The 57,671-nt window shown below is 69.9% G+C and carries 47 protein-coding genes, 1 tRNA gene, 1 other RNA gene and 2 pseudogenes (2 of these 51 cut by a window edge); 35 read left to right on the top strand and 16 right to left on the bottom strand.

Annotation, left to right across the window (positions count from 1 at the left end):
- Positions 1-3,038, bottom strand: the 5' portion of a protein-coding gene (locus tag D8M39_RS03730) for an FtsK/SpoIIIE domain-containing protein (protein WP_161971376.1). 1,111 nt of this gene lie to the left of the window's left edge; the window shows 3,038 of its 4,149 coding nt (coding positions 1-3,038); it begins with the start codon at positions 3,036-3,038; its stop codon lies off the left edge, out of view.
- A 580-nt stretch (positions 3,039-3,618) separates the two neighbouring features.
- On the opposite strand from D8M39_RS03730, the gene D8M39_RS03735 reads away from it, so the two are divergent.
- From D8M39_RS03735 to D8M39_RS03755, 5 genes are all read left to right on the top strand, one after another.
- Positions 3,619-4,800, top strand: a complete 1,182-nt coding sequence (locus tag D8M39_RS03735) for a glycosyltransferase family 4 protein (protein ID WP_055082157.1) — start codon at positions 3,619-3,621, stop codon at positions 4,798-4,800.
- A gap of 292 nt (positions 4,801-5,092) precedes the next feature.
- Positions 5,093-6,280, top strand: a complete 1,188-nt coding sequence (gene glf, locus D8M39_RS03740) for a UDP-galactopyranose mutase (protein WP_126874447.1) — start codon at positions 5,093-5,095, stop codon at positions 6,278-6,280.
- Positions 6,277-8,298, top strand: a complete 2,022-nt coding sequence (locus tag D8M39_RS03745; RefSeq protein ID WP_083482272.1) for a glycosyltransferase — start codon at positions 6,277-6,279, stop codon at positions 8,296-8,298. The genes glf and D8M39_RS03745 overlap by 4 nt, the downstream gene beginning before the upstream one ends.
- A 95-nt stretch (positions 8,299-8,393) precedes the next feature.
- Entirely contained in the window at positions 8,394-9,266 is an 873-nt protein-coding gene (locus tag D8M39_RS03750) for an ABC transporter permease (RefSeq protein WP_055082150.1), read from the top strand.
- A gap of 3 nt (positions 9,267-9,269) precedes the next feature.
- Positions 9,270-10,196, top strand: coding sequence for an ABC transporter ATP-binding protein (locus tag D8M39_RS03755; RefSeq protein WP_055082148.1), 927 nt, complete (start codon positions 9,270-9,272; stop codon positions 10,194-10,196).
- An 80-nt stretch (positions 10,197-10,276) separates the two neighbouring features.
- Here D8M39_RS03755 and D8M39_RS03760 read toward each other — a convergent pair whose 3' ends face one another.
- Positions 10,277-12,313: a DUF6541 family protein gene (locus D8M39_RS03760; protein ID WP_238693942.1), complete on the bottom strand. Its 2,037-nt coding sequence runs from the start codon at positions 12,311-12,313 to the stop codon at positions 10,277-10,279.
- Positions 12,314-12,470: 157 nt separating this feature from the next.
- On the opposite strand from D8M39_RS03760, the gene D8M39_RS03765 reads away from it, so the two are divergent.
- The 10 genes and pseudogenes from D8M39_RS03765 to D8M39_RS12920 all read left to right on the top strand — a co-directional run bounded on the left by D8M39_RS03765 (position 12,471) and on the right by D8M39_RS12920 (position 19,385).
- Complete coding sequence (locus tag D8M39_RS03765) at positions 12,471-13,115, top strand: glycosyltransferase family 2 protein (protein WP_238693943.1); 645 nt, start codon at positions 12,471-12,473, stop codon at positions 13,113-13,115.
- Positions 13,116-13,127: 12 nt separating this feature from the next.
- On the top strand, positions 13,128-13,643 hold the full coding sequence (locus tag D8M39_RS03770; RefSeq protein ID WP_126874449.1) for a DUF2304 domain-containing protein: 516 nt from the start codon (positions 13,128-13,130) through the stop codon (positions 13,641-13,643).
- Positions 13,644-13,949: 306 nt separating this feature from the next.
- A pseudogene (locus D8M39_RS03775) lies at positions 13,950-15,176 on the top strand (CpaF family protein); the annotation flags it as partial.
- A 251-nt stretch (positions 15,177-15,427) separates the two neighbouring features.
- Positions 15,428-16,285, top strand: a complete 858-nt coding sequence (locus tag D8M39_RS03780) for a type II secretion system F family protein (protein ID WP_094394271.1) — start codon at positions 15,428-15,430, stop codon at positions 16,283-16,285.
- Positions 16,282-17,226 (top strand): type II secretion system F family protein, encoded by a 945-nt coding sequence (locus D8M39_RS03785; protein ID WP_126874450.1) that lies wholly within the window; start codon positions 16,282-16,284, stop codon positions 17,224-17,226. The genes D8M39_RS03780 and D8M39_RS03785 overlap by 4 nt, the downstream gene beginning before the upstream one ends.
- A gap of 38 nt (positions 17,227-17,264) precedes the next feature.
- Positions 17,265-17,489: a hypothetical protein gene (locus tag D8M39_RS03790; protein WP_126874451.1), complete on the top strand. Its 225-nt coding sequence runs from the start codon at positions 17,265-17,267 to the stop codon at positions 17,487-17,489.
- 43 nt (positions 17,490-17,532) lie between these two features.
- Complete coding sequence (locus tag D8M39_RS03795) at positions 17,533-17,901, top strand: TadE family protein (RefSeq protein ID WP_256385972.1); 369 nt, start codon at positions 17,533-17,535, stop codon at positions 17,899-17,901.
- Positions 17,879-18,337, top strand: a complete 459-nt coding sequence (locus D8M39_RS03800; protein ID WP_238693945.1) for a hypothetical protein — start codon at positions 17,879-17,881, stop codon at positions 18,335-18,337. The genes D8M39_RS03795 and D8M39_RS03800 overlap by 23 nt, the downstream gene beginning before the upstream one ends.
- Before the next feature lie 5 nt (positions 18,338-18,342).
- Complete coding sequence (locus tag D8M39_RS03805; protein ID WP_083482507.1) at positions 18,343-18,849, top strand: pilus assembly protein TadG-related protein; 507 nt, start codon at positions 18,343-18,345, stop codon at positions 18,847-18,849.
- 71 nt (positions 18,850-18,920) lie between these two features.
- Entirely contained in the window at positions 18,921-19,385 is a 465-nt protein-coding gene (locus D8M39_RS12920) for a DoxX family protein (protein ID WP_238693946.1), read from the top strand.
- Positions 19,386-19,403: 18 nt separating this feature from the next.
- On the opposite strand, the gene D8M39_RS03815 is transcribed toward D8M39_RS12920, so the two are convergent.
- Positions 19,404-20,576, bottom strand: a complete 1,173-nt coding sequence (locus D8M39_RS03815) for a glucose-1-phosphate adenylyltransferase family protein (RefSeq protein ID WP_126874452.1) — start codon at positions 20,574-20,576, stop codon at positions 19,404-19,406.
- 85 nt (positions 20,577-20,661) lie between these two features.
- Between D8M39_RS03815 and prfB the strand changes: the two genes are divergently transcribed.
- Both prfB and smpB read left to right on the top strand, forming a co-directional pair.
- Positions 20,662-21,780: a peptide chain release factor 2 gene (gene prfB / locus D8M39_RS03820; protein ID WP_055085474.1), complete on the top strand. Its 1,119-nt coding sequence runs from the start codon at positions 20,662-20,664 to the stop codon at positions 21,778-21,780.
- Positions 21,781-21,875: 95 nt separating this feature from the next.
- Entirely contained in the window at positions 21,876-22,364 is a 489-nt protein-coding gene (gene smpB, locus D8M39_RS03825) for an SsrA-binding protein SmpB (RefSeq protein WP_055085472.1), read from the top strand.
- 10 nt (positions 22,365-22,374) lie between these two features.
- Here smpB and D8M39_RS03830 read toward each other — a convergent pair whose 3' ends face one another.
- Positions 22,375-24,111, bottom strand: a complete 1,737-nt coding sequence (locus D8M39_RS03830; protein ID WP_126874453.1) for an ABC-F family ATP-binding cassette domain-containing protein — start codon at positions 24,109-24,111, stop codon at positions 22,375-22,377.
- 251 nt (positions 24,112-24,362) lie between these two features.
- Between D8M39_RS03830 and ssrA the strand changes: the two genes are divergently transcribed.
- Positions 24,363-24,730: a transfer-messenger RNA gene (gene ssrA / locus D8M39_RS03835) on the top strand.
- A gap of 160 nt (positions 24,731-24,890) precedes the next feature.
- A complete protein-coding gene (locus D8M39_RS03840) occupies positions 24,891-25,685 on the top strand; it encodes a DUF4190 domain-containing protein (RefSeq protein ID WP_126874454.1) in 795 nt (264 codons plus the stop codon).
- Between the two features lie 252 nt (positions 25,686-25,937).
- Here D8M39_RS03840 and hisN read toward each other — a convergent pair whose 3' ends face one another.
- Genes hisN through D8M39_RS03860 form a run of 4 tightly spaced genes read right to left on the bottom strand, consistent with a single transcriptional unit; the run spans position 25,938 to position 29,749 of the window.
- Positions 25,938-26,738, bottom strand: coding sequence for a histidinol-phosphatase (gene hisN, locus D8M39_RS03845; RefSeq protein ID WP_055085466.1), 801 nt, complete (start codon positions 26,736-26,738; stop codon positions 25,938-25,940).
- Between the two features lie 4 nt (positions 26,739-26,742).
- Positions 26,743-27,858 carry a ribosome small subunit-dependent GTPase A gene (gene rsgA, locus D8M39_RS03850; protein ID WP_055085464.1) on the bottom strand — a complete coding sequence of 372 codons (1,116 nt, stop codon included), beginning with the start codon at positions 27,856-27,858 and terminating at the stop codon, positions 26,743-26,745.
- 3 nt (positions 27,859-27,861) lie between these two features.
- On the bottom strand, positions 27,862-29,199 hold the full coding sequence (gene aroA / locus D8M39_RS03855) for a 3-phosphoshikimate 1-carboxyvinyltransferase (protein WP_126874455.1): 1,338 nt from the start codon (positions 29,197-29,199) through the stop codon (positions 27,862-27,864).
- Between the two features lie 13 nt (positions 29,200-29,212).
- Positions 29,213-29,749 carry a hypothetical protein gene (locus tag D8M39_RS03860; RefSeq protein ID WP_055085460.1) on the bottom strand — a complete coding sequence of 179 codons (537 nt, stop codon included), beginning with the start codon at positions 29,747-29,749 and terminating at the stop codon, positions 29,213-29,215.
- A 210-nt stretch (positions 29,750-29,959) separates the two neighbouring features.
- On the opposite strand from D8M39_RS03860, the gene D8M39_RS03865 reads away from it, so the two are divergent.
- On the top strand, positions 29,960-30,637 hold the full coding sequence (locus D8M39_RS03865) for a sigma-70 family RNA polymerase sigma factor (RefSeq protein ID WP_055085458.1): 678 nt from the start codon (positions 29,960-29,962) through the stop codon (positions 30,635-30,637).
- A gap of 4 nt (positions 30,638-30,641) precedes the next feature.
- On the top strand, positions 30,642-30,908 hold the full coding sequence (gene rsrA / locus D8M39_RS03870) for a mycothiol system anti-sigma-R factor (protein ID WP_055085457.1): 267 nt from the start codon (positions 30,642-30,644) through the stop codon (positions 30,906-30,908).
- A gap of 81 nt (positions 30,909-30,989) precedes the next feature.
- On the opposite strand, the gene D8M39_RS13175 is transcribed toward rsrA, so the two are convergent.
- From D8M39_RS13175 to D8M39_RS03885, 3 genes are all read right to left on the bottom strand, one after another.
- The gene (locus D8M39_RS13175) at positions 30,990-31,064 is read right to left on the bottom strand and encodes a 50S ribosomal protein bL37 (protein ID WP_098054049.1); all 75 of its coding nucleotides are present in this window, start codon (positions 31,062-31,064) and stop codon (positions 30,990-30,992) included.
- 162 nt (positions 31,065-31,226) lie between these two features.
- Entirely contained in the window at positions 31,227-31,826 is a 600-nt protein-coding gene (locus tag D8M39_RS03880; protein WP_055085455.1) for a GDSL-type esterase/lipase family protein, read from the bottom strand.
- 168 nt (positions 31,827-31,994) lie between these two features.
- The gene (locus D8M39_RS03885; protein ID WP_055085453.1) at positions 31,995-35,936 is read right to left on the bottom strand and encodes a multifunctional oxoglutarate decarboxylase/oxoglutarate dehydrogenase thiamine pyrophosphate-binding subunit/dihydrolipoyllysine-residue succinyltransferase subunit; all 3,942 of its coding nucleotides are present in this window, start codon (positions 35,934-35,936) and stop codon (positions 31,995-31,997) included.
- 270 nt (positions 35,937-36,206) lie between these two features.
- Here D8M39_RS03885 and D8M39_RS03890 point away from each other — a divergent pair, with 270 nt between their 5' ends.
- The 4 genes from D8M39_RS03890 (at position 36,207) to D8M39_RS03905 (ending at position 40,645) form a co-directional block, all read left to right on the top strand.
- The gene (locus D8M39_RS03890) at positions 36,207-37,664 is read left to right on the top strand and encodes a GuaB1 family IMP dehydrogenase-related protein (RefSeq protein WP_094394267.1); all 1,458 of its coding nucleotides are present in this window, start codon (positions 36,207-36,209) and stop codon (positions 37,662-37,664) included.
- A 143-nt stretch (positions 37,665-37,807) separates the two neighbouring features.
- On the top strand, positions 37,808-38,788 hold the full coding sequence (locus D8M39_RS03895; protein WP_126874457.1) for a metal ABC transporter solute-binding protein, Zn/Mn family: 981 nt from the start codon (positions 37,808-37,810) through the stop codon (positions 38,786-38,788).
- A gap of 4 nt (positions 38,789-38,792) precedes the next feature.
- Entirely contained in the window at positions 38,793-39,677 is an 885-nt protein-coding gene (locus D8M39_RS03900) for a metal ABC transporter ATP-binding protein (RefSeq protein WP_083482506.1), read from the top strand.
- A gap of 11 nt (positions 39,678-39,688) precedes the next feature.
- The gene (locus D8M39_RS03905) at positions 39,689-40,645 is read left to right on the top strand and encodes a metal ABC transporter permease (RefSeq protein WP_055085490.1); all 957 of its coding nucleotides are present in this window, start codon (positions 39,689-39,691) and stop codon (positions 40,643-40,645) included.
- A 70-nt stretch (positions 40,646-40,715) separates the two neighbouring features.
- Here the strand turns inward: D8M39_RS03905 and D8M39_RS03910 are convergent, their stop codons facing one another.
- Both D8M39_RS03910 and D8M39_RS03915 read right to left on the bottom strand, forming a co-directional pair.
- Positions 40,716-41,687, bottom strand: coding sequence for a diacylglycerol kinase family protein (locus tag D8M39_RS03910; protein ID WP_055085447.1), 972 nt, complete (start codon positions 41,685-41,687; stop codon positions 40,716-40,718).
- Between the two features lie 164 nt (positions 41,688-41,851).
- Positions 41,852-42,271, bottom strand: a pseudogene (locus tag D8M39_RS03915) (Fur family transcriptional regulator); the annotation flags it as partial.
- Between the two features lie 201 nt (positions 42,272-42,472).
- Here D8M39_RS03915 and D8M39_RS03920 point away from each other — a divergent pair.
- Positions 42,473-43,135 carry an MBL fold metallo-hydrolase gene (locus D8M39_RS03920; RefSeq protein ID WP_055085443.1) on the top strand — a complete coding sequence of 221 codons (663 nt, stop codon included), beginning with the start codon at positions 42,473-42,475 and terminating at the stop codon, positions 43,133-43,135.
- A gap of 132 nt (positions 43,136-43,267) precedes the next feature.
- Positions 43,268-43,696, top strand: a complete 429-nt coding sequence (locus tag D8M39_RS03925) for an HIT family protein (RefSeq protein ID WP_055085441.1) — start codon at positions 43,268-43,270, stop codon at positions 43,694-43,696.
- Between the two features lie 21 nt (positions 43,697-43,717).
- On the opposite strand, the gene hrpA is transcribed toward D8M39_RS03925, so the two are convergent.
- Positions 43,718-47,911: an ATP-dependent RNA helicase HrpA gene (hrpA, locus tag D8M39_RS03930; protein ID WP_164497796.1), complete on the bottom strand. Its 4,194-nt coding sequence runs from the start codon at positions 47,909-47,911 to the stop codon at positions 43,718-43,720.
- A gap of 162 nt (positions 47,912-48,073) precedes the next feature.
- Between hrpA and D8M39_RS03935 the strand changes: the two genes are divergently transcribed.
- From D8M39_RS03935 to D8M39_RS12805, 5 genes are all read left to right on the top strand, one after another.
- The gene (locus D8M39_RS03935; protein ID WP_126874458.1) at positions 48,074-49,060 is read left to right on the top strand and encodes an ABC transporter substrate-binding protein; all 987 of its coding nucleotides are present in this window, start codon (positions 48,074-48,076) and stop codon (positions 49,058-49,060) included.
- Between the two features lie 5 nt (positions 49,061-49,065).
- On the top strand, positions 49,066-50,034 hold the full coding sequence (locus D8M39_RS03940; RefSeq protein WP_126874459.1) for an ABC transporter permease: 969 nt from the start codon (positions 49,066-49,068) through the stop codon (positions 50,032-50,034).
- Between the two features lie 4 nt (positions 50,035-50,038).
- Entirely contained in the window at positions 50,039-50,944 is a 906-nt protein-coding gene (locus D8M39_RS03945; protein ID WP_055085433.1) for an ABC transporter ATP-binding protein, read from the top strand.
- Between the two features lie 5 nt (positions 50,945-50,949).
- Positions 50,950-51,321 (top strand): hypothetical protein, encoded by a 372-nt coding sequence (locus tag D8M39_RS03950; RefSeq protein ID WP_238693947.1) that lies wholly within the window; start codon positions 50,950-50,952, stop codon positions 51,319-51,321.
- Positions 51,322-51,552: 231 nt separating this feature from the next.
- Positions 51,553-51,867: a transposase gene (locus D8M39_RS12805; RefSeq protein WP_198145216.1), complete on the top strand. Its 315-nt coding sequence runs from the start codon at positions 51,553-51,555 to the stop codon at positions 51,865-51,867.
- Between the two features lie 747 nt (positions 51,868-52,614).
- On the opposite strand, the gene D8M39_RS03960 is transcribed toward D8M39_RS12805, so the two are convergent.
- Together D8M39_RS03960 and D8M39_RS03965 are read right to left on the bottom strand one after the other, a co-directional pair.
- Complete coding sequence (locus D8M39_RS03960; RefSeq protein ID WP_126874461.1) at positions 52,615-53,247, bottom strand: DUF1345 domain-containing protein; 633 nt, start codon at positions 53,245-53,247, stop codon at positions 52,615-52,617.
- A gap of 599 nt (positions 53,248-53,846) precedes the next feature.
- A tRNA-Arg gene (locus D8M39_RS03965) sits at positions 53,847-53,919 on the bottom strand.
- A 204-nt stretch (positions 53,920-54,123) separates the two neighbouring features.
- Between D8M39_RS03965 and argS the strand changes: the two genes are divergently transcribed.
- The 3 genes in view from argS to D8M39_RS03980 are tightly spaced (at most 58 nt apart) and all read left to right on the top strand, a layout consistent with a single transcriptional unit that may run on beyond the window.
- A complete protein-coding gene (argS, locus tag D8M39_RS03970) occupies positions 54,124-55,794 on the top strand; it encodes an arginine--tRNA ligase (protein WP_055084964.1) in 1,671 nt (556 codons plus the stop codon).
- A gap of 3 nt (positions 55,795-55,797) precedes the next feature.
- Positions 55,798-57,273, top strand: a complete 1,476-nt coding sequence (gene lysA / locus D8M39_RS03975; RefSeq protein ID WP_094394255.1) for a diaminopimelate decarboxylase — start codon at positions 55,798-55,800, stop codon at positions 57,271-57,273.
- 58 nt (positions 57,274-57,331) lie between these two features.
- Positions 57,332-57,671, top strand: partial view of a homoserine dehydrogenase gene (locus tag D8M39_RS03980; protein ID WP_094394253.1) — the beginning only. It continues 974 nt past the right edge of the window; the window shows 340 of its 1,314 coding nt (coding positions 1-340); the start codon lies at positions 57,332-57,334; its stop codon lies beyond the right edge, outside the window.

A 57,671-nucleotide genomic window follows, 5' to 3' on the forward strand; every position in this document is an offset into this window, starting at 1 on the left:
AGCAGCGTCCGGTCACCGGCGACGAGGGCAGAGAGACCGCGCGCAGGGCCCGCAGCCACGAGCGCCAGCAGCTCGTCCTCAAGGTGCGACCACGCCCCCGAGCGGAGGATCTGGCTGCAGCGGTCCCAGTCGTCGACGGCCAGGACGGCCCGCGGACGTTCCCCCTCGGTTGCGGGACGCGTCCGGTCGAGAGCCTCTCGCAGGCGCTCAAGCAGATGGGCCAGGTCCGCGGGCCGGTCCGCCCGAGCCCACCCGCGCACCGCTCCGTGCCGGGGCACGCCCTCCGCGCTCACGAGACCGGGGACCTCCGTGCCGGTCGCCGTCACGAGGTAGACCACGGGTGCCTGGCGGGTTCCGCCGGTCGTGGCGGTGAGGGCGGTCCCCGCGAGATCCGCCGACGCCTCCGATGCGGCGGATGCGGCCGAGGGCATCGACGACACCGATGCCGACGACGCCGCTGCCGCACCCGTACCCGCGTCCGCGCAGCGCCGGGCGAGCACGGCGAACGGCTCACGCACCACGGACGGCCGGCCGATCAGCAGCAGCGGTCCGTCCGCCCACGGTTCCCACGTGGCCCGCCCGGTCCAGTGCTCGGCCGGGTTCTCTGCGGGCCCGAGGTCCACGCCCGTGCCGTCGTGCTCCACAGCTCGGGCGGTACGGGGCAGGGGCAGAGGTACCGCCAGCGACGCGGGGTCCGGTTCCATGGGCCCCGCCCACGCGGCGTCGACGTCGGCCACTGCGGAGTCGATGCCCTGTACCGTGTGGTCGGAACGGCCGCTGCCCCGATCCGCTGTCTTCGCGGAGAGGTGCGGAGCCGCGAAGTGCAGCGTCAGCGGTGCGGGTGCCGGTGGAGACATGCGGGTGGCCACGGCGCACTGCACAGCCACCGGGCCGCCGTCGCCGCGGTGCAGGAACCCGCGCCCAGGGATGGCGGGGATGCCCGCGGCGGCGGACGTCCCGAGCACGTCCATCGACTCCTGCTCCGTGCGCACCCGCAGGCACAGTGCCTGGGTGACGTTGGCGCGGACGTCCGCGGGCAGTGCCCCCTGCGGCCGCTGGGTGGCGAGCACCAGGTGGACGCCGAGGGAGCGGCCCACGGCGGCGATCACGGCCAGCTGCTCGGCGGCGTGCGGGAACGAGTCCGTGAGCATCTTGGCCTCGTCCACCACGACCACGAGCTCCCGGACCACCGGGTCCGGGCCAGCGTGCTCAAGCGCCTGGGCCATGTCCACGAATCCGCACCGGGCGAGGACCCGCTCGCGGCGCCGCAGCTCCGAGCGCAGGAAGGCCAGCGCACGTCGTACCTCGTCGGGGCCGAGATCGGTGAGCAGCGTGGTGGGGTGGGGCAGCGCCGTCAGGGGCGCGAGGGCCGCGCCTCCCTTGAAGTCAACCATTACGAACTCGAGACGACCGGGAGGGGCGGCCGCCGCGAGCCCCAGGATGAGCGTGCGCAGCACCTCCGATTTGCCGCACCCCGTGGTGCCGGCGATCAACAGGTGAGGGTTCTCGTCGTCGAGACCGATCCTCTCTGCGCCCGTGCCAGAGACCCCGATCGCGGTGCTCAGGCGCAGGGAGGTGGTGCCGGGCGCTCGCGGTTGGGCGCGGTTGTCGGGAACGTGCCCCGGTGCGTCGTCGCGCAGGAGCTCGTGCGTGCCCAGCAACCGGGGGAGAGAACGGTCCCCAGCAGTCCCGGCGCGCCCCACCGCACGCTTCCAGGTTCCCAGGGCCCGCGCCGCGGTCTCCCCGGTCACCGTGTCCGCCAGGAACTCCACGGTGAGGCGCTTCTCGGTCGCGCACAGGCCGGGGACGGCGGTGTCCACCGGGGTCGTGAGGCGGTACTGCGCACCGTGGGACGTGAAGAGAGTCGCCGTCGTATCCGGGCAGCCCCCTCGTGCCACGATCACCCGCACCGACTCCGGCTCCGGTGGCGATGCCACCGCGTCCTGCGGGGTCAGGACTTCGAGCGTCGTGAGGGCGGGTGGGCCGGGCTCCGGGGTCCGGGTGGAGGCGGGTTTCGGACCGGGCCGCACGACGTCGGGGTCGACCGGGGGGTGCCACGCGATTCCCGGGGAGAGAACGAGCTCGCGCAGGGCCTGCGGGCCGGTGAACAGCTGGAGCACCAGGGAGTCGAGGACACCGCGCAGCCGTTGCCCGTTCAGCTGGATGGTGAGCGAGGGGACGGCGGCGAGGTCCAGGAGCACGGGAGCGCGGCGGTGGCTCACACTCGCGAGCGGTGTGCCGCGTTCTCTCGTGAGCTGCGCCGCTCGCGGCCCGTGACCAAGCCGCACCCAGCGGGAGTGGCGTGCGGAAGGGGGTGCGGCGTGCCCGTTCGAGGGCTGAAGCGGGACGTGGAGTCCCTGGCGCGTGGCAGGGTCTCCTTGCAGCGCGTCGCACCGCTCCACGACCTCCGCGGACGACGGTGCGGCGTGGGCACTGCGGCGCAGGTCCCGGTCGAGCGCGGCGGCCACCCGGTGCCGGTGCTCCTGGCGGGCGCCCCGTTCCGAGGCCCATCCCGCGAGCGAGGTGGCCGCGCCGAGTGCGCTGAACAGGAGGAAGAACCACCAGCCGGTGGCCACGGCGATGCCGATGCCCGCCACGAGCGGCAGCAGGCCGGTCACCAGGGCGATCCGGCCAGCGTGCCGGCCCGGGTGCTCCAGCCGAAGAGGGCGCGACGGATCGGCCTCCTGCGCCGAGAAACCCGGCGGGGGCAGCGTCGGATCGGGCCAGCAGGTCTGCGCCACCACATCCCGGGGGAACATGCACCGGGCCCAGGACTCGTGCTCACCGTCGGACACGCGCACCCGGTCCCCGTGGGAGAGCACGGTCCCGCGGGGGAGAAGCCGCAGACCGGAGCCGTCCATGACGAGCGTTGTGCGGCGCGAGCCGTCCGTGGCACCGGTGTCGGTGAGTGGAACCGGGAGCAGCCGGGGAACGCCGTCGAGCAGCTCGAGCCGGAACCGGCCCCGCTGCAGCGGGAGCCTCAGCCCGACGGCGTCGCCCTCGACGACGACGAGGTGAGCGACGTTTTCGGACGCCACCGTGGAGGGCCCGTTGCGGCACGCCGTCCGCTCGGAGCCGGCGGGGGATTCTGGGGTGCCGGGATGGCCGGTCCCGGGATGCCCTTCACCTCGAGGGGGCGCAGCATGCGCCGAGTCCGCAGGATGCGGCCCGGAACCTGCCTCGCAGCACGGGGGATCCGCTCGTGCGCCCGTCAGCTTGCCCTCACCATCAGCGGGGCCCGCGGCCCGCAGGACGATCGTGGCGCCGTCGTCCAGGGGCGGGTGCCCCACCCGCGTCAGCTCCAGAGGGACCCCGTCCACGCTGGCTTCGTGACCTGGACCGAGGTGCCGGAGCAGTTCCCGGGCGAGCTCCTGCCCGCTCGTGTCGGCGGGCGCCGAGAGGGACACGGTGTGGAAATCCTGGGACCCGTGCCAGACCAGGCGGAGGGAGAGCTGCATGGGTCCACTGCAGTCGACCCGAGATCAACGGGGGTGGCGCCCCGACGTCCTTGGGGAGGCATAGGACCCACGAGGCTGCCCTGCGGATCGGGGGAGGGCGCTCGCCGTGCACCCACCACAGGGGCGCAACCCCGCGGTGAATCATGAGACAGTAATGCCCATGAGACCCCGCAAGGTTGTCATCGTCAGCCGCATCTTCCTCCCCGAACCGGCCGCTGCCTCCTTCCGCCTCGCCGCTCTCGCCAGGGGCTTCGCTGCCGAGGGCGCGGACGTCACGGTGCTGACCACCCGGCCGCCGCGCTCTATGGCTGCCGTGCGCGTGGACGAACCGTACGAGATCGTGCGCGTGCCCGTGCTGCGGGACAAGGAGGACTACGTCAGGGGCGTCGCCCAGTACCTGAGCTTCGACATTCAGGCCTTCACCCGTCTGCTGGTGATGGACGCGGACATCGTGGTGAGCGAGCCGCCGCCCACCACGGGCGTGGCCGTGTGGCTCGCGAGCGCGCTGCGTCGTCGGCCGTACATCTGGTACAACCCGGACGTCTGGACCTCCGCGACGCTGAACATGGACGTTCCCGGATTCGTCACGCAGGGGATGCGCGTGGCGGAGACGATCGCCGCCCGGCGCGCTGGCGGCGTCATCACCGTCTCCGAGTCCATGGGCGAGGAGCTCCACCGTGTGACCGGCGCCCGCTGGGACAGGATGTTCGTGGCGGAGAACGGGATCGACACGGACACCTTCACGGCGGACGGGCCCACCGAAGCTGTGCCCGGGCCCTATTTCGTCTACGCCGGCTCCATCTCGGAGTGGCAGGGCATGGACATCTTCATCGAGGCGCTGGCGCAGATCCTGCCCGAGCACCCGGACGTCACGCTCCAGGTGCTGGGTCGGGGCTCCGACCTCACGCGGGTGCAGGAGATCGCACAGCGGCTCGCCCCGCAGAACGTGGTCTTCCACGGCGTCCAGAGCCCGGCTCGCACCGCGGCCTTCACCCGCGGGGCGGTCGCCGCCCTCGCCTCGGTGATCCCGCACACCGGTTACGACTTTTCGAAGCCCACCAAGCTCTACGCGGCCGCCGCGTGCGGCACACCCTCCATCTACGCCGGGGTGGGGGTAGGGGCACGCCTGGTCGAGGAGAACGACCTGGGAACCCCCGTGGAGTTCACGCCCGACGCCGTGGCACAGGCCATGCGGCGAGCGCTCGGGGATGCTCGGTCCGGAGACAGAGCGGCGCAGCGCGAGCGCCGCAGCCGGTGGGCACGGGAGCACGCCTCCCTGGGGGCCTCTGGACGCGCCGCCGCCCGGTGGGTGCTCAGCGGTTTCCAGGAGTCGGGCCACTGAGCCGCGGGAGTCAGCCGGGCGGCATGTTGGGCGCCCGGTGCGCACCCGTCTGGACGACGACGTCGCGACGCGGGACGACGCCGCGGCCCGCGGCCGTGCCGACGCCGGGGCGATGTCCTGGCACTGGGCGGCATCGCCCCGGGAAGTCTCGGGCGGCCCCGCGACCTGGGGTGATGCCGGGCACTCGGCACGCCACGGCCAGCGGGTCACACAGGGCCCTCGTGGCCTGGTCCGGTATTTTTAGCGCAGACGATGTGCGTGCATGGAACGTGGAAGAGGGTAGGAGAGACAGATGAACACTGATCTTGTGGTGGTGGGCTCGGGGCTTTTCGGTCTCACCGTGGCCGAACGGGCCGCGCGCGAGCTGGGTCTGAAGGTCACGATGATCGACCGGCGGCCGCACCTGGGCGGCAACGCCTACAGCGAGAACGAGGAGCGCACGGGCATCGAGGTGCACCGCTACGGCGCCCACCTCTTCCACACCTCCAACGAGCGCGTGTGGGAGTACGTGAACCGCTTCACCCAGTTCACCAACTACGTGCACCGCGTCTACACCCGCCACCAGGGCGAGGTGTACCCCATGCCCATCAACCTGGGCACGATCAACCAGTTCTTCCGGGCCGCCTACTCTCCCGGTGAGGCACGCGAGCTGATCCGCGAGCAGGCGGGCGAGCTGGCGGGCACGGACCCTCAGAACCTCAACGACAAGGGCATCCAGCTGATCGGCCGCCCCCTGTACGAGGCGTTCATCAAGCACTACACGGGCAAGCAGTGGCAGACGGATCCCAAGGACCTGCCCGCCTCCATCATCTCCCGGCTTCCGGTGCGCTACACGTACGACAACCGCTACTTCAACGACACCCACGAGGGTCTTCCGGTGGACGGCTACACCGCGTGGCTCGAGCGCATGGCGGACCACCCGAACATCGACGTCCGGCTGGAGACCGATTTCTTCGACGACTCCCAGGAGTTCTCGAAGGACAACGTTGTGGGTCAGGTCCCGGTGGTCTACACCGGTCCCGTGGACCGCTACTTCGACTACGCCGAGGGCGGCCTCTCCTGGCGCACCATCGACCTGGAGGAGGAGGTGCTCGACATAGAGGACTTCCAGGGCACCTCGGTGATGAACTACCCGGACGAGGACGTCCCGTTCACCCGCATCCACGAGTTCCGCCACTTCCACCCGGAGCGGGACTACACGAGGGACGCCACGGTGATCATGCGCGAGTTCTCCCGTTTTGCTGAGAAGGGCGACGAGCCCTACTACCCCGTGAACACGTCCGAGGACCGTGAGAAGCTTCTCGCCTACCGGGACCTCGCCAACGGTGAGTCCTCCGTGCTGTTCGGCGGGCGCCTGGGCACGTACAAGTACCTGGACATGCACATGGCCATCGGCTCCGCGCTGTCCATGGTGGACAACAAGATCGCACCGCACTTCACGTCCGGTGCACCCCTGACCAGTGGAGGAGTGGACGCGTGAGCGCCGATAACGCCCAGAAGACAGAGCAGTCGGCCGACGGGAACCACGAGTACCTGGCGAAGATCAACACCCAGCCGAGCACGCAGACGGATCTGCGAGAGGTGGCCCGCGTGGTTTTCCCCGCCGACAAGGACCTCGACGCGCTGCCGCTGTACATCGACGGGCCCATCAACAGGGAGGGCCCGTCCTCCGCCGGCTCGGACACCGCCAACCAGCACCCGGACGACATCATCTCCCGGCGCTCGGTGCGCATCCGCGCGGGCCGCCGGGTGTCCTTCGGCTCCTACTTCAACGCGTTCCCAGCCTCGTACTGGCGCCGCTGGACCGTGGCGGACTCGGTGGTGCTGCGTGTGCGCACCACGGGTGCGGGCTCTCTGATCGTCTACCGCAGCAACGCCCGGGGTGTCTCCCAGCGCGTCGAGGACCGCCGCGTCAGCGGGGAGACCACCTGCGAGTTCGAGCTCACGCTCGCACCGTTCGGCGACGGCGGGTGGTACTGGTTCGACTTGATCTCCGACGAGGAGGGCATGGTCCTGGACGAGGCCTCGTGGCTGGTGCCCTCCCAGGGCCGTCCCGTGGGGCGGGTGACGCTCGGCGTGACCACGTTCAATCGGCCGGACTACTGCGTGAACACCATCAAGACCATCGCGAACGCGGACGGCCTGGACGAGGTCCTGGACGAGCTGATCATCGTGGACCAGGGCAACAAGCTGGTGCAGGACGAGCCGGACTTCGCGGAGGCGCAGAAGGCCATGGGCGGGAAGCTGCGCATGATCCGCCAGGGCAACATGGGCGGTTCCGGCGGCTTCGCCCGCAACATGTACGAGGTCGTGGAGGGGCGGCAGGGTCCGGACGGCGTCGAGAAGTCCGATTACGTGCTGATCCTGGACGACGACATCCTGCTGGAGTCCGAGGGCGTGCTGCGCGCGGCTGCTTTCGCGGACATGTGCCACACGCCGTCGATCGTGGGCGGGCACATGTTCGACATGTACAACAAGCCGCTGCTCAACGCGTACGCGGAGGTCGTGAACTCCTACCGCTTCCTGTGGGGTCCCATCGACGGCCTCGGCGCCGTGGACTTTGCCGAGCGTGGTCTGCGCTCCCGGCCCAGGCTGCACCGCCGCTGGGACGCCGACTACAACGGCTGGTGGATGTGCCTCATTCCGAGGGTGATTCTCGAGGAGATCGGGCTGTCGCTGCCGGTGTTCATCAAGTGGGACGACTCCGAGTACTCCCTGCGCGCCAAGGCCGCGGGCTACCCGACCATCTCCCTCCCGGGCGTTGCGGTGTGGCACGTGTCCTGGGCGGACAAGGACGACGCCGTGGACTGGCAGGCGTACTTCCACGAGCGCAACCGCCTCATCGCGGCACTGCTGCACTCGCCCTTCTCCAAGGGCGGGCGCATGCTGCGCGAGTCCATGACCACGGAGACAAAGCACGTGGTGTCCATGCAGTACTACCCGGCCAGGTCGGTGCTGCTGGCCATCCAGGACGTTCTGGACGGCCCGGACCGCCTGCACGAGATGCTGCCCAACCGCATGCCGCAGATCCGGGGCATGAAGGACAAGTACTCCGACGGTCGCGTGGTCAAGGACCTCTCCCAGCTGCCCCCGGTGCGGCGCGCCAAGCCGCCCAAGCGCATGGAGGCTCCCAAGTCGCCCACCAAGGCCCAGCTCATCCCGTGGGCGCTGCGCACCGTGCTCAAGCAGACGCTGCGCCCGGTGCGTGAGATGGCCAGGGAGTACCCGGAGGCCACCGTCGCCCACATGGACGGGCACTGGTCCTACCTGGCGACCCTCGACTCCGCGATCGTCTCCAACGCGGACGGCACGGGTGCCTCCTGGTATCGCCGGGACCCTGCGCAGGTGCGTGAGCTGATGGCGGAGAGCACCAAGCTGCACGCCGAGCTGCTGTCCCGGTGGGACGAGCTGAGCGAGCAGTACCGGGCTGCGCTGCCGGAGATCACCTCCCCTCAGGCCTGGGCCCGCACGTTCGCGGAGAATGGGCCCGCACAGTAGTTCCCTCCCGCCCGACGCCGCACGCCTGAGCAGGCGTGCGGCGTCGGCGTGTATTCCGGTCACGGCGCGTGAGGCGCGCCACGAAAGGACGGCAGATGCCAAACGAAGCCCCCGCCACTCAGCTGCGGCCACCCGGGCAGGACCGCGGCCTGAGGGACGTGTTCGCCAACCGGTTCCTGCTCAGGCTGATCGTGGACAAGGAGATCCAGATCCGGTACCGAGGCACGGTGCTCGGACTTCTGTGGTCCTACCTCAAACCGGGAGTGCAGTTCCTGGTGTTCTACATCGCCATGGGCGTGTTCCTGGACCTCAACAGGGGGATCGAGAACTTCGCCGTGTACCTGTTCTCCGGGATCGTGGTGATGAACCTCTTTGGGGAGGTCTTCGGCAACGCGTCCCGCTCGGTCGTGGCCAACGGCGGACTGCTGAAGAAGATCTACCTGCCGCGGCAGCTGTTCCCCGTCTCCAACCTGCTCGTGGCCTTCATCCACTTCGTGCCGCAGCTGGTCATCCTGCTGCTCGCGTGCTTCGTCACAGGGTGGCACCCGGGGATCAAGCAGCTGCTCGCGGTGTTCGTGGGAACCGCGATCATCGCGGTGTTCTCCCTGGCCCTGGGCATGCTGTTCACCACGTTCAACGTGTTCTTCCGGGATGCCGAGAACATCGTGGACCTCATCATCATGGTCTCCACGTGGGCCTCCCCGGTGCTCTACCTGTGGACCATGGTGCACGAGAAGCTGTGGGACTGGGTGTACTACGTGTACATGCTCAACCCGCTCACGGTGGCGGTGGAGCTGTTCCACTACGGTTTCTGGTTCCCCACCACGGACTCTCCGCAGACGTGGCACATCCCACCGCACCTGCTCACGGGGTGGACCCCGTTGGCCATCGTGACCAGTCTGATCGTCTTCTTCGTGGCGGACCGGTTGTTCCGGGCCCACGAGGGCAACTTCGCCCAGGAGCTGTGAACCATGTCCAGTGCAGTCAACGAGAACACACCGGGTCGCACGGACGCGGACCTCGCCATCCGGGTGAGCCACATGACCAAGGAGTTCGTGCTGCGCCACACGCGCTCCATGAAAGAGGCCTTCGTCTGGCTCGTGAAGGGCCGCAAGGGGGACCTGACCGCCAAGTTCACGGCACTCAACGACGTCTCCTTCGACATCCACGACGGCGAGACGGTCGCGCTGCTGGGCTTCAACGGCTCGGGCAAGTCCACCACGCTGAAGATGATCTCCGGTGTGATGAACCCGGACTCGGGTGAGATCCTCACGCGCGAGAAGGTGGCCGGCCTGATTGAGGTGGGTGCAGGCTTCCACCCGGACCTCACGGGCCGGGACAACGTCTACCTCAACGGCGCGATCCTGGGTATGACCAAGGAGGAGATCGACGAGAAGTTCGACGACATCGTGGCCTTCTCGGAGATCGCGGAATTCATCGACACCGAGGTGAAGTTCTACAGCTCGGGCATGTACCTGCGACTCGCGTTCTCCGTGGCCGTCCACACGGATCCCGAGGTGTTCCTGGTGGACGAGATCCTCTCGGTGGGTGACGAGCCCTTCCAGAAGAAGTGCATCGGCCGCATCAAGGACCTGGTGCGACGCGGCAAGACCCTGGTGGTGGTCTCCCACGACCTCAACCTGGTGATGGACATCTGTGAGCGCGGCATCGTGATGGACCACGGCACCAAGGTCTTCGACGGCAGCGTGCACGGCGCGGTCGCGCACATGCGCAACCAGCCGGAGGAGGACGTTCGCCGGGAGCACGAGGAGGGCTTGGCCCGGGCGCTGGCGGACAAGCGCCACAAGCGGGAGTGGCAGGCCCGCGAGGCCGCCGAGCGCGGCGAGGAGTTCGTGCCCCAGTACGATCCCGACCTGGACGGGCCCCTGCCGGGCTGAGCTCGGCACTGTTTCGGACCGGATGACGACGGCGCCGCGAGAGACCATCTCTCGCGGCGCCGTCGTCATCCGGTCCAGGGTCAGTCGCCGCAGCCGGTGATCTTGTAGAGCTTGGCCTCGGGGCCGGTCTGGGCCACGAGCTCGAAGCCCCTGTCAGGGGTGAGCTGGTCGTAGCCGCGCGTGTCGAAGTAGGCGTACGGGTTCACCTGGCGCGTTCCGAAGTCCAGGACGTACTGCACGTTGTGCTTGTGCAGGGCCGGGCACACTTCAGGGTCCGTGGTGAGCTCGTCGAGGTGGTGGGCGATCACGGACGCCTCTCGATCCGCGACGAGCCCGTTGTGGGGGAACAGCACCTTGATGCCCGAGACCGCATAGGCCTGGGATGTGCCGGTGAGGGGGTTGCCGAACACCACCGCGCCCTGCGGCACGTACTCCGGCAGCTCTTCCAGCAGCTCCTGCTCTGCGGGGTCGAGCAGTGCGTACGGGTGCGCGCCACCGCCGGCGTAGAGGGCTTTGCCGTAGTCGACGATATCCGTCATGGGTTCTGTCTGGACCACCTGCCACCCCACGAGCACGGCCGCGAGGCCCCCCACCACCGCGGTGGTTCGGGTGCGCAGCAGGGGTCGGCTGCGCTCCGCGAGCCGGCGCACGGTGGGGGAGGTGCCGCTGCGCTGGGAGAGCTGCAGCACGAAGGTGCGCACGTGCGTGACTACCCAGTGCAGCACAGCGAGCGCGCCGGCCACGGAGAGCGGAACGGCCATGACGGGGATGAGCGCGAGCAGTCGATTGGAGTCGTTGTACCAGACCCCGGTCCAGTCGTAGCGCAGCGGGAAGTTCCGGGAGGAGGCCACTAGGACGTAGAGCCACATCAGCAGGACCCACGCACCCACCAGCCAGCGAGAGGTGTGGCGCAGCAGGGCCGCGGCGCCGAGGAGCACCAGGACCATGAGCACCCAGGGGGCGTGCGGCGCGCCGGGGTAGACGGTGGCGAGCGCTTCACCCACGGCCTGGGGCTGGGTCGCGTGCGGCTTCCACGAGGAGGAGTCCCAGGAGGCCCGGGCGGAGAACCAGATCTGCTGCAGCACCAGGAGCATGGCCACGAGGGCGACGGCGCCGAGCAGCTTGCGCCACCACGCCCGGGGGGAGCGCAACTCCCGCCACCACAGGGTGAGCAGCATGATCCACAGGATCGCAAGCCCCAGCACCACGGTGGAGGGGTGGGCCAGTCCCATAGCGCCCGTCACGGCCAGGATGGTAATCCACAGCGCGAGCTTGGAGCGCAGATAGGGGTCCCGAGAGAGTCCCAGCGCATCCGCGAGCAGGCCGAGCCACAGGGGCAGGCACGCAATGGACATGGCGTTCGGGAACAGGTTGCCATAGAAGCTCAGCAGGTAAGGGAACGCGGGGAAACTGGAGGCCATGAGGCCGGTGGCCACCGCCACCGCGGGGCGGGAGCCCAGGACCCGCGTGGTGAAGTACAGGCAGCCCAGCACCCACACGCCACCGCACACCAGCATGGTCATCGCGTTGGCGGACAGGGCCACGGGCAGGTTCCCCGCGTCGGTCACGAACGCCACGGAGTCGTGCCAGGCCGCAGGGTAGAACGTGGGATCGGTGACACCGAGGCCGCCGAGCTTCAGGGAAGACGCCGTGTCGGTTTCCTCGATGAAGCGCACGGCGTTGTAGTGGAAGTTCGCGTCGTAGGTCTGGGAGAGCGCGTCGGGGACCTGGAGGATCAGGTACAGCCTCTGCACCACGATCCCGGTGCCCAGCACCGCGCCGCACCAGATACCCACCGTCGAGGCGGTGATCCGCTCCCGCCACGGGAGGGTGCCAACCCACGGAGCCGCGGCGACGCGGCGTCTTGCGGGGATCATGACAAGCCACAGCAGCACCGCCACTCCTGCGAACGCCGCCGTGACGGTGAGGGGGGTCCAGGGCACGCCGAGCATGCCATAGACCACCGCGGAGGCGCTGAACCCGGCCACGGACAGCGGCACCACGCTCGCCCACCGGGCCAGACCACGCAGCCCCAGGGCCACGCTCAGCAGCGCGCCGGGCAGGACCATGAGGACGGCCACCAGGGTGTAGGGGGGAAGTGCTTCAAGCCAGCTCAAGGGATCCAGGGCTCCAGACGGGGAAGGCGGGAGGGTCTGTGGGAAGTTTAGTGGACCGCCCGGCGCCCACCCCCGCGACCTGCGGGCCCCGCCTGCGCGCCGGAGGTCCCCAGCCGACTGTGGAACAATGAGGGGTGTGAGTCGAGCCTGGATAGTGATGCCCGTGTACAACGAGGCCCAAGTGGTGGGAGAGGTCCTGGAGAACCTCCGCAAGACCTTCCCGCACGTGGTCTGCGTGGACGACGGCTCCCGGGACGACTCCGCGCAGATCTGTCGGGACGCAGGGGCCGTGGTGGTCCAGCACCCCATCAACCTGGGGCAGGGTGCGGCGTTGCAGACGGGTTTCGAGTACGCGCTGCAGGATCCGGAGATGGACTGCGTGGTGACGTTCGACTCGGACGGCCAGCACCGCGTGATCGATGCGTACGACATGGTTCAGCGCATCCGCAGCGGCGAGGCGGAGGTGGTCCTGGGGTCGCGGTTCCTTGACGACCGCACACAGGTGTCCTCCTTGAAGCGACTCGTGCTGCGCACCGCGGCGTTCGTGTCCAAGTTCACGAGCGGCATGGACCTCTCGGACGCGCACAACGGCCTGCGGGCCATCAACCGGGACACGCTCGGCAAGCTGCACCTGAAGCAGAACCGCATGGCGCACGCCTCCGAGATCGTGAACCGGTTCGCGGAGATCCAGCCCAATTGGGTGGAGCACCCCGTGGAGATCATTTACACGGACTACTCGCGCGGCAAGGGCCAGTCCCTGCTCAACGGCGTGAACATCCTGGCCGAACTGTTCGTGAAGTAACGGGGCACTGCAATGACCATCGTGGTTCAGATCGTTCTCATCCTGGGCGTCGCCTACGGCGCGCTCACCCTGGTGCGCGGCGGAGCCAACGCCAAGCACCAGGCCATCCGCCGTCTGGGCGCAGTCGCCTTCTTCCTCTTCGCCGCCGTCTCGATCCTCGTGCCGGACCTGGTCACGCAGGTGGCCCGCCTGCTGGGGATCGGCCGTGGCACGGACCTCGTGCTCTACGCGCTCGTGGTGCTGTTCATGGTCTCCCAGTACAGCGCCGCCCAGCGCCGCCGCGTCGAGGAGGTCAACATCACGCGACTCGCCCGGCACATCGCCATTGCCGAGGCCGAGAAGCCCTGGGAGCCCGACGGCGCCCACGTCGAGCGCGCCTCCGTGCTCACCTTCGCGGCGGCCTCCCCGCTGCAGCGTCCCGCCGAGGCACCCCACGTGGGGCCCGCGGGCCCGGACGTGTCCGTCGAGCGTCCCGCCACCGCTGCCCCCGGCGACGACGCCGCCCGCGGGGGTTCTACGACCGTCTGACCTTCCGCACGCGCTCCACTGTGGTTCGGAGCACCGCGCATCACCCTGCCTTCGGCAGTCCCCGTCTTGTGGCCGGAGGGGCAAGGTGTTCCCGTCCCCTCCGACCAAAGCGTGATGGGTGTCACTTTGCATGAGGATGCATTCTGCGTCCGAGCATGACGCGTCGTGCTGCGGGCATCGGCGCAGGTCATGACGGGTTATCCACAGATCGGGGCCCGGGCCGTGTTCGCGGCCGGAAATTTCCCCTAGCGTTCCCTCCAGAGTTGACCAGCCAGTAACGGGTTCGGGGGAACCCCAGGGGGAGCCATGGCCACCGTTGCCGAGGACGCGATCGGACTGATCGAGGCGGACGTCCGCGAACAGATCCGTCGCAGCGGGCTGGACCCGTTGCACGAGGTCGAGCCTACGCGCCAGATCGTCGCCGCCGTAGTGGCCGAGTACGACGTTCGCTCCGCGCAGGCGGGGCTGCCCCGGCTCCAGGACCTGGAGGCCGCGCGCAAGACCGTGCTGGACCTCGTCGCGGGCTACGGGCCGCTGCAGCCGTACCTGGACGATCCCGAGGTCGAGGAGATCTGGCTCAACGGCCCGGCCGAGGTGTACGTGGCACGCGGCGGGGAGTCGGAGCTGACGAGTCTCGTGCTGAGCGAGTCCCAGGTGCGCACCCTCGTGGAGCGGATGCTGAAGTCCTCCGGCCGGCGCCTGGACCTCAGCTCCCCGTTCGTGGACGCGTCCCTGCCGGACGGCTCCCGGCTGCACGTGGTCATCCCGGACGTCACCCGGGCGCACTGGGCGGTGAACATCCGCAAGTTCGTGGCCCGGGCACGTCGGCTGCAGGATCTCGTGACCCTCGGCTCGATGACCGTCCAGGCGGCGGAGTTTCTGCACGCGGCGGTGGACTCCGGCCTGAACGTCCTGGTCTCGGGGGCCACGCAGGCGGGGAAGACCACCATGCTCAACTGTCTGTGCGCGGCCATCGGCCCGCGGGAACGGGTGATCACCGTGGAGGAGGTCTTCGAGCTCAAGGTGGCGCTGCGCGACGTCGTCGGCATGCAGTGCCGGCAGGCCAACCTGGAGGGGACCGGCGAGATCCCGCTGCGGCGGCTGGTGAAGGAGGCGCTGCGGATGCGCCCGGACCGCCTGGTGGTGGGCGAGGTCCGGGAGGCGGAGAGCCTCGACATGCTGATCGCGCTGAACGCGGGTCTGCCGGGGATGTGCTCGATCCACGCGAACTCGGCACGGGACGCCGTCACCAAGATCTGCACCCTGCCGCTGCTCGCCGGCGAGAACATCAGCAGCGCGTTCGTGGTGCCCACCGTGGCCTCGTGCTTCGACATGGTGGTCCACTGCCACCGCGCCCCGGACGGGCACCGCTACGTGGCCGAGATCCTGGGGATCGGCAACCGGGTGGAGAACGGCGTGATCGAGACCTACCCCGTCTTCCAGCTGCGGGACGGCACCCTGCGAGCGGTCGCGTCCGAGGTGCCGGCGGCGCACAAGTTCGTGCGCGCCGGGTACTCGCCGGCAGTTCTCCTCCACGACGATGCCGCCCCGGGCCCCGGGGACGAGGGCACCTCGGAACCGGTGTGGACTCGCGGTGGGTCGTCCCACCAGACAGGGGAACGGTCCTCGGCCGAGGACCTCACGGCAGCGAGCAGCGCGGGCGGCGCGGCTCCCGGTGCACGTCGCAACGGCGCCGGCCCACGTCGGGGAGGCTCCGGTCCGCGAGGCAACGGCAGCGGTCCACGAGGTGACGCGTCGAGCGGGCGTGCGGGACGGGTCCCCCAGTGAGCGCGCTGCTCGGAGCCCTGCTCGGCACGGGGATCTTCATGGTGTGGTGGTCCTTCTGGACCCTGCCGCCCGCCCCGCGCACCCGGCACGCGCGCACGGGCAGGTTCCGTACCCTGATGATCCAGGCGGACCTTCCCGCGGTGTCGCTCGCCGCATTTGTGGGCCTCAGCGTCCTGCTCGCGTCGGTTGCTGGCGTCCTGGTGCTGGCGCTGACCTCCGCCGCCGTCTTCGGGCTCTGCGTCTTCCTGGTGTCCCTCTACATCCCGCTGTGGTTCGTGCGGCGCCGTGCTCGCCGTCGCACCTCGGTGCTGCGGGAGGTGTGGCCGGACGTCGTGGACCACCTGCGCTCGGCGATCCGCGCGGGCATGGGGCTCCCGGAGGCACTCATGCAGCTGCAGTACCGCGGCCCGGAGCCGTTGCGGCCGGCGTTTGCGCGGTTCGCCGCCGACTACCGGGCGAGCGGGCAGTTGCACGGATCGCTCACGATGCTCAAGCAGCGCCTCGCGGATCCGGTGGCGGACAACATCGTGGAGGCCCTGCGGGTCACGCGCGAGGTGGGCGGCACGGATCTCGGCCGGCTGCTGGGGACGCTCTCGGAGTTCCTGCGCGAGAACGAGCGCACCCGCAGCGAGCTCGAGGCCCGGCAGTCCTGGACGGTCAACGCCGCGAGGCTCTCCGTGGCGGCCCCGTGGCTCATCCTCGCGCTGATGGCCACCCAGCCCGCCGCGGTCCAGGCGTACAACACCGCCGCCGGTGCCGCCGTCCTCCTGGGTGGCCTCGCCGTGTCCGTGCTGGCCTACCAGCTGATGCTGCGCCTCGGAGCACTTCCCACCGAACGGCGGGTGCTGCGATGAACGCCACCGTGGTCTCCGCCCTGCTCGGAGCGGTCCTGGCCCTGGGGCTGTGGCTCGTGCTGGTCGCCACCCGGGCCGTGGGAGCGCCGAGCTTCGCGGAGCGCATCGCACCCCAGCTGCGGGCCGCAGAGCTCGCGAGCGGTCTGGGCGACCCCGTGTGGTCCTCCCGGCGGGCCCGCGGCACGTCGCTGGCCGGGGCGTTCGGGGGCGCGGCCATGGGATGGCTGCTGCAGCGTGCCGCGCCCCTGCTCTCCAACGCGGACGTCCTGGCCCGCCGGCTCGTGCGGGACGGCTCCCGCAAGGACGTCATGGACTACCGGGCCGAGCAGGTGCTCTGCGCCGTGGCGGGAGCCGTGGCCGGCTGCGCCCTCGGCGTCGCCCTGGTGCTGCGGGAGGACGTGAACGTGGCGATCCTCGCCGTCGGGGCCGTGCTGGGTGCCGGGGTGGGCGTGTGGCTGCGCAACGACCTGCTCACCCGCAGCATCCGCCGCAGGGAGAAGCGGATGCTCGCCGAGTTCCCCGCCGTGGCCGAGCTCATGGCGCTCGCGGTGGGTGCGGGGGAGAGCACCGTGGGTGCGCTCGAGCGGGTCTGTCGCGTGGCGGAGGGGGAGCTCGCGGGAGAGTTCCGGGCCGTCCTCGCCCAGACCCGGGCCGGTGCCGGGCTCACGACGGCGCTGCAGGACTTCTCGGCCCGCACGGACGTGGTCGCCCTGGGACGTTTCGTGGACGGGATCGTGGTGGCGATCGAGCGGGGAACACCCCTCGCGGACGTGCTGCGTGCTCAGGCCCAGGACGTCCGCGACCACGACAAGCGTGTCCTGATGGAGATCGCGGGCAAGAAGGAGATCGCCATGCTCGTGCCCGTCGTGTTCTTCATCCTGCCCCTGAGCGTCGCGTTCGCCGTGTTCCCGGGCCTCGCCGTCCTCAACTTGGGGTTCTGAACCGGAATCCCCACCCGACTCTCACGAAGGAGATACCCATGAACCACCTGATCCGCCCGCTCGCGATGCTGTGCTGGCTGTTCACCACGGCCCTGCCCGTGCGGCTGCGAGCCGGGGAGGACGACGCCGACCGGGGAGACGTGCCCGGCTGGGTCATGCTCACCCTGATGTCCGCTGTGCTCGTGGCGGGGCTGCTGCTGATCGCACGCCCGGCGCTGGAGGGGCTGTTCCAGGATGCCATCAACAGGGTCTCCGGTCTCTGAGCCACTCGCTCCCCGCCGCGCGGACGCCGGGGGAGCACGGGCCGTGGACGAGGGCAGCGCCGTGGCCGAGTACGTGATGGTGCTGGCGCTCGCGAGCATCCTGTTCGGCATCATCCTGCAGGTCGGGTTTGCGCTGCACGTGCGCAACACGCTGATCGACGCCGCCGCGACGGGTGCCCGGTACGCGAGCCTCGCGGACCGAACCGACGCGGACGGCGCCGAGCGCACCCGCGGAATCATCGCGGACACCGTGGGGGAGCGCTACGCGCAGGAGATCTCCGTGTCCCGGACCAGCGTGGGGGCGCTGCCCGCGGTGGAGGTCCACGTCGTCGCCCCGCTGCCGGTGCTCGCAACCCTCGGCCCTCCCGAGGGACTGGAGGTGAGCGGCCATGCCGTGGACATGGACTCCTGACCCCGGACACGCACCGCCCGGGGGCGACGACCCGGACCGGGGCAGCGCGATCGTGGAGTTCATCGGGCTGGGCCTGCTGCTGCTCATCCCCGTCATCTACCTGGTGGTCACCGTTGCCCGGGTGCAGGCGGGGTCCTTCGCCGTGGTCGCCGCGGCCGAGCAGGCGGGCCAGGCGATCTCCGTGCTGGAGGCGAAGGACCTGGACCGCACGGGCATCCACGACGTCGCCGCCGTGGCCGCGCAGGACCACGGCTTCGCCCCGCAGGACCTCATGGTCACGGTGGACTGCTCGGACGGCGCGTGCGCCTCCCCGGGAGCGGTCGCGCGGGTCCACGCGAGCATCCGCGTGGACCTGCCGGGCATGCCCGGCTTCGCGACGGCCACGGTCGCGAACCTCTCGGCGGACGTCTCCGTGATTGCGGGGCGGTACTCGTGAGGTCGGTGCGGACGACAGCGGGGCGCGGGCGTTCCGGTCCGTTCACGCTGCTGCGCTCGCGATGGGCGGCGGAACCTGACGAGGACCCGGACGCGGGCCAGACCACCATCGTGCTGATCGGCTTCGCCCTCGTCTCGCTGCTGCTGGTGGTCACTGTCCTCGCGATCACGAGCGTGTACGTGGGCCAGCGGCAGCTGCAGTCTCTCGCGGACCGCGCGGCGGGTGCGGCGGCGGACACCTTCACCGACGTCGACCGCTCCGGCTCGGGTCCGCCCACGCCCATCCTCACGGACGAGGGCGTCTCCGGGGCCGCCACGAGCTACCTCGGAACCGTCGGCGCGTTCCACGACGTGAGCGGCCTTGCGGTGGGCGGGCCCACCGGCTCTGTTGACGGGACGACGGCGCAGGTCTCGCTGACTGCTGTGGTCCACCCGCCTGTGGTCAACGTCGTCGTGCCCGCCGGTGTGCCCATCAGCGCCACCGGGGATGCCCGGGCCGTGATGCGTCGCTGAGGCATGACGCCGTGTGACACGGTGCCGAAACCCGTCCCGCGTCCGCCACCTCGGCCCCCGCCGAGCGCCCCGTGCGCCGCATCTGGCACTACCACGCGGTGGCCCTGGGCCTGCTCGTGCTGCGCGTGGTCCTGGGCAACACGTTTCTGATGCATGGCTGGCAAGATGTCCCCGAGTGGCGCTTCTCCGGCACCGCACAGAGCTTCGAGGGCATGGGCGTCCGCGCGTCCACCGCGTCCGCGGCCTTCGCGATCACCGTCGAACTGGTCGGCGGCATTGCGCTGATCCTCGGCGTGCTCACCCGCATTCCGGCCGCACTGCTGGCGCTGGACAGGGCAGCGGGCGTGGTCAGCGACTCCGGAGGTTTCGCGCCACCTGGCGTAATGCACCGTAGCGGCGGTACAGCCCGATCAGGGGGAGCACACCGCCCGCGCGGCGGACGGCCTGGTGGCGCACCGTGCGGAACAGCTCCCGCCGCAGCGCGGGACCGAGAGTGGCGCGGGATGGACGTCGCATGGCAGAGGCCTTTCGGGTGAGAGGACTGGGAGGACTTGTCAGTACTGCTCCCAGTTCCGGGGCAGCGCGGCGGAGGTGTCGAACGGCTCCCGGTCCGCGACGGCGCCGGACCGGTCGATCACGGTCACGTGCTGGGAGGACCCGCGCCGGGAGCCGCCGCTCACGTGCGCTCCGGTGTCCGCGACCACGTTCACCAGCTCCACGCCCGAGCCCACGTGCACCCCGTCCAGCAGCACGCAGTTGCGCACCACCGCACCGTGCTCCACGGTCACGTTCTGCCCGAGCACCGAGTGCTCCACCTTGCCGGCCACGTGCGAACCGGGAGCCACGAGGGAGCGGGTGACCGCGGCGTCGTCGTCGACGAAGGCGGGGAGCAGAGGAAGCTGTCCGCTCCAGACGGGCCAGGCGGGGTCGTCCAGGACGGCACCGTCCCCGTCGAGCAGCTGCTGCTGGGCGGTCCAGAAGGACTGGACGGTCCCCAGGTCCATCCAGTACCCGGTGTGGCGGTGCTCCACCACCCTGTGGTGCTCCAGGACGTGGGGGATGAGGTCCTCGCCGTAGTCGCCGAGCTCGCCCAGCTGCTCGTGCAGCGTCTCGAGGGAGTCGAGCAGCACGTCCGTGGTGAAGAGGAGCATCTCCCCGGCCACCAGGTGCCCCGAGGGGTCCTCGGGCTTGTACTCGAAGCCCGTGACCTCGCCGGACTCGGAGGTCTGGACCACGCTGTAGCGGGAGGGGTCCTCAGCGATCTCGGTGGTGACCATCGTGAGGTCCGCGCGCTTCGTCAGGTGGGTGTCCACGACGTCCCGGAAGTCCACGGTGTAGAGGTGGTCCGCGGAGAGCACCAGCACGAGGTCCGGGGCCGCCTCCCGGATGACCGCGGCCTGCCGGAAGATGGAGTCCGAGTTGCCCGTGGCGAAGCCCTCCCCGTCCGCCCCCTCGTAGGGAGGCAGCACGTGCAGCCCGCCGTGGGAGCGGTCCAGGTCCCAGGGGCGGCCGCCGGCCATGTAGAAGTTGAGGTCGTGGGGCAGGTACTGCTGCACCAGCCACACGTCCGTGATGTGCGAGTGCACCAGGTTGGACAGCGAGATGTCGATGAGGCGGTACGTGCCGCCCACCGAGAGGGCAGGTTTGACGGTGTGCTCCGTGAGTGCGCCCAGACGGGAGCCCTTGCCTCCCGCCAGGACGAGTGCGAGCACTGCAGGACGTTCCATCGACGGTCTCCTCGGTGAGCAGGCGGGGTGGATCCGAGCCTACCGACTCCCGGGCCCCGCGGGCCATGACGTAAAGTGGTCTGCCATGGCCTCCATTGACTACGCTGCAGAAATCCGTGCCCTCCGCGCCACCTACGACTCCGTGGCGGCGGTCAGCGACGTCGAGTCCATGAAGACGCAGATCGCGGACCTCTCGGAGCAGGCGGCGGCCCCGGACCTCTGGGACAATCCGGAGGAGGCCCAGAAGGTCACCTCCCAGCTGTCCCACGCGCAGAGCAAGGTGGACCGGCTGAACAAGATCCACGGGCGCATCGACGACCTCGAGGTCATGGTGGAGCTCGCGGAGGACGAGGACGACCAGGAGACCCGGGACGCCTCGGCCGTGGAGCTCGAGTCCATCCGCAAGGCGCTGTCCGAGCTGGAGATCCAGACCCTGCTGGCCGGCGAGTACGACGAGCGCGAGGCCGTGGTCACCATCCGCTCCGGTGCCGGCGGCGTGGACGCCGCCGACTTCGCGGAGATTCTGATGCGCATGTACCTGCGCTGGGCCGAGCGCCACGGCTACCCCACCAAGGTGCTGGACACCTCCTACGCGGAGGAGGCCGGGCTGAAGTCCGCCACGTTCGAGGTCAAGGCCCCGTACGCGTTCGGCACGTTGTCCGTGGAGGCCGGCACCCACCGTCTGGTGCGCATCTCCCCGTTCGACAACCAGGGGCGGCGCCAGACCTCGTTCGCCGCGGTGGAGGTCATCCCGCTCATCGAGTCGGACGACACCGTGGAGATCCCCGAGACCGAGCTGAAGGTGGACGTGTTCCGCTCGTCCGGCCCCGGTGGGCAGTCCGTGAACACCACCGACTCCGCCGTGCGCATGACCCACATCCCCACGGGGATCGTGGTGTCGATGCAGAACGAGAAGTCGCAGATCCAGAACCGTGCGGCCGCGCTGCGCGTGCTGCAGTCCCGTCTGCTCCTGCAGCGCCAGGAGGAGGCGGACGCCAAGAAGAAGGAGATGGCGGGGGACGTGAAGGCGTCCTGGGGCGACCAGATGCGCTCGTACGTGCTGAACCCCTACCAGATGGTCAAGGACCTGCGCACCAACTACGAAGAGGGCAATCCCAGTTCCGTGTTCGACGGCGGGATCGACTCCTTCATCGACGAAGGCATTCGCTGGCGTGCAGGCGCGCGCCGCGACGACGAGAGCTGAGAGACTCTCACCGGCCGCGCGGCGTCGTCGGTCCCCGAGGGTGGGGGCCGTAGCGTGCACGGGGACCGTGGGAGCAGTGAGGAAAGAACAGGCCGATGGCCAAGAAGAACGCTGATGACGGCCGCCAGATCGTGGCCAACAACAAGAAGGCGCGCCACGACTACAACATCTACGACACCTATGAGGCCGGTCTGGCGCTCATGGGCACGGAGGTGAAGTCGCTGCGCATGGGGCGGGCGTCCCTGGTGGACGCGTTCTGCCAGTTCGACAACCGCGGTGAGCTGTGGCTCGAGCACGCCCACATCCCTGAGTACCTGCAGGGCTCGTGGACGAACCACTCCGCGCGGCGGCGGCGCAAGCTGCTGTTGCACCGCTCCGAGCTGGACAAGATCGCGGGCAAGACGCGCGAAGCCGGTTACACCATCATCCCGCTGTCCCTGTACTTCGTGCACGGCAAGCGCGTGAAGGTGGAGATCGCGGTGGCGCGCGGCAAGCGCGAGTACGACAAGCGCCAGACCCTGCGCGAGAAGCAGGACAACCGCGAGGCCCAGCGCGCCATGCGCTACCGCAACATGCGCGGCTGAGCCCTTCGACTCACGGCGTCCCGGCCGGTACCTCCAGTGCGAGGTGCCGGCCGGTCCAGTTCCTGCGCAACCAGCGGTCGTGGGAGGCCACGACCACGGTCCCCGGGTAGTTCGGCACCGCCGCCTCGAGCTGCGTGGCGAGCACGAGTGAGAAGTGGTTGGTGGGCTCGTCCAGCAACAACACGTGCGGCGGGTCCGCGAGCAGCACCGCCAGGGCGAGCCGACGCCGCTGACCCACGCTGAGCTCACCGACCCGCCGGTTCTCGTCCCGCCCGGCCAGCAGACCGAACGTCCCGAGAGGAACGGTCTCCGCGCGATCCTCTTCCACGCGCTCATGGTAGATGTGGGCCGCCGTGCGCTCCGGGTCGGCGCCGGGCAGTGTGGCGTCCTGATCCAGTAACCCCACGCGTACGCCGGGTGCGACGTGCACGGAACCGCTCGTGGGTTCCAGTCGCCGGGCGAACAGGCTCAGCAGGGTGGATTTGCCCACGCCATTGGGACCCGTGATGAGCCACGACTCACCCGCGCTCACGGTCAGGGACGCGGGTGCCATCCGTCCCGCGACCTCGGCCGCGGAGGCGGTCAGTACCGGACCCGTGCGGTGCAGTGCGGCTTCCGATCCGGACAAACCCGCGGTGAGTCCCTGGAAGAACAGCTCCCGGGGTGGCTTGCGCACCTGCTCCTCCTCGAGCGTGGCGAGGCGCGTGCGGGTGTCGTTGACCCGGCGCGAGATCACGGTCGCGTTGCGGTCCGCGTAGAACTTCGCGGCCATCCGTGTCTCGGAGCGTGGGGTCCAGTTCGCGTGGCCCACGCTCTGCTGCTCCCTGACCGCGGCCCGCAGCTTCTTCAGCTGCGCCTGCTCGTCCCGGTACGTGCGTTCCCAGCGCTCGCGGGCATCCATGCGGGCAAGCACGTACTGGGAATAGGTGCCGCCGAAGCGGGTCACGCCGATGCCCGTCCCGGTGCCGTCACCCACCAGATCCGAGGTGACGGCATGCGGTCGGGGTGCGGGGTCCAGGTCCACGAGCGAGGTCACGGCGGTGTCCAGAAATGCGCGGTCGTGGCTCGCCAGCAGCACCGGTCCGTGCCACGACCGCAGGGCCTCGCCCAGGAAGTCCGTGGCGGCGTCGTCCAGGTGGTTCGTGGGTTCGTCGAGCAGCAGCACGTCCGGGGTGGAGAGCAGCAGCCAGGCCAGGGACAGTCGTGAGCGCTGTCCGCCGGACAGGGCACGCGTGGGCCGGTCGCGATTCACGCCTCCCAGACCGAGCCCGTCCAGGGTGACGTCGATGCGGGTGTCCAGGTCCCACGCGCCGATCCGTTCGGCAGTGTCCAGGGCGGCGGCGTACGCGGTGGCGGCACCCTCGTCCTCCGGGGCGCGGGCGAGAGCGTCAGCTGTGCGGTCGACGGCGGATGCTGCGTGCCGCACGGTCCGCACCGCCGACTCCACGGCCTGGGCCACGGTGTCGTGCGGCGCGAAGGGGGGGGGTACTTGGTGCAGCAGGCCCACGCGCAGCGGATCGCCGGGTCCGACGGTGAGGACCTCACCGGCGTCGGGCGCGCGCAGGCCCGCCATGATGCGCAGCAGGGTGCTTTTGCCGGAACCGTTCCCTCCGATCAGACCCGTGGGGTCACCCACAGCCACGGAGAAGCTGATGTCCGTGAGCACCCGGTGGGAGCCGAAGGAGGCGGAGACGCCGGAAACGCGGATGTGCGCGGCCGTATTAGGGGAATGCGGGGGATGAGCCATGGGTGTCCTCGGATAGCCGGGATCCCCGCCGGGCAGCGGCCACGGGCGCGGGGAGGTCGAATGGCTCATCGGGACATGACCACACGGTAGGCCACGGTGGGGGAGCGGGCAAGGGCCGCACGGGACACCTTCCCCCGTCCGATCCGGGCGGCCTGTTGACGTGTGGTCAGGGGCGGGCGTATTCTTGTGTGTCCACGAGGTTCTCCGGTACTGGTACCGGGCGCACGTGGTGCTCATTGAAAAATGAATACGGGGATGATCGGTTTCGACGATGTGAGTTGAGACAGGGGAAGCGGGTCGAGGACACAGAGTTATCTCGTAAACGCTCTCTGTAAAAATATAAGTGCCAAATCCAAGCGCACTGACTTCGCTCTCGCTGCGTAAGTAGCGACAGCAGTCTGTCAGCCCAGGTACACCTTCGACCTGGAATCTGACATCAGCTAGAAGGTCACTGCTCTGGACGTACGTCACGGACGTCCAGGGGACTTTTACGTGACTGAGTCCGGCGGCCACTCGTGTGCGAGATGGCCGGGACTGAGAAACCTGCAAGCACACTGCACCCGGAGAAGCCCTGACAAAGCTGCATCGGACGGGGGTTCAATTCCCCCCATCTCCACTGGAACGGCCTGGGCCGCGACGTCGTGAACACGACCTCGCGACCCAGGCTTTTTTCGTGCGCCCGCCCCGCTGCATGCGTGCAGCGAACCCGCGGGCGCAGAGCCCCGTGTGAAAGACTGGAGTCCGCAACGGACCACCACCACCGAAAGGCAGGCGCCTCCATGAGCGAACGTCCCTCCGAGCAGTCCGGCTCCTCGTCGGCCTCCGACCGCGAGCAGCCCCGGTACGGGCAGTACTCCGAGAACCGCCCCCAGACCCCGGGGCAGGCCCAGCCCGAGTACGGCCAGTACGGGGACCACGCCACAACCGGTCAGTACGGGGACGCCGGCCACCAGGGTGCGGACCGCTCCAGCTACCGGGGCGGCTACGGCGAGCCCGCCGGGCCCCAGCAGGGCTACTCGCAGAACGGCTACGGCGAGCACAGCACCCAGCAGGGATACGGCAACCAGGGGTACGGCAACGAGGGCTACGGCGTCCAGTCCGGCACGGGCGAGCAGGACTACTCGGGCCAGGGCTACGGGAACCAGACCGGCGGCGGGTACCCCACGCACTACCAGAACGACTACTCGCAGCAGTCCTACGGACAGGGCTACAACGGCTACCAGCAGGGCCCGGTGCCAGGCAAGGGCCTGGCGATCGCGTCCCTCGTGCTGGGAATTCTCGGCATCCTGACCTTCTGGTTCTTCGGCCTGGGCGGCCTGCTGGGCCTGGTGGGTTTGGTCCTGGGCATCATCGGCCTGGTCAAGATCCGCAAGTCTCGCCGTGACTCCCCGGCACTGGCCATCGTGGGCATCGTGCTCTCGGCACTCGCACTGATTGGAGGAGCCTTCATGGTGGCCATCTTCGCGTGGGTCATGGGCTCGATGGGCGACTGCATGCAGTACGCCCAGCAGCAGGACCAGACCCAGATGGAGCAGTGCATCAACGAGAGGCTGGGCACCTCGATCGACTCCTGACGGAATCACTGGCCGGGCCGCTCACGGTCTGCGCCGCTCCTTCCACGACGACGACGCCCGGCACAGCTGTTCGCAGCGGTGCCGGGCGTCGTCGTGTCCGGGTCTTCGTACCCGGCTCTCCGTGTCCGGGTTCTTCTCGCCATGCCCTTCTCGCCATGCCCTTCGCGCCTGCCCGTTCGTGCCTGGCTGTGACGCACGCGCTCCGGGGCGCGTGCGGGAATCGACCGGAGCGTGAGGGCGGCCGCTCCCGGCTCAGGACTCGCGGGTGCCGAGGGCGTCCAGAGCGGCGTCGTGCAGGAGGCCGTTCGTGGCCAGGGCGTTGCCCCCGAAGGGGCCGTCCTCCCCGGCGAGGGACGTGAACCGCCCGCCGGCCTCGGTCACGATCGGCACGAGCGCGGCCATGTCGTAGAGGTTCAGCTCGGGTTCGCACGCGATGTCCACCGCGCCCTCCGCCACGAGGCAGTAGGACCAGAAGTCACCGTAGGCACGGGTGCGCCACACGGTGTCCGTGAGATCCAGGAAGCGGTCGCGCACGCCGAGGTCCCGCCAGCCGCCGAGCGACGCGTAGGACAGGGAGGCGTCCTGGAGCGTGGACACCGAGGACACGTGCAGGCGCTGGGCCTGGGAGAGGGAGCGGCCGGTGAACGCGCCGGAGCCCTTGGCTGCCCACCAGCGGCGGTTCAGGGCGGGTGCGGAGACCACGCCCAGCACCACCTCGCCGTCCTCCACGAGGCCGATGAGCGTGGCCCACACGGGCACGCCGCGGACGTAGTTCTTGGTGCCGTCGATCGGATCCACGACCCACTGCCGGCCTCCGGAGCCCGTGGTGCCAAACTCCTCGCCGATCACGGCGTCACGGTTGCGGATGCGTCCCAGCTGCGAGCGGATGATCTGCTCCGCCTCCCGGTCCGCGTCCGTCACGGGCGTGAGATCCGGTTTGGTCTCCACCGTGAGGTCCTGGGACTTGAAGCGCTTCATGGTCAGGCCGTCCACGGAGTCCGCCAGGATGTGGGCCAGGCGCAGGTCGTCCGTGTGGTTGCTGGGTGCTCGCATGTCCCTACGTTATCGCTTGTCCGAGCCGCTTTTCGCTGTCGCCCCGCTGTGTCTCCCCGCGCGACGCCGCCAGCAGGCGCCGCAGGGACTCGAGCCTTCCGGGGGCGGCGGGTGAGGCCTCCGGCCGGTGCACCCACGCATCGAGCGCGCAGCCGGGGGAGTCCTCCGTGTGCAGGCACCCGCGGGGGCAGTCCGCGGTGGCGGGGACCAGATCCGTGAACGCGTTGAGGAGGTCCTCCTCCGCCACGTGCGCGAGTCCGAGCGAGCGGATGCCGGGGGTGTCCACCACCCACGTGCCGGGGCGGGTGCCCGGGACGGTCAGGGCCAGCGCGGAGGAGGACGTGTGCCGCCCGCGGCCGGTGACGTCGTTGACGCCGCCGGTGGCGCGCTGAGAACCGGTGAGCGCGTTGACGAGCGTGGACTTCCCCACGCCGGAGGGCCCCAAGAACACGCTCACGTGCCCGTCCAGGACGGCGCGCAGCCTGTCGAGGGACTCGGGGGAGACCTCCAGCGAGGTGTCGTGCAGACCGGCCTCGGGGCGCTGACCGCGTTCCGTGGCGCGCTGCGTGGTCACCGTGAGGACGTCGAGGTCCTCGAAGTGCTCGAGGAACTCCGTGGGATCCTGGAGGTCCGTCTTGGTCATGCACACGACGGGGGTAATGCCGGCGTCCCAGGCGGCCACGAGCCCGCGGTCCACGAATCCGGTGCGAGGCGTGGGGGAGGCGGCGGCGAGGACGAGCACCAGACGGTCCGCGTTGGCCACGATCACCCGCTCCACCGGGTCGGTGTCGTCCGCGCTGCGTCGCAGCACCGTGGAACGGGGCTCGATCCGCACGATCCTGGCCAGGGTGTCAGCCTCCCCGGAGACGTCTCCGACCACTCCCACACGGTCCCCGGGCACGATGGGCTGACGCCGCAGCTCCTTGGCCCGGACGCACAGCACGGTGCGCGGGGTCGGGCCGTCCTCGTCCACCACGCAGGTGTACCGGCCGCGGTCCACAGCGACGACACGTGCGATCACGGCGTCGTCGTGCGCCGGGCGCTGCTTGGTGCGGGGACGCGAGCCCCGCTTGTTGGCCCTGACGCGGACGTCCGACTCGTCCCAGCTCCTGCCCGCCACCGTTCAGGCCTCCGAGCCGAGCATCCGGGCCCACATCACCGGGAAGTCCGGCAGGGTCTTCGACGTGGTGGCGATGTCCTCGACCTCGATGCCCGGGACACGCAGCCCCAGGATCGCCCCGGCGGTGGCCATGCGGTGGTCGTGGTAGCTGTGGAACACGCCGCCGTGCAACGGTGCGGGGGTGATGACCAGCCCGTCCGGCGTCTCCTGCACGTTGCCGCCCAGCGCGTTGAGCTCCGCGCTCAGTGCGGCGAGCCGGTCGGTCTCGTGGCCGCGCAGGTGGGCGATGCCGCGCAGCCGGGACGTCGTGGTGGCCAGCGCGCACAGCGCGGCCACGGTGGGTGCCAGTTCGCCGGCCTCGGAGAGGTCCAGATCCACCCCGCTGATCTGCTGCGGCCCGCTCACGGTGAAGGTGGTGCCCTCCAGATGGGTGTGCGCACCGAGCTGCGGCAGGATCTGTCGCCAGTGGTCGCCGCCCTGGGTGGTGTGCCCGGGCCAGTCCGGGATGCTCACCGTTCCACCGGTCACCACCGCGGCCGCCAGGAAGGGGCCGGCGTTGGAAAGGTCCGGCTCGACGGCGACGTCCATGCCGGGAACTGCGCCGGGGGTCACGCGCCACTCGGCGGGACCCGTGCGCTCGGCGTCAGCGCCGGCCTCGCGCAGCACGGCCACGGTCATGTCCACGTGGGGCAGGGACGGCACGTCCCCCGAGCCCTCGTGGCGCAGGACGAGGGGAGCGTCGAAGGCAACGGCCGCCAGCAGCAGGGCGGAGACGAACTGCGAGGAGCCGCTCGCGTCGATCGACACCGTGCCCCCGGACACGGCTCCGGTTCCGAGGACGCGCAGGGGCAGTGTGCCCCGGCCGTCGTCCTCGACGCCCACTCCGAGCTCGCGCAGCCCCGCGACCACGGGACCCATGGGGCGGACGCGGGCTCCGGCGTCGCCGTCGAAGTCCACGGTCCCGTCACGCAGTGCGGCCAGCGGCGGGACGAAGCGCATGACCGTGCCGGCGAGACCGCAGTCCACCGCCACGGGCTCCTCGAGCGCACGGCCCACCGGCATGGGGGTGACGCGCAGATCCGGACCGAAGGGGCCGGGATCGGGGAGGGGGGTGACCACCGCGCCCAGCTGCTCGAGCGCGGCCACCATCAGGGCGCTGTCACGCGAGTGCAACGGCTTGCGCAGCACCGAGGGCCCGGAGGCCAGAGCCGCGAGCACCAGGTACCTGTTGGTCAGGGACTTGGACCCGGGGATCGCCACGGTGGCGGAGACGGGGGTGTCCCGCCAGGGCGCGGACCAGTGCGGGCCGGGGGACTGCGGCAAGCCGTTGCTCGGCGTCACGTGGGTACGGCTCCTAGTTCGAGACGGCGTCCTGCACGGCCTTCTCGGCCTGCGCCAGCTTCTTCTTGGTGTCCTTGCCCACCTTCGCGGCGTTCTTGCGGACGTCGTCCGCGAGGTGGCTCGCGCGCCACGCCAGCGAGGGGTTGCCGGAGGTGTCCACGGCGGCGATCATCACGGCACCGAGCAAGGACACGTTCTTCAGCAGACCGGCGCGGCGAGTGGCCTTGCCCTCGGCAGAGCTCGTGTCCGCGGAGCGGTACTGGGTGTAGCCGTTGAGCGCGGTGGTCCCCAGCAGCACGGTGGACGAGAGGCGGGGCAGCTTGCTGATGGCCAGCAGGGACGCGGCGGCGACCTGCGCGGCGGCAACGCCCTGGGCGACGACGGCGCGGTTGGCGGTCACGGGGCGCAGCTGGGGGACAGCGGACTCCACGGCCTTCAGCACGGGATCCAGCTGCTTGGCGGCCGCGGACGAATTGCGGAACGCGTCCATGCCGCCGGCGATGTAGCCGGTGGCCAGCAGCGGGCGGGCGAGACGACGAACGATGCTCATGGTTCTCCTCCTAGCATCCCGGCACTTCCGGGAAGGCACGCTGTCCATCCTATCGGCCTGCGCCCGTGGGCCCCCCGGGAATACTCGCGTGCGGACGGCGTGTTACCCCGGATGGACAGACGGCGCCGCACCCGCGGCGCTGTGCCGCGCACGAGCCACGGAAGCGGGTGAACACTGCAGATGCCGGTCGCGACCCTAGACTTGGGAACGATGAACGATCAGCGAAGTCAAGACTCCCGTGCCGTGGACCACCCGGAGGAAGTGCCCGCCGGGGAGGAGTCCACGCAGCAGCGGCGCGAACGGTTCGAGCGCGACGCCATGCAGTACGTGGACCAGCTCTACGCCGCCGCGCTGCGCATGGCGCGCAACCCCTCCGATGCCGAGGACCTGGTGCAGGAGGCCTACACCAAGGCGTTCTCCGCGTTCCACCAGTACAAGCCCGGGACCAACCTCAAGGCCTGGCTGTACCGGATCCTCACGAATACCTACATCAACCTGTACCGCAAGAGGCAGCGCGAACCGCGCCAGGCCAACACGGACGCGGTGGAGGACTGGCAGCTGCACCGCGCGGAGTCGCACACCTCCACAGGTCTGCGCTCCGCCGAGGTCGAGGCGCTGGACCACCTGCCGGACTCGGACGTCAAGCGGGCGCTGCAGGAGCTGCCCGAGGAGTTCCGCCTGGCGGTCTACTTCTCCGACGTGGAGGGGTTCGCGTACAAGGAGATCTCCGAGATCATGGACACGCCCATCGGCACCGTGATGTCCCGGCTGCACCGAGGGCGCAAGCTCCTGCGCGAGAAACTGGGCGACTACGCCCAGGAACGAGGATTTGACACGTCCAGGGCCCGCAAGGGCAAGGACGGCGCACCAGCGAAGGATCGAGGCTGAAGACATGACCGAGAAACCGTGCCACAACGGCTGCACGGACGAGCGCATCCGCAGGATCTACGAGTACCTGGACGGCGCGCTGACCACCGAGGACCTCGAGGAGATCCACGCGCACCTCACGGACTGCCCGGAGTGCGCGCGCGAGTACAACTTCGAGTGCGTCATCCGCTCGGTCATGAAGCGCTCGTGCCGCGAGACGGCGCCCACGGAACTCAAGCGCTCGATCCTGGAGCGGATCGACGCCCAGTGCCGGGAGCACCCGGTGGCCTGAGCGCCCACCCCCCCCCGCCAGACACGCAGAACGCCCGTGACCATGACGGTCACGGGCGTTCTGTGGTTCGTGTGCAAGACCTCAGGAGTTGGGCCGCTTGCCGCGGTTTGCCGAGTTCTTGCGACGATCCTTGCGCTTACGTCCACGCTTGCTCATGATGTACCTCCTGCAGTGATTGGCTGGGACATCGTCCGCCAGTATCTCACATCCTCGCACCGGTGCGAGCCACCCGAGCAGGCCATGGTTGCGAGCGACCGGGGACAACGACGCCGCGTCCGTGGGGTGCGCCGTGCGTGTGCGTACCGGGTTCCGCTCGGGTCAGCGGGGCTCGGGCAGCTGCAGCCAGGAGTACCAGCCACGGTGCAGCACGAGCCACGCGATGAGGCCGTAGCCGGCCTGTCCCGGGTTGCCGTGGTTCGCGGCGAGGTCCTTGCGCCACTGCTCGTGGTGCTGCAGGGGGTTGAACGTGTCCACGTACACGTGGTTGCGGCGGGTGGTGACGTCCCCGTAGGCGGCGGAGAGGTCAGCGATCTTGCGGTTGCGCTGCGGGTCCAGCGTGGGGGGAGGCCCCACCACGAGCACCTTGACGTTGTTCTGGGTGGCCTGGTCCACGATGTTCGCCATGTTCAGGCGGGAGCGCGCGGACGTGATGCCTAGGTCGATGTCCAGCACGGAGGGCGCGATGACCAGGCGGTTGTCGCAGGCCGGGTCGAAGCGGCGTGCCGCTTCGTCGAACCAGCGCTCGTTGAGGGTCTCGCTGCCTTCGCCCGGCGCCGCGAGGTTGTACGCGTCCACCGGGACGACGTCGCGGGGGGTGCGGGCCATGACGCGGCCGAACCAGCCGAGCGCGCGGGGGTCGTCCACGCCGGCCAGCAGTTCGTCTCCCACGGCCACAATGCGGATCCTGCGTTGGTCCACTCTTCTACATCCTTCGGGTTGCCGCGCGGACCGGGGTGGCCGCGCTGTCGTCGATCCCCCGCTGCCACGGGCTCGACCAGGCCGGGTGCGGAACAGCGGAGGATCCGTTCCGGTGCCCCGGCGTGCGGTGTGCCCCGGCCCGCAACCGGAGCGCACCGCACGGGGATCTCACTCGCCGCGGTCGAACGCCTGCTGCACGAGGGTCTCCAGCTCGGCGGCGTGGCGCTTGGCCGAGCCGTTCGCGGGGGAGGCGGAGGCAGGGCGCGAGGCCAGCGTGACGGGGCGGTCCAGCTGGGGCACCAGGTTCACGGCCATGAACGGCCACGCGCCCTGGTTGGCAGGCTCGTCCTGCGCCCAGATGATGCGCGCATCCGGGTAGCGGTCCAGCTGCGCCTTGATCTCGTCCGTGGGCAGCGGGTAGAGCTGCTCAACGCGCACGATCGCGGTGGAGTGGTCGTCCGACTTTTTCCGCTGGGCCGCGAGGTCGTAGTACAGGCGGCCGGAGACGAGGATCACGTCCGTGACCTTGGCGTCGTCGAGCTCCGCGGCGTCCGGGATGACCGACTGGAAGTTGCCGCGCGTGAACTCCTCCACCGGGGAAGCGGCCGCCTTCAGGCGCAGCAGCTGCTTGGGGGTCGCCACGACCAGCGGACGGCGGGGACGGGAGTACGCCTGGCGCCGCAGCAGGTGGAAGTGGTTCGCCGGGGTGGAGGGCTGAGCCACGATCATGTTCTTCTCCGCGCACAGCGACAGGAAGCGCTCGATGCGGGCGGAGGAGTGGTCCGGGCCCTGGCCCTCGAAGCCGTGAGGCAGCAGCATGACCAGGTTGGAGCGCTGGCCCCACTTCTGCTCCGCGGAGGAGATGAACTCGTCCACGATCGTCTGCGCACCGTTGATGAAGTCGCCGAACTGGGCCTCCCACACAGTGAGCGCCTCGGGGCGCTCCACAGAGTAGCCGTACTCGAAGCCCAGCACGCCGTACTCGGAGAGCAGGGAGTTGTAGATCGAGAACCGTGCCTGGTCCGCAGAGAGGTTGTTCAGGGGCGTCCACTCCGCACCGTTCTCGGCATCGAAGAACACCGCGTGACGCTGGGTGAACGTGCCGCGGCGGACATCCTGGCCGGACATCCGTACCGGAACGCCGTCCATCACGAGGGAGCCGAAGGCCATGAGCTCGCCCATGCCCCAGTCGATGCCGCCCTCGAGAGTCATCTCCCGGCGCTTCTCCGCGAGCTTCTGCAGCTTGCGGTGCATGGTGAAGTTCTCGGGGAAGTCCACGTAGGCCTCGCCGATGCGGCGTGCGGTCTCCTCGGAGATGGCCGTGGTCTTGGGCACGGACACCCCGGAGTCCGCCTGCTGGGCGGAGGGGCGCTCGATGTTGGCGATCGCCGCGGCGTCCCCGGTGACCAGGGGAACCGTGGAGTTCTGGGCCTCGTGCGTCTCCGCGAAGACCCGCTCCAGGCGCTCCTGGTAGTCCTTCAGCGCGCGGTCCGCCTCCTCCTGGGTGATGTCACCGCGGCCCACGAGGTTCTCGGTGTAGACCTTGCGGGTGGAGCGCTTGCCGTCGATCAGCGAGTACATCAGCGGCTGGGTCATCGAGGGGTCGTCGCCCTCGTTGTGGCCGCGGCGGCGGTAGCACACGAGGTCGATCACGACGTCGTGGTGGAAGCGCTGGCGGTACTCGAACGCGAGCTGCGCCACGCGGGTCACGGCCTCGGGGTCGTCCGCGTTGACGTGGAAGATCGGCGCCTGCACCGTGCGGCCCACGTCCGTGGAGTAGGTGGAGGTGCGGCCCGCGGAGGGCGAGGTGGTGAAGCCCACCTGGTTGTTGACCACCACGTGGATGGTGCCGCCCACGTTGTAGGCGTCCAGCCCGGACATCTGCATGACCTCGTAGACGATGCCCTGACCGGCCATGGCGGCGTCGCCGTGGACCTGGATGGGCAGCACGGGGAACTCGCCGTTGCCCTCGGGTCCGGCGCCCAGCACATCCGTCTTGGCGCGGGCGATGCCCTCGATCACGGGGTCCGCGGCCTCCAGGTGGGAGGGGTTCGCGGCCAGGTAGACCTGGGTCTCGTTGCCGTTGTCGGAGGTGAAGACGCCCTCGGTGCCCAGGTGGTACTTCACGTCGCCGGAGCCCTCGGAGGCGCGCGGGTCCTGGCTGCCCTCGAACTCGCGGAAGACCTGGGCGTAGGACTTGCCCGCGATGTTGGTGAGCACGTTCAGGCGCCCGCGGTGGGCCATGGCGATGCCCACCCCCGCGAGGGAGGCGTCCGCGGCGTCGGAGATGATCGCGTCCAGCAGCGGGATCAGGGACTCGCCGCCCTCCAGGGAGAAGCGCTTCTGTCCCACGTACTTGGTCTGCAGGAAGGTCTCGAAGGCCTCCGCGGCGTTGAGGCGCTCCAGGATGTGGAACTGCTCCTCACGGGCGGGCTTCTGGTAGTCCCGCTCGAGCTTGGACTGGAACCACTCTCGCTGCTCGGGCTCCTGGATGTGCATGTACTCCACGCCCACGGTGCGGCAGTAGGCGTCCCGCAGCCGGCCGAGGATCACGCGCAGGGTGAGCAGGTTCTGGCCGCCGAAGCCGCCGGTGGGCCACTCCCGCTCGAGGTCCCACAGGGTGAGGCCGTAGGTGCGGATGTCCAGGTCCGGGTGCTTGCGCATCACGTACTCGAGCGGGTTGGTGTCCGCCATGAGGTGTCCGCGCACGCGGTAGGCGTGGATCAGCTGCTGGATCCGCGCGACCTTGTTGATCTGGATCTCGGGGTTGACCTGGTTGTCCACGGCCCAGCGGACGGGCTCGTAGGGGATGCGCAGGGCCTCGAAGATGTGGTCGTAGAAGTCGTCCCCGCCCAGCAGGTAGTGCTCCACGAGCTTGAGGAACTCGCCCGAGCCGGCGCCCTGGATCACGCGGTGGTCGTAGGTGGAGGTCAGGGTGATGACCTTGGAGACCGCGTTGCGGGCGATCGTGCGGGGGGAGGCGCCCTTGTACTCGGCGGGGTAGTCGAGCGCGCCCACGCCGATGATGCACGCCTGGCCCTTGGACAGCCGCGGCACGGAGTGCACGGTGCCGATGCCGCCGGGGTTGGTCAGGGAGACGGTGGTCCCCGCGTAGTCGTCCATGGTGAGCGCGCCGTTGCGCCCGCGCTTGACGATGTCCTCGTACGCGGTCCAGAACTGGAGGAACGACATCTCCTCGGCACCCTTGACGTTGGGCACCACGAGGTTGCGGGAGCCGTCCTTGTTGGGGATGTCGATCGCGATGCCGAAGTTCACGTGCGCCGGGTGGACGGCGGCGGGCTTTCCGTCCGAGTCGTCGTAGATCACGTTCATGGACGGGAAGTTGGACAGCGCGCGGATCACGGCGTAGCCCACGAGGTGGGTGAAGGAGACCTTGCCGCCGCGGTTGCGGGCGAGGTGCGAGTTGATGACCAGGCGGTTGTCGATCAGCAGCTTGGCCGGCACGGCGCGCACGGTGGTGGCCGTGGGGACCGTGAGGGAGGCCTCCATGTTGGCGGCCACGGCCTTGGCGGGACCGCGCAGCTTGACCACGGTGTCCTCCGCGGGCTTCTCCTTGGCATCCTTCGCGGACGCGTCGCCCTTGTGGTCCTCCGGCTGCGCACGGATGGGGCGCTTGGTGCCGGAGGCCTCCGCGGCGTCGGCCTCGGTGTCCACGCCCGCGGGACGGCCCTTGGCCTTCGAACCGGTGGCGGCGGGTGCCGGGGACTTCGCCCGCTCGGGCGCGGCAGCGGCCTTGGGAGCGGACGCCGACGACGACGCCGCGGCGCCGGTCCCCGAGCTCTTCGCACCGGATGCCTGCGCACCGGAGCTCTGAGTGGCGGAGCTCTGCTTGGGGGAGGCCTGCTTGCCGGAACCCTGCGCGCCGGAAGCCTGGTTGCTGGAGGTCGCGGGCTTCGCGTCCGAGTCGCTGCGGCGGGAGGACGAGGCGACCTCGGAGGGCTTGTCGCCGCCGTCCATCTGCTCGAAGATGGGCCACCACTTCTTGTCCACCGAGTTCTTGTCCGCCTGGTACTTCTCGAACAGCTCGTCCACGAGCCATTCGTTGCCGGCGAATTCTTCAGGGATAAGGTGCTGCGGCTGCTCTGGCACGAGTGATACGCCTCTTCCGTAAGTGCTGTGTGTCCCGGGCGGCGAGCTGGTCCTCGTGGCCCGCTGGTGGCTCCCACGGAGCTTACCCGCCGTGGCTGACCTGCAGTGGCTTCGCGCTCGCAAAGCCGTGCCGACTCTCCAGTCTAGTAAGGCAGCTGGGCGCGTGCCACCCGTGACCGTGGGCTCCCGCACCGCACCCGGCACTAACCCGCAGCCCTGCCCGGCCCCGGCCCGCGCGGCGTCGGCGGGGACACCGTAGACTCCCGTGACGTGCGCTACCTCACGACTCCGACCACGGACCTCACCTACAACGACGTCTTCCTCGTGCCCTCCATGTCCCGGGTGACGTCCCGCTTCGACGTGGCCCTCACGCCCGGCGACGGCACGGGGGCCACGATCCCGCTCGTCGCCGCCAACATGACCGCGGTGACGGGCCGCCGCATGGTCGAGACCATGGCGCGCCGCGGCGGACTGGGCATCCTGCCGCAGGACGTCCCGCTGGACGTGATTGCCGAGGTCACGGCCTGGGTCAAGGACCGCTCCCCGCTCTACGAGACCCCCGTGGTGCTGCCCGGCACGAGCACCGTCCATGACGCCCTGGGCATCATGCACAAGCGCCCGCACGGTGCCGTGCTCGTCACGGACGAGGAGGGCGGCTACGCGGGGGTCGTGCTGGACTCGGACTGCCGGGACGTGGACCGCTTCACGCAGCTGCGCGACCTCGCGCGGGCGGACGGACCCGTGCTGCAGGAGGCGGAGCTTCCCGTCACCTCGGACCCCGCCGCGCTGCGCGCCGCCTACGACACGCTCTCGGACGCGCGCGTCCAGTCCGCGCCCGTGCTGCGCGGGCGCGAGGTGGTGGGACTGCTGTCGCGGCAGGGACTTGTGCGCTCCACCATCTACACGCCCGCGCTGGACGCCTCCGGGCGGCTGCGGGTGGGTGCCGCGGTGGGCATCAACGGGGATGTCTCCGGCAAAGCGGCCAGGCTGCTCGCGGCCGGGGTGGACGTCCTCGTGGTGGACACCGCGCACGGGCACCAGGTCAAGGCGCTCGAGGCCCTGGCGGCCGTGCGCGCGCTGGACCCGCAGGTCCCTGTGGTGGCGGGCAACGTGGTCACCGCGGACGGCGTCCGGGACCTCGTCTCGGCCGGTGCGGACATCGTGAAGGTGGGGGTCGGCCCCGGTGCCATGTGCACCACCCGCATGATGACGGCGGTCGGGCGCCCCCAGTTCTCGGCGGTCGTCGAGTGCGCGGAGGCCGCGGCGGACCTCGGTGCGCACGTGTGGGCGGACGGCGGCGTCAAGCACCCGCGCGACGTCGCCCTCGCCCTCGCCGCCGGAGCAAGCCAGGTGATGGTCGGCTCCTGGTTCGCGGGAACGCACGAGAGCCCGGGGGAGATCAACGTGGACGCGAACGGTCGCGCCTACAAGGAGTCCTTCGGAATGGCCTCGGCCCGTGCGGTGCGCCACCGCACGGTCGGCGAGGACCGCTTCGCCCGCGCCCGCAAGGCCCTGTTCGAGGAGGGCATCTCCAACTCCACCATGTACCTGGACCCGCAGCGCCCCGGCGTGGAGGACCTGCTGGACCACATCACGTCCGGGGTGCGCAGCTCGATGACCTACGCGGGCGCCGCGAGCCTCGAGCAGTTCGCGGCGCGCGCCGTCGTGGGCGTCCAGTCGCAGTCCGGCTACGACGAGGGCCGCCCGCGTTCCGAGTCCTGGACCTGACGCGCGGGACCACGTGCCGGCGGGGGAGTGCGTGGGTGTTCTCAACTGGACGCTAGTTGAGAATGGTTCGTGATAAGCTCGCTCGCGATCACGTTACACCGATTCTCACGGCCCCGGCCGGGATCGCGACGGGAAGGAACCCCATGACCCCAGGACGCACCACTCGCACCGGCGCGCGCACCGTGGCCGCCGTCTCGCTCGCCGCCCTGACGGGCCTGGCACTCGCCGGGTGCGCGAACGGCTCCACCGGCGGATCGGACGACTCCTCCGACGGCGGGAAGATCCGCGTGGTCACCTCCACCAACGTGTACTCGGACCTCGCCTCCCAGGTGGGAGGGGACAAGGTGGAGGCCACCCCCGTGATCGACTCGAGCGCCCAGGACCCGCACTCCTACGAGGCCACCCCGCAGGACAGGCTGCGGGTGGGCGAGGCGGAGCTCGTGGTGGAGAACGGCGGCGGGTACGACGAGTTCCTCTCGGGCCTCACGTCCAAGGACCAGCGCGTGGTCGACGCCGTCGACGTCTCCGGGCTGCGGAGCGAGGAGCAGACGCGGGAGGCCGAGGACCACTCCCGCGCGGCCGAGGACGGCCACCACCACGACCACGGCGACTTCAACGAGCACGTGTGGTACGACGTCGAGAGCATGCAGAAGGTCGTGGACGCGATCGCCGCGCAGCTCGGCGAGGTGGACCAGGAGAACAAGGACTACTACGCGGACAACGCCGAGCGGGTCTCCTCCGAGCTGGGAACGGTGCGGGACGAGGTCTCGAAGATCGGGGCCTCCGGCGGCTATGTGGCCACCGAACCGGTGCCCGGGTATCTTCTGGAGGACGCCGGTCTGCACGACGACACCCCCGCGGAGTTCACCGCCGCGATCGACTCCGAGTCGGACGCCTCTCCGGCCGTGTTCAGCAAGACCGTGGACCTGGTCAAGAGCGAGCACGTCTCGCTGCTGGCGTTCAACAAGCAGACCTCCACGGGCCAGACGGAGAAGCTGCGCACCGCCGCGCAGGACTCCGGGACGCCCGTGGTCGAGTTCACCGAGACCATCCCGGACGGCCAGAACTACCAGCAGTGGATGACGGAGAACACCCAGCACGTCGCCCAGGCACTCACGAAGTAGGACCATGCAGCCAGCCACACCACGCACCGGCCCCGCCGGGCCCGGACCGCAGAACGACGCGGCCGCACCGGCCACGGCGGCGGACGCCGCGCCCGCGATCAGCCTGCGGGACGCCGAGCTGGCGTTCGGGGACCGCGTCCTGTGGTCCGGGCTGAACCTCGACGTGGCACCGGGGGAGTACCTTGCCGTGCTCGGTGCCAACGGCACGGGCAAGACGAGCTTCCTGAAGGTGCTGCTGGGCCTGCTGCCCCTGACCTCCGGGACCGTGTCCGTGGCCGGAACGCGACCGCGCGCGGCCGCCGCCCACGTGGGCTACGTCCCCCAGCAGCGCGGCTTCCCCGCGCGGACCCCGCTGCGCGCCAAGGACCTCGTGGCCCAGGGGGTGGACGGACACCGCTGGGGCGTCCGGCTGCACCCGCGGCGCGTGAACCGGCGCGTGGCCGAGCTTCTGGAGCGCGTGGGAGCCACGGAGTACGCGGACGCGCCCGTGGGACTGCTCTCCGGCGGTGAGCAGCAGCGGCTGCGCGTGGCCCAGGCGCTGGCGGCGGACCCCTCCGTGATGCTGTGCGACGAGGCCCTGCTCTCCCTGGACCTGCACCACCAGCACGTGGTCAGCGAGCTCGTCCACGAGCAGCGCGAGCGCCACGGCAGCGCCGTCGTCTTCGTGACGCACGACGTGAACCCCATCATCGACCACGTGGACCGCATTCTGTACCTGGCCAACGGCTCGTTCCGGATCGGCACCCCGGACGAGGTGCTGCGCTCGGACGTGCTCTCGGACCTCTACGGCACCGACATCGAGGTGCTGCGCAGCAACGGCCGGATCCTCGTGGCCGGACGCCCGGACAGCACCCACCACACCGACTCCCCGGAGGAGATCATCCCGTGATCCTGGCCGAGATCGACTGGAGCTCCTTCCTCAGCTCCGTGTTCGTCTTCGACGACTACGGCGAGCTGCTCGTGCTCGTGCGCAACTCCCTGTGGGCCGGCGCCGTGCTGGGGCTCGTGGGCGGCGTGGTGGGCACGTTCGTGATGATGCGGGACCTCGCCTTCGCGGTGCACGGGATCGCCGAGCTGTCCTTCGCGGGCGCGGCCGCCGCGCTGCTGATCGGAGCGGACGTGATCACCGGGTCCCTCGTGGGCTCCGTGCTCGCGGCGCTGATCATGGGCTTCACGGGGCTGCATGCCCGGGAGGGCAACTCGTTCGTGGGCGTGCTGATGCCCTTCGGCCTGGGCCTGGGGATCCTCTTCCTCTCGCTCTACGAGGGGCGCTCCTCCAACAAGTTCTCGCTGCTCACCGGGCAGATCGTCTCGGTGTCCTCGCTGCAGCTCACGTCCATGGTGGTGCTCTCGGTCCTGGTGCTCGCCGTGCTCGTGGCCGTGTGGCGGCCGCTGACGTTTGCGAGCACGGACCCGTTCGTGGCCCGCGCCAAGGGTCTGCCCGTGCGGGGTCTGTCGATCCTGTTCATGGTCCTGCTGGGAGTCTCCGTGGCGCTGTCGGTGCAGATCGTGGGTGCGCTGCTCGTGCTCGCGCTACTGATCACTCCGGCCGCCGCAGCCATGAACCTCACCTCGAGCCCCGGGCGCACCGTGGTGCTCTCCGTGCTCTTCGCGGAGCTGGCCATGGTGGGCGGGATCCTGCTGGCACTCGGCGGGAACATCCCGATCAGCCCGTACGTCACCACCATCTCGTTCGCCCTGTGGCTCGTCTCTCGCGTGGTGCGCGCCGTCCGTGAGCGCTCGGCCTCCTACCGTCGTGCGGCAACGGCAACGGCAACGACGACGACGACGCCGCGCGGCGCGGTGGCCACGGACGGCACCGGGGCGGCCACGGCGTCGTCGACCCCGGCACCGTGACCCGCGGGGATCCGGACGCCGCGGGGCAGGATGCTCAACACGGGCAGGGTGCTCAGCAGGGGCAGGACGCTCAGAAGAGGATCTGAACCGCGGCCGGCACGACCTCCAGGGACACCGGCAGGGGTCCCAGGCGCTCACCGTCGCCGTACGCGGCGGCCTCGTGCGTCCCCTCGCCGTCGGTGGCCGCACCGTGCACCGCCACGCAGGCGGACACGGCGGGCTCCACCGAGACCTGCGGCAGCGCCAGGTGGGTGCCCCGGAACAGCTGCGGGAACCGCCAGACCAGGTGCAACGGGTCCACGTCCGCGACCATGAAGAGGTCCAGCGCACCGTCCGAGGGGTCCGCGTCCGGCAGGATGGTGAGCCCGCCGCCGATCGAGGACGTGTTGGCCAGCACCAGGAACGAGAGGTCCCGGTCCGTGGCGTGGAGCATGCCGTCAGGGGAGGTCCACGAGAGGTCGTAGCGCCGTGCGCGCATGGACAGCGCCTCGACGGCCAGCGCGACGGCGTACTTCGCGGAGACCTTGACCCGCGACCAGCGGTTGGCGCGCGCGTTGACGCGGGCGTCCAGACCGAGGCACACCGCGGTGGCGCACAGGTGCTCGGTGCCGTCCGCGCAGGTCACACGGACCATGTCGGTGCTGCGGGGCTCGGACTCGAGACCGCGCAGCACGCGTCCGGCCGCGCGCTCCACGTCCCCCACGGGGATGCCGTGGAACCGGGCGAGGTCGTTTCCCGAGCCCGCCGGGACGAGCCCGAACGGGAAGTCCACTCCCTGACGGCGCAGGGCGTCCAGGCACTGCAGCACCAGGTGGGCCATGCCGTCCCCGCCCACCGCGACGACGGCCGCGATGCGCGGGGAGTCCGCGCGCAGAACGGCGACGAGCCGGCGGGACAGCTCCGCAGCGGTGGGCGCAGCCACGGGCACGGGCCGGTAGCCGCCCGCGCGCACGATGCCGGCCGCCCTGGCGTACGCGGTGCGACCGGTGCGGGACGAGCCGTTGTGGACGAGCAGAATGTCTGAGGGTGGCTGCGGACTCACCGGTACCGGCCCCGGGTGCGGGAGCCGTGCGCGGCGGAGGACGTGGTGGCGCGCGTCTCGTCCTGTGGGCCGCTGGTCCCCGTGCCGGTCCCGGCGCTCGGTGCAGGGCCGGTCTCCGCCGGGGACCCGGACGCCTGCTGGTCCTCGGGGCGGCCCCCGCTCTCAGCCCTCGCCGCCGCGGCGCACTCGGCGCAGATGCCGCTGATCTCCACCGTGTGGTCCACGTCCGCGTAGCCGTAGCGACGGGCGGTCTGCTCCGCCCAGGACTCCACCTGCGGGGCCTCCAGCTCCACCGCGGCACCGCACGAGCGGCACACCAGGTGGTGGTGGTGGTGCTCGGCCTCGCACCGGCGGTAGATGGCCTCGCCGTCCGCGCTGCGCAGCACGTCCACCTGGCCCAGCTCCGCCATGGACTGCAGGATGCGGTACGTGGTGGCCAGCGAGACCGGCTCCTCCCGCTCCTGCAGCACGCGGTGCAGGTCCTGGGTGGAGATGAAGTCGTCCAGGTGCTGCAGGGCCCCGACGACCGCGCGGCGCTGCTTGGTGTTGCGCACTTCCGCGTGCTGCGTCTTCCTGGTGGTCACCCGGGTGTCCTTTCCATGGGCTGGTTGGTGCGGCCATCGTAGCGCGGGGCCCCGACACCCCGATCGCGGCCGGCAGCGTACCGGCCCCGGCACGGCAGGACGAGCGGGGGAGCGACGGCGCCGCGGCGTCGTCGCCGCAGTCGGGACGGGCGGTGGAAGCTGGGCCTGCTCCCGAACCCGTCCAGCCGCTAGGGTGAGGACATGCTGCTGACCAAGTTCACCCACTCGTGCGTGCGTCTGGAGAAGGACGGCGCGGTGCTCGTGATCGACCCCGGGACGTTCTCCGAGGTGGAGGAGGCGCTCGCGGGTGCCGGGACCGTGCTGGTCACCCACGTGCACGCGGATCACTACGACGCCGACCGGCTGGTGGCCGCGCTGGCCGCCTCCCCGGAGCTCACGGTGCACGCGCCCCGGCAGGTGGTCGAGGAGCTCGCGCCGCGGGTGGCGGACACCGACCGGCTGCACGCGGTGGAGGCGGACGGCGAGTTCACCGCGGGCCCGTTCACGGTGCGGACCTACGGCGGGCAGCACGCGCTGATCCACCCGCTGATCCCCACGATCGAGAACGTGGGCTACGTGGTCGACGGCGCGGTGTTCCACCCCGGGGACTCCTTCACCGTCCCGCAGGGTCTCACGGTGCCCACCGTGCTGGTGCCGCTGCACGCCCCGTGGTCCAAGATGTCCGAGGTGATCGACTTCGTCATCGCCACGCGGGCCACCCGGGTGCACCAGATCCACGACGCGCTGCTCTCAGAGACGGGCTTCGGCGTGGTGGAGAAGCAGGTCTCGCACTTCGCCGGGGTCTACGGCACCGAGTACCAGCACCTGGACCCGCGCGAAAGTTTGGAGATCGCCCCCGCATGAGTGCACGTGCACCGCAGCACTGCCCCTCTGCTCCGCCAGCTGGGCAACCGACCGGCTGACCAGCTGCGCACGGGTGCCGTCCGAGCACCCGCCCGACCGAGTTCCACCGCATCCCAGTGAAAGGACACCACCGTGAGTTCAGTGTTCACCAAGATCATCGAGGGGGACCTCCCCGGCCGTTTCGTGTGGCGCGACGAGCAGTGCGTGGGCTTCCTGTCCATCCAGCCGCTCGCGCAGGGCCACGTACTCGTCGTGCCGCGCCAGGAGGTGGACGCGTGGGTGGACCTGCCCGCAGACCTCGCCGCGCACCTCATGACGGTGTCCCAGAGCATCGGGAAGGCCATCGACGCCGCCTTCGAACCCAAGCGCGTGGGACTCATGATCCAGGGCTTCGAGGTCCCGCACACCCACCTGCACGTGTGGCCCACCAACTCCATCGAGGAGTTCGACTTCGCCAACGTGGACCAGGACCCGGATCCCGCGGTCATGGACGAGTCCGCGCGGCGAATCCGTGAGGCACTGATCGCCCAGGGCCACGCGGACGAGGTCGAGCAGGACTGACCCGTCCCACGGGGCCGGTGCTCAGGACAGTTCGCGCAGCTTCTTGCGGATCCGCTTCTCCGAGACCGAGTGGGCGGTGCCGAGCTCCTGCGCGAAGAAGGACACGCGCAGCTCCTCGAGGTCCCACCGCACGGCGGTCAGCGCGGCGGGCACCGGCACGGTGGCCGGGACGGCCTCGCGGGCGCGGCGGTACTCGGCCTCGAGGTCGTGCACCGTCTGCATGGCCACGGCGTCGCGCTGCAGGTGCCCGGAGAGCTTGTCCAGCCGCCCGTTCACCCCGGCCAGGTAGCGGGGGAGGCGCTGCAGGGCCTGCCACCCGGTGCGGGCCACGAACCCCGGGTAGACGAGCCGCTCCACCTGCTCCGACATGTCCTTGAAGGCCGCGACAGCCCCCAGGGAGCCGGGCTTCTTCAGCCGTCTGCGCACCGTGGTGGCCTCCGTGAGCGTGGTGGTCACCAGGGCCGTCACGGCGAAGACGGTGTCGATGAGCTCCGCGCGCACGTGCTCGGCCACGCGGTCGAACTCCTCGCGGGTGAACGGCGGCTCCTGCGGCACGAGCCGGTCGATCGCGGCCACCGTGCAGTCGTGGATCAGCGCCTCCACGGAACCGTGCGGGTTCTGCGTGAAGATCAGCCGCTCCTTCTGGCTGAGGTGCTCCACCACGTAACGGTGCACCGAGGGCAGGACGCGCTGCAGCAGCGCGATCACGCCGTCGCGCTGGGCCGCCCGCTGCTCCTCGGGGTCGCTCAGGATGCCCAGGTCCACGCGCGGGACCTCCGTGGTCCCCGGTGCCGCCGGGGGCACGGCCACGAGGGTGGGGTAGCCGGTGACCGTCTGACCGGCCACGAGCGTCTCCACGCTGCGGGGCGGGTCCGGCTCCGGCCAGGCAGTGAGGTCCGTGCGCTCCAGCGAGGCGGTGGGCGGGGTGGCCTGGGCGCCGTTGCCGCCCGGGCGACGTCGTCCCGAGCCCGAGCGGGCTCCGTCACGAGAGCCCGAGTTTCCGGCGCTCGCCCCTGCCGACTCTGAGCCCCGCGACCGCCTGCCCGAGCCGGCGGAACCGGTGCCTCGACGGCCTCCGGGGCCCGCGGCGGCGTCGTCCGCGTGGGCGGCGTCGTAGAGCTGGGCCGCGGCACCGCCCAGGGACGCCGCGAGCGCCTCGCGGACCCTGGGCCGCAGCCGCTGCTTGAGCTCCGTGAGGTCGTCCCCGCGCCCGAGAACGGCGTTGCGGGCGTCGCGCACCTCGAAGCGCATCCGCAGGTGGGGCGGCAGCGCCTCCGGGTGGAAGTCCTCCGCGGTGACGGTGTGCCCGCGCATGCGCTGCAGCACCCTGCCCAGCGAGGTGAGCAGCGAGTCCCGGGCGGGGTCGAACTCCTCGTCCAGGCGGGCGACGGCGCTCGCGGCGGTGTCCGGGGCGGGCACGAAGTTGCGGCGCACGGCCTTGGGCAGGGACTTGATCAGGGCGGTCATGAGCTCCACCCGCAGCCCGGGGATGTGCCACTCGAACTGCTCGGGGGACAGCCGGTCCAGGAAGAGGACGGGGATCCGCACGGTGACCCCGTCCGCGGTGTCCGCGCCGGGGGCGAACTCGTAGTCGAGGTCGAGGCTGAGATCGCCGTCCGGGGTGGCGACGGTCCACGTGCGGGGGAAGGACTCCGTGTCCAGCGCGGGGGCCTCAGGGGCGATGAGGTCCTGCGGGGTGAGGTCCAGCAGGTGCTCGTCCTCGTGGCGGGCCTTCTTCCACCACGAGTCGAAGTGGCGCTGGGAGACCACCTTCTCCGGGACGCGGGCGTCGTAGAAGTCGAAGAGCACCTGGTCGTCCACACGCAGGTCCTTGCGGCGCATGCGGTTCTCGAGCTCCTCGACCTCCGCGAGCGCCCGGCGGTTGCGCTTGACGAACGTGTGGCGGGTCTGCCAGTCGCCCTCCACGAGGGCGTGGCGGATGAACAGCTCGCGCGAGACGGCGGGGTCGATCGAGGAGAACAGCACGGGCCGCTCGCTCACCAGGGGCAGGCCGTAGAGCGTGACCTTCTCCGAGGCCATCACGGCGCCGCGCGAGCGGGACCAGTGCGGCTCGGAGTAGCTGCGCTTGACGAGGTGCGGGGCGATCTCCTCGACCCACTCGGGGGAGATGGCGGCGTTGGTGCGCGCCCACAGCCGGGAGGTTTCCACGAGCTCCGCGGACACGAGCCAGTCCGGGGACTTCTTGAACAGGGCTGAGCCCGGGAAGATCGCGAAGCGCGTGCCGCGGGCGCCCCGGTACTCCCGGCTGCGCTCGTCACGCACGCCCACGTTGCTCAGCAGCCCGGAGAGCAGGGACTTGTGCACGGCGTCCTGGTTCGCGGCCACGTCGATCTCGCGCGAGCCGCCGGCGTCGATGCCCACCTGCCGCGCGATCTGGCGCAGCTGCGCGTAGAGGTCCTGCCACTCCCGGATCCGCAGGAAGTTCAGGTGCTCCCGCCGGCACAGCTTGCGGAACTGGGAGGAGGAGAGCTCGTCCTGCTGCTCCTGCAGGTACTGCCACAGCAGCCCGAAGGAGAGGAAGTCCGAGGTTTTGTCACGGAACCGCGCGTGGAACTCGTCCGCCGCCTGGCGCTTCTCGAGCGGGCGCTCCCTCGGGTCCTGCACGGTGAGCGCGGCGGTCAGCACGAGCACCTCGCGCACGCAGCCGCGGCGCTGGGACTCCACGATCATCCGGCCCAGCCTCGGATCCACCGGCAGCGCGGCGAGGATCTCGCCCGTGCGGGTGAGCGGCCCCTTCGCACGTTCCCCGCCCCGCGGACCGCGGCCGCGGCGACCACGCCGGGAGCGGCGGCCGGAGGCGGACGACGACGCGGCGTCGTCCTCGTGCGGGTCCCCGGAACCCCGCAGCGCACCGAGCTCGCGCAGCAGCAGGACCCCGTCCTTCACGGCGCGGGCGTCCGGCTTCTGCACGAAGGGGAACTCCGTGATGTCCGAGGGCTGCGAGACCACCCCCACGGAGATCATCTGCAGGATCACCGCCGCGAGGTTCGTGCGCAGGATCTCCGGGTCCGTGAACTCCGGGCGGGACTCGAAGTCCTCCTGCGAGTACAGCCGGATGCACACGCCGTCCGAGGTGCGCCCGCTGCGCCCGGCACGCTGCTTCGCCGAGGCCTGGGAGATGCGCTCGATGGGCAGCCGCTGCACCTTGGTGCGGGCCGAGTAGCGCGAGATCCGCGCGGTGCCCGGGTCCACCACGTACTTGATCCCCGGCACCGTCAGAGAGGTCTCGGCCACGTTGGTGGCGAGCACGATCCGCCGGTGCGAGGAGGGGGAGAACACCCGGTTCTGCTCCGCCATGGACAGCCTGCCGAACAGCGGCAGGATCTGGGTCCCGGCCAGCGAGCGGTGGGAGTCGATGACCTTCTGCAGGGCGTCCTGGGCGTCCCGGATCTCCCGCTCGCCCGCGAAGAACACGAGGATGTCCCCGCGGGGCTCCCGGGAGAGCTCGACGACGGCGTCGCACACCGCGTCGATCGGGTCCCGGTCCTCGTCCGCGAGCCCGTCCCCGGTCTCCTCCTCGTCCTCTCCGCCGTCCCCGCTGCGCTCCTGGCTCAGCGGCCGGTAGCGGATCTCCACGGGGTAGGTTCGTCCGGAGACCTCGATGATCGGGGCAGGCTCAAGCTCAGCCTCCGGGTGAAGCGGATCCGGCTGCGCAAAGTGCTCCGCAAAGCGCTGCGGGTCGATGGTCGCCGAGGTGATCACGATCTTCAGATCCGGACGCTGGGGAAGCAGCTGGCGCAGGTAGCCCAGCAGGAAGTCGATGTTCAGGGAGCGCTCGTGGGCCTCGTCGATGATGATCGCGTTGTAGCGCGAGAGCGTGGGGTCGTGGCTGATCTCGGCCAGCATGATGCCGTCCGTCATCAGCTTCACCCGGGAGTCCCGGCCCACCTCGGACGTGAAGCGCACCTGGTATCCCACGGTGTCGCCCACGCGCTCGCCGAGCTCGTGGGCGATCCGCTCGGCCACGGAACGTGCGGCGATCCTGCGGGGCTGGGTGTGCCCGATCAGGCCGCCCTCGCCCAGACCAAGTTCCAGACACATCTTGGGCAGCTGGGTGGTCTTTCCGGAACCCGTCTCACCGGCGACCACCACCACCTGGTGGTCGCGGATGGCGGCCATGATGTCCTCCCGCCGCGCACTGACGGGCAGGTCTTCCGGGTACACGATGCGGGGTGCGGTGCTGGGCTCAGTCATCTCATCGAGAAGTCTACGGGTCGCCTCCGACACGCGAGTGTGACGGGGTTCCGGCCCAGGTCACGAGCCCCGTTGTCCTCACATGTGAGCTGCGTCGCATTTTTCGACCGATTGTTAGGTAATATCCAGTCACCACTCATCCTGCGGGGAAAGGACACCCACATGAAGCGTTTGCTCCCGATCACCGCGGCGGCCACCGCCGCCGCGCTGCTGCTCACAGGCTGCGGATCCGGCGGTGACGAGAAGTCCGACGAGAAGAAGGACGTCACCGTGGGGATCTCCCAGTTCGTGGAGCACCCCTCCCTCGACGCCGCGCGGGAGGGGTTCGTGCAGGCCCTCAACGACGCCGGGTACAAGGAGGGCGAGAACCTCACCCTCGACGTCCAGAACGCCTCCGGGGATCAGGCCACCGCCACGAACATCGCCTCCAACTTCGCCTCCTCCAAGGACGACCTGATCCTGGGTATCGCCACGCCGTCGGCGCAGTCCCTCGCGCAGGCTGTCACCGACAAGCCCGTGCTCTTCACCGCCGTGACCGACCCTGTGGACGCGGGCCTCGTGGACTCTGCCGAGAAGCCGGGCGGCAACGTGACCGGCACCACGGACATGAACCCCGTGGCGGACCAGATCAAGCTGGTCAAGGAGCTCAAACCCAGTGCCAAGTCCGTGGGCATCATCTACAGCTCCGGCGAGACCAACTCACAGATCCAGGTGGACGAGGCCAAGAAAGCCGCGGAGTCCGAGGGCCTGAAGGTCGAGGAGAAGACCGTGACCACCACGGCCGAGGTGGCCCAGGCCGCCGAGTCCTTCGACACGGACGCGATCTACGTGCCCACCGACAACAAGGTCGTTGCCGGGCTGGAGGCCGTGATCTCCGCCGCCGAGTCCAAGAAGATCCCTCTGATTGCCGGCGAGGGTGACTCCGTGGAGCGCGGTGCGCTGGCCACGCAGGGCCTTAACTACAAGGACCTCGGCAAGCAGACGGGTGAGATGGCCGTGCGCATCCTCAAGGACGGGGCGGAGCCCGCGGACATGGCGGTGGAGTCCCAGAAGGACACCAAGCTCATCATCAACGTCAAGGCCGCGAAGGCCATGGGCGTGGAGATCCCGCAGAGCCTGCGGGACAAGGCCGACCAGGTCATCGAGTAGCACCGGTGATCGCTGGAATCGAGCTGGGCCTGATCTACGCGATCATGGCCCTGGGGGTCTACCTCACGTTCCGCGTGCTGGACTTCCCGGACCTGACCGTGGACCAGTCCTTCACGAGCGGCGCCGCCACCGCCGCGATGGTCATCATCAACGGCGGCAGCCCGTGGCTCGCCACCGCGGTGGGATTCGTCGCGGGCGGTCTGGCCGGGCTGATCACGGCGCTGCTGCACACGAAGGCCCGCATCAACGGGCTGCTCGCGGGCATCCTGACCATGACGGCCCTGTACTCCGTGAACCTGCGGCTCATGGACGGCAAGGCAAACCTCGCGCTGCTGAGAGAGGACACCGTCTTCACCCCGCTTCGCGAGGTGGGGCTGCAGGGAACCATCGGGGGAGTGCTGCTCCTGCTGGTGGGCGTGCTCGTGGTCAAGGTGCTGCTGGACTGGTTCCTCTACACGGACGCCGGCCTGGCCATGCAGGCCACGGGTGACAACCCGGAGATGATCCGCTCGTTCGGGGTCAACACGGACGGCCAGAAGATCCTCGGGCTGAGCCTGTCCAACGCGCTGGTGGGTCTTGCGGGCGCGCTGATCGCCCAGTACCAGGGCTTCGCGGACATCGGTATGGGCATCGGCATGATCGTGGTGGGCCTCGCCTCCGTGATCCTGGGGCAGGGCATCTTCGGGACCCGCACCGTGGTGGTCGCCACGCTCGCCGTGGTCCTGGGCTCGGTGCTCTACCGACTGGTCATCACCGTGGCGCTGCAGGCGGGCCTGAACCCCTCGGACATGAAGCTGATCTCCGCGGTGCTCGTGGTGATCGCACTGGTGCTCCCGCAGCTGAGCGTGTTCAAGCGATGGAAGCGGCGCCGCACGCTCAGAGCCGCCCAGGAGGTCCAGGCCGACGTGGGCGCGACCACCGAGCACCCGGTCACCGCGGCCATTGGCGCCGTCGACGGACGGAAGGGAGCGTGATCCCGTGCTGAGCATCACCGACGTCCGCAAGACGTTCTTCGCCGGGACGGTCAACGAGCGGGTGGCTCTCAACGGCGTGAGCCTCACGGTCAACGAGGGGGACTTCGTCACCGTCATCGGCTCCAACGGCGCGGGCAAGTCCACCCTGCTCAACACGGTCTCCGGGACGATCATCCCGGACAGCGGGGAGATCAGGGTGGGGGACCGCACGGTCACCCGCCTGCCCGAGCACCGCAAGGCCAAGTGGATCTCCCGCGTGTTCCAGGACCCCATGAAGGGCTCCTCGCCCACCCTGACGATCGAGCAGAACATGGCCATCGCCCAGCGCCGGGGACTCTCCCGAGGTCTCTCACGTGGCGTGACCAGGGCTCGGCGCCAGGAGTTCACCGAGGAGCTCAAGACGCTGCAGCTGGGGCTCGAGAACAGGCTCGGGGCGAAGGTGGGTCTGCTCTCGGGCGGTCAGCGCCAAGCACTGTCGCTGCTCATGGCCACGTTCTCCGCCCCGGAGATCCTGCTCCTGGACGAGCACACGGCGGCGCTGGACCCCCAGCGCGCGCAGCACGTCACGGAGATCACCGAGCGGATCGTGAACGAGCGGCACCTGACCACGCTGATGGTCACGCACAACATGGAGCAGGCGCTGCGGCTGGGCAACCGGCTGATCATGCTGCACGAGGGGAGGATCCTCTTCGAGCTCGACGCCGAGCAGAAACGGGGCGCCACGGTGGCGGACCTGCTCGCGGAGTTCCGCAAGCTCCAGGCCGCCACGGGCGAGCCCGCGCTGGATGACGCTACGCTTCTGGAGACAGCTCGCAGCGCCGGGCCCAACGCCGCCGCGGAAGCAGTGGCACCGGGTGGCGCACCAACGGGTGGCTCCTCCGCCGCGGAGGTGGCACCGGAGAATCGGTGATCCCAGTGAATCAGCCCCATCGCAGACAACGACTCACCTCCGTCGTGACAGCGGTGGGGCTGATCCTTCTCTTCGTGTGCTGCTTCACGCTTCCCGAGGGGCTCGTGGCCCTGGGTCGGGCGGCCGCCGACCACGGGGGAGAGCCGCTGAACGCCAGGGGCTGGACGATGGTGCTCCTGGGTTTCGGGACCCTGGGGGTCGGGGGAGTCCTCACGATCGTGGGAGTGGTGCTGCGGCGCACGGACGCACCGCAGCCGGTGGCGGAGGACGCGCTGCTGGAGGAGCAGTACGTGGGGGACGACGTCGTCAGCGCGTACGACCCGCTGCAGCTGCACCCGAACCTGCGGACGCGGGAGCAGCGGCGCGAACGGCGCTGAGACACTTCTCTGAGACGACGGGGTCCTGCGTTCCCGAAGGGCGGCGCCCGCACAGCGCGGAGGTTCGTGTGCGCGGGCGGGGTGAAGAGGGCATGGAAAGTGCCCGCGACAGAATGCGAACCTACGGCCTTCTGCGTCGTCGGTACCAGCAGCGGGTAATAGGGGCGTGGGGAACGAATAGGTGTCAACTGATCGTTGGCGTTGAGAGGTGCTGGCGGGGAGGATGTCGTCTTGGCTGGTCCTTATCCCGGAGAGTTCCGTGAGGACGTCATCGCGGTCGCTCGTCGCCGTGAGAGTGGTGGGAGTGGTGTCACCATCAAACAGATCGCTACCGACTTCGGTATCAGTGAAGCGACCCTGCAGAACTGGTTCCGTCAGGCCGACGGCGCAGAAGGAAATCGGCCTGGTCACGCTGCGGCACACGCGGCGGAGGCTCGGGAGCTGAAGAAGCGGATCCGCCTCCTTGAGCAGGACAACGAGGTGCTCAGGAGGGTTGCGGCGTATCTGTCGCCAGCGAATCTGCGCCTCGGCGGCTGCCCACAATGACATACCCGCTCGTTGCCGAGCTCGCCGACGCGGGGATACCCGTGACGGTGTCGTGCCGGGTTTTCAAGCTTCCCAGGCAGCCCTGCTATCGGTGGCGCCGCTCCCCGGTCCGAGACGCGGACCTCCTGGGCGCGCACCGCATCCACGCGCTGCGTGCTGCCCGCGATGGTGACCCTCCATTCGGGTACCGGTACCTGGGGGAGGAGTCGCGGCGGGCCCGCCGGTGTTCGAGGGCCACCTCCAGCGGGTCTTCTGTGGCGACGAACCGAACCGGCTCGCTCTGCTGTTGAGCGATCAAAGACGTGTTCTCCAACCACGTCGTCGGATACGTGATCTCGGACCGGATGACCGCGAAGCTCGCCGTCAACCAGCCCAGGACAGACTCGGCGGGTTGACGCCATCGAGTTCGAAGCCCGCCAGCCGAACCGCTCACACTCGCGGCCTAAACCGAAACTGTCACCGGTTCGTTTTCCACCCCCCTCCCGCAAACGAACGTTTATGGCGGACCGCAAACAACGGTCGAAATGAACAAGAACGGGGGGATCCGCCACACAGTTGTCGCGGCGAGTGGCCTGACTCGACTTATGACAACGACAATGACACGAAGATGCACGCAACTGAGTCCACTACTGTGTGGAATTGGGGCAGCCAAGGCTCCGCAGGTCCGCAGGGAGAGTCCCGCAGTGTGGGGGTGGAGGTTCTAAGAGGGCCTGGGCCATTAGGACCTGTGCGGTGTCGACCGCACCCCTACCCGGATTGCCCGAGGCTGGTCACGAGGTTAAGGGCCACAGCGATGACGAACGTGCCGAAGGCGTAGGCCAGCAGGGAGTACCCAAACGCCACTCGACGCATCTCGGTCGAGGACAGTTTGGCGTTGAAGGTGTAGGTCATCCCCACCATGAAGGACACGAAAGCGAAGTCGCTGTAGGTCGGGTCCTGTCGTTGCTCGAAAGTGAACTCGTGTTCCTCATCATGGAAGTACAACCTTGCTAGCTTGAACGCGTAGACCGTGTTGATCAGCGCCCAGGAAACCACCACCGAGACCAGTGCCAGGACCCCCGACAGGGTACCGACCACGTCGGTCTGCTGCGATCGCAGCAGGCCGAACACGACGGCTACGAGACTGACCACGGTGGCACCAATGATCAGCGCGTCCACAACTCGCCGGGCCTTTCCTTCCTCCCGGGCGATAGCGCGCGTGGTGCGGGCATCGGCCCGCCAATACCGGGCCCACGCCCAGAACAGGAACGTGAGGCCGGCACAGATCCAGCCGAGCAACCCGATGATCTCGGCCGCAGCCCCCAATAAGGCGGCCACGACCGCCACCGCGATCCCTACCATCATGGAGAAGAAAACCTTGCGATTGATGTGCGATTTCATGACAAACTCCTATCATCACGGACAAATAGACGGCGCTCGGCTCGCTCGCGCACCCCTCCGCGGATAAGCGGGGTCACGCGGATCAACCCGGTCCAGATCGACTGCAGCGCCACTAGGTACAACCAACGGGGCCCGCTAGCGTGAATGGCCTGCACGCAGGGATTTGCGATCAGCAAGCACAGGGTGGGGAGCAGCCTCGACGGAACACCCCAACTCAACACGCTCCTGGAGCGTCTCGTGCCGGGCAGGACGTTGGTCGCCATTGAGGCGCGCAAGAGCAAGTGGGTACGGACGATAACGTTCCATGGCATCCGCATCGCCACGGACTATCCTTCCTCCGCGGCTCTCTGACGAACAAACCTCCGAGAAAAGGCCTGTATTTGAAGCGATGGCCGCCCCGAGGAACAGTCGCAATCATTTAACGATGTGACTATCTTCAAGTTCGCTCTACGCCTGAAGTACATCGTCCCTTGGGCAACCCGCATCCAGGCGGCGACGCGTTGCGTACTGCGTACCTCAACGCGTACTTGGCCACTACTCACTCCGGGCACCAAAAGGGCCCCTGACCGGCGTTTCTCATGATCAGGGGCCCTATCTTGTGCCCGCGACAGGATTCGAACCTACGACCTTCTGCTCCGGAGGCAGACGCTCTATCCACTGAGCTACGCGGGCGTGTCAGGTGCGCCACCCGTTTCATCCGGGCTGCAACGACGACTCGACGATACTACCAGGTGCACTCGGTGCACGAATCCGCACCAAACCGGGCCCGCACGGGCCCGCGAGCGTGTGAACCGTACCGGTCCGTGGCCGCGGGAACCGCTGCGCGTGACGGTCGGCGAATCGGTCCGCATGCACCTGCCCCGCTACACTGTCACAGTGACTCCTGAAGAACTTTCCTCCGCCGTCTCCGCATGCCTGCAGGACGCCGTGGCCGCCGGTGAACTCACCGTCGTGGACGGCGTCGACCTGCCCGAGGCGAAGGTGGAGCGCCCGAAGAACCGTGACCACGGCGACTGGGCCACCACGGTGGCCATGCAGGTGGCAAAGAAGGTGGGGCGCAGCCCTCGGGACGTCGCACAGATCCTCTCCGAGCGCCTCGCGCAGGTGCCCGGTGTGAAGACCGTGGACATCGCGGGCCCGGGGTTCCTCAACATCACGCTCGACGCCGCGGCGGCCGGTGAGCTCGCCCAGTCGATCGTGGAGCAGGGCGCGGCCTTCGGCACGGGGGAGACACTGAAGGGCACCACCATCAACCTGGAGTTCGTCTCCGCCAACCCCACCGGCCCCATCCACCTGGGCGGCACCCGCTGGGCCGCGGTGGGGGACTCCCTCGCCCGGATCCTGGGCGCGCAGGGCGCGGACGTGGTGCGCGAGTACTACTTCAATGACCACGGCAATCAGATCGATCGCTTCGCCCGCTCCCTGCTGGCCCGCGCCCGCGGCGAGGCCGCGCCGGAGGACGGATACGGCGGCCAGTACATCTCGGAGATCGCGGACCAAGTGCTCGCGCTGCACCCGGACGCGCTGGAGGCGGAGGACCCCCAGGAGGTCTTCCGGGCGGCCGGTGTGGAGCTGATGTTCGAGCAAATCAAGTCCTCGCTGCACGAGTTCGGGGTGGACTTCGACGTCTTCTTCCACGAGAACTCGCTCTTCGAGGGCGGGCAGGTGGAGACCCTGCTGGAGCAGCTGCGGACCTCCGGCTCCCTCTACTTCAAAGACGGCGCATGGTGGCTGCGCTCCACGGACCACGGGGACGACAAGGATCGCGTGGTGATCAAGTCGGACGGCAACGCCGCGTACATCGCCGGGGACATCGCGTACTTCAAAAACAAGCGGGATCGTGGTGCGGACCTGTGCATCTACATGCTGGGTGCGGACCACCACGGCTACGTGGCCCGGCTCAAGGCCGCGGCGGCGGCCCTCGGGGACTCCCCGGACGCCGTCGAGGTGCTGATCGGGCAGATGGTCAACCTGGTGCGCGACGGCCAAGCCGTGCGGATGTCCAAGCGCGCGGGCACCGTGGTGACCATGGAGGACCTCGTGGAGGTCGTGGGCGTGGACGCCGCGCGCTACTCGCTGACCCGCTTCTCCGTGGACTCCAACATCGACATCGACCTCGACGTTCTCACGAAGCGCTCGAACGAGAACCCCGTCTTCTACGTGCAGTACGCCCACGCCCGCACGTGCGCGGTGAGCCGCAACGCCGAGGCCGCCGGTGTCTCGCGCACGGACGAGCAGGGGCAGTCCCTGTTCGACGCCGCGCTGCTGGAGCACCCGCGCGAGGCGGACCTGCTCGCGGCGCTGGGACAGTACCCGTCCGTCGTCGCGCAGGCCGCGCAGTTCCGCGAGCCGCACCGCGTGGCCCGCCACCTCGAGGCGCTGGCCGGTGCCTACCACCGCTGGTACGACGCGTGCCGGGTCACGCCGCAGAGCGAGGACCCCGTGGCCCCGATCCACCACAGTCGACTGTGGCTCAACGACGCCGTGCGCCAGGTCCTCGCCAACGGCCTGGACCTGCTCGGCGTGAGCGCCCCCGAGAGGATGTGACCCGTGTCCGAAACCTTTGAAACCCACCCCCTCGCACCGGCCTGGCTGGCAGTCCCCGCTGACCCGGCGGAGCTGGACCCACTGGTCTTCACGCGCCAGTACACCCGTGACGCGGACGGGTGCGTGTGCGTCTCCGGTGTGCCCGTCACGGAGCTCGCGCGGCAGCACGGGACGCCCAGCTACGTGCTCGACGAGCGCACCTTCCGTGAGCGCGCCCGAGCGTTCCGCGAGGCGTTCGAGGACGCGCTGCGCCCCCTCGGCATCGAGGTGGCCGTCTACTACGCCTCCAAGGCGCTGCTCACCACCGCCGTGGTCGGGTGGGCCACCGAGGAGGGGCTCAACGTGGACACCGCCTCCGGGGGAGAGCTGGCCGTGGCGCTCGCCGCGGGGGTCGATCCCGCACGCATCGCGCTGCACGGCAACAACAAGTCGGCCGCAGAGTTGGAGCTGGCCCTGCGCGTGGGCGTGGGGCGCATCGTCGTCGACTCCCTCGCGGAGATCGAGCTGCTCTCAGGACTCGCCCGTGACTGGGGCACCCGCGCGCCGGTGATGATCCGTGTGACCCCGGGCGTGCACGCCTCCACGCACGAGTTCATTGCCACGGCCCACGAGGACCAGAAGTTCGGCCTCTCCCTGAACCCAGCGCGGGACGGAGAGGACTCTCCAGCGCTGACGGCCGTGGCGGCGTGCCTGGAGGCCTCCGACGCCCTCGACCTGCGTGGGCTGCACTGCCACATCGGCTCCCAGATCTTCGCCGCCGAGGGTTTCGGTCAGGCGGCCGAGCGCGTGCTCGCGCTGCGAGAGGCAGTGGCGGCCCGCTGGGACGTCGTCCTGCCCGAGGTGGACCTGGGCGGTGGCCACGGAGTGGCCTACACCGCCGAGGACGCACCGCGCGAGGTGGCGGCCATCGCGGGTGACCTCGCCCCCCTGCTGGCCGAGTCGCTGAAAGCCTCCGAGCTGCCCGCACCACACCTTTCCTTCGAGCCGGGGCGCTACATCGCCGGTCCGTCCGGCTGCACCGTGTACACGGTGGGCACGGTCAAGACCGTGACCGTGGCCCCGGGCGTGCAGCGCCGCTACATCTCCGTGGACGGCGGCATGAGCGACAACGCCCGTCCCGTGCTCTACGACGCGGACTACACCGCGGTGCTCGGCAACAGGGTCTCCCACGAGGCCCCAGTGCTCAGCCGCGTGGTGGGCAAGCACTGCGAGTCCGGCGACGTCGTCGTCAAGGACGTCTACCTCCCGGGCGACGTCGCGGCGGGGGACCTGCTCGTCGTCCCCGTGACTGGCGCCTACTGCTGGGCGCTGTCGAGCAACTACAACTGGCTGCCGCGCCCTGGAATCGTGTCTGTGGCACCGGACGGTGCCACGCGCGAGATCGTGCGCCGCGAGACGGTGACGGACCTGCTCGCCAGGGACACCGGTGTCGTCGATCCCGCGGGCGCCATCACCGCGCACGCGCGCCCCGCATCCTGACCCCCCTTCCCGAAGCCCCCCCTTCCCGAAGCCCCCCTTCCCAAGGAACCCGAGGACCATGAACACATCAGCCCCCGCACGCGAGACCCCCGTCCTGAAGGTCGGCCTGCTGGGTGCCGGCACCGTGGGTTCCCAGGTGGCCCGCGTGCTGCTCACCCAGTCGGACGAGCTGGCGCAGCGCACCGGTGTGCGGCTGGCGCTGACGGGTATCGCTGTGCGGGACGTCACCGCTCGCCGGGACGTGGAGCTGCCACCGGAGCTGCTGACCACGGACGCGGACGCCGTGATCGACCGGGCGGACGTGGTCGTGGAGCTGACGGGCGGCATCGAGCCCACGCGCACCCGCGTGCTACGTGCCCTCAAGGCCGGGAAGTCAGTGATCACGGGCAACAAGGCAT

Source organism: Kocuria sp. HSID17590 (assembly GCF_003989485.1).
GTDB classification, from domain to species: Bacteria; Actinomycetota; Actinomycetes; order Actinomycetales; family Micrococcaceae; genus Kocuria; species Kocuria salsicia.

Coding starts and splice junctions, on each gene's coding strand:
- D8M39_RS03735 (WP_055082157.1), top strand. CDS start 3,619: ATGAGACCCCGCAAGGTTGTCATCGTCAGCCGCATCTTCCTCCCCGAA.
- glf (WP_126874447.1), top strand. CDS start 5,093: ATGAACACTGATCTTGTGGTGGTGGGCTCGGGGCTTTTCGGTCTCACC.
- D8M39_RS03750 (WP_055082150.1), top strand. CDS start 8,394: ATGCCAAACGAAGCCCCCGCCACTCAGCTGCGGCCACCCGGGCAGGAC.
- D8M39_RS03755 (WP_055082148.1), top strand. CDS start 9,270: ATGTCCAGTGCAGTCAACGAGAACACACCGGGTCGCACGGACGCGGAC.
- D8M39_RS03765 (WP_238693943.1), top strand. CDS start 12,471: ATGCCCGTGTACAACGAGGCCCAAGTGGTGGGAGAGGTCCTGGAGAAC.
- D8M39_RS03770 (WP_126874449.1), top strand. CDS start 13,128: ATGACCATCGTGGTTCAGATCGTTCTCATCCTGGGCGTCGCCTACGGC.
- D8M39_RS03785 (WP_126874450.1), top strand. CDS start 16,282: ATGAACGCCACCGTGGTCTCCGCCCTGCTCGGAGCGGTCCTGGCCCTG.
- D8M39_RS03790 (WP_126874451.1), top strand. CDS start 17,265: ATGAACCACCTGATCCGCCCGCTCGCGATGCTGTGCTGGCTGTTCACC.
- D8M39_RS03800 (WP_238693945.1), top strand. CDS start 17,879: ATGCCGTGGACATGGACTCCTGACCCCGGACACGCACCGCCCGGGGGC.
- D8M39_RS03815 (WP_126874452.1), bottom strand. CDS start 20,576: ATGGAACGTCCTGCAGTGCTCGCACTCGTCCTGGCGGGAGGCAAGGGC.
- prfB (WP_055085474.1), top strand. CDS start 20,662: ATGGCCTCCATTGACTACGCTGCAGAAATCCGTGCCCTCCGCGCCACC.
- smpB (WP_055085472.1), top strand. CDS start 21,876: ATGGCCAAGAAGAACGCTGATGACGGCCGCCAGATCGTGGCCAACAAC.
- D8M39_RS03830 (WP_126874453.1), bottom strand. CDS start 24,111: ATGGCTCATCCCCCGCATTCCCCTAATACGGCCGCGCACATCCGCGTT.
- D8M39_RS03840 (WP_126874454.1), top strand. CDS start 24,891: ATGAGCGAACGTCCCTCCGAGCAGTCCGGCTCCTCGTCGGCCTCCGAC.
- hisN (WP_055085466.1), bottom strand. CDS start 26,738: ATGCGAGCACCCAGCAACCACACGGACGACCTGCGCCTGGCCCACATC.
- D8M39_RS03860 (WP_055085460.1), bottom strand. CDS start 29,749: ATGAGCATCGTTCGTCGTCTCGCCCGCCCGCTGCTGGCCACCGGCTAC.
- D8M39_RS03865 (WP_055085458.1), top strand. CDS start 29,960: ATGAACGATCAGCGAAGTCAAGACTCCCGTGCCGTGGACCACCCGGAG.
- rsrA (WP_055085457.1), top strand. CDS start 30,642: ATGACCGAGAAACCGTGCCACAACGGCTGCACGGACGAGCGCATCCGC.
- D8M39_RS03895 (WP_126874457.1), top strand. CDS start 37,808: ATGACCCCAGGACGCACCACTCGCACCGGCGCGCGCACCGTGGCCGCC.
- D8M39_RS03900 (WP_083482506.1), top strand. CDS start 38,793: ATGCAGCCAGCCACACCACGCACCGGCCCCGCCGGGCCCGGACCGCAG.
- D8M39_RS03920 (WP_055085443.1), top strand. CDS start 42,473: ATGCTGCTGACCAAGTTCACCCACTCGTGCGTGCGTCTGGAGAAGGAC.
- hrpA (WP_164497796.1), bottom strand. CDS start 47,911: ATGACTGAGCCCAGCACCGCACCCCGCATCGTGTACCCGGAAGACCTG.
- D8M39_RS03935 (WP_126874458.1), top strand. CDS start 48,074: ATGAAGCGTTTGCTCCCGATCACCGCGGCGGCCACCGCCGCCGCGCTG.
- D8M39_RS03960 (WP_126874461.1), bottom strand. CDS start 53,247: ATGAAATCGCACATCAATCGCAAGGTTTTCTTCTCCATGATGGTAGGG.